This is a genomic window from Leifsonia poae (genome assembly GCF_027921845.1).
In the GTDB taxonomy this organism is placed as follows: domain Bacteria; phylum Actinomycetota; class Actinomycetes; order Actinomycetales; family Microbacteriaceae; genus Leifsonia; species Leifsonia poae.
The window spans coordinates 704502-759968 of the sequence record NZ_BSEN01000015.1 but is presented as its reverse complement, the minus strand read 5'-3'; the positions used below and the strand labels follow the sequence as shown (position 1 = coordinate 759968).

Genomic DNA, 55467 nt, shown 5'->3' with positions numbered 1-55467 from the left:
CGCTCCAGATCGATGCCGAACCGGCGGGCGGCCTCGGCGCCGAAGTCGGGCATGCCGACGACTCCGCACCAGGCACCGGCCGCGCTCGGGCCGGCGAGCAGCGCCATCACCAGCGTGGTGGAGCCGCGCACCGAATAGGCCGCCCCCGATTTGAGCGCTCCGCCGGGCAGCAGCGAGGCGAGGGCCGGATGCGTCTCCTGCCGCCGGTCGTCGAGCTTGGTGGCCTGCATCTGCCGGATGCGCGACTGCAGCTCATGCACCTGCGACCGGTCGGAGACCGGCGAGGCGAGGGCGGCTGCTGTGGAGAACACACATCAATTTTCGAACATATGTTCGAAGATCGCAAATGGAATCTGCTGCGAAAGAGCGCCCCGCGCGTGTCGCGCCTGAACGGGTCCGAACCCCGTCCGCCCGGCGACGGACCCAGGCGGACACGACGAACGATACGCCCCCGGTGTGACAATCGACTATGCGCTCCACCTACCCGGCCGCCGTCTATCTCTGCCTGCGCGACGGCGACGACATCCTGCTGCTCCGCCGCGCGGGCACCGGGTACCGCGACGGGGAGCTCGCCGTTCCGGCCGGCCACATCGAGGTGGGGGAGTCGGCGACCCAGGCGCTGCTGCGGGAGACCCGCGAGGAGATCCTGGTCGAGCTCGCTCCGGACGACGTGCGCATGGCGCTCGTGCAGCACGGCCGCGCCGACGGCGAGACCTACATCGACTTCTTCTTCACCGCCGAGCGCGGTGACGCCCGGCCGGCCATCGGCGAGCCGGACAAATGCTCCGAGCTGCTCTGGGCCCGGGTCGATCGGCTGCCCGACGACGTGGTGCCGGCCGTCCGACACGCGATCGAGGCGATCGGGCGGGGCGAGACCTACACGGAGTTCGGCTGGCAGTAGCCCCCGGGCACAGAAGAAGGGGCCGGACCGCGAACGGTCCGACCCCTTCTCACGAGCTCAACGATTAGAGCGGGCGGATGTTCTCCGCCTGCAGGCCCTTGGGGCCCTGGGTTACCTCGAACTCGACCTTCTGGTTCTCTTCCAGCGAGCGGTAGCCGCTCGAAGTGATCGCCGAGTAGTGGGCGAAAACGTCAGCGCCACCATCATCGGGAGCGATGAAGCCGAAGCCCTTTTCGGCGTTGAACCATTTGACCGTACCTGTTGCCATGTCTCCTCCAGGAGCGAATTCTCGACCCCGAACGTCGGGGCCTCGCCGAGTGTTGTAAGCCTGCTCCTGAAAAGGTGGCCACGCTCCGGTTCCGGATCGTACCGCTCCAACACATGCAAAACACACGGCGTATGCCCCAGCCTAGTGGCAGAAACGCCAAAAAGGCACCCGTTCGAGTTGTTACGGCTCTGTCACGAAGTCGATCAGCTGCTCGACCCGGCCCAGCAGCTCCGGCTCGAGATCGGCGTAACTGCGTACCGTTCCGAGGATGCGCTTCCAGGCTCTGGCGACGTCGGCCTGCGTCTCATGGGGGAGACCGAGCGCCTCGCAGATCCCGTGTTTCCAGGGGATCGAGCGGGGGATGGCCGGCCACGACCGGAGCCCGACGCGCTCCGGTTTGACCGCCTGCCAGATGTCGATGTACGGATGCCCGACCACCATGACATGGGCACCGAACGGCCCGCGCGCCACGGTTGCTGCGATTCTGCTCTCTTTCGAACCCGGGACGAGATGATCGACCAGAACGCCGATCCTGCGGCTGCGATCGGGTGCGAACTCGCGGACGATCGCGTCGAGGTCGTCGACGCCCTCGAGGTATTCGACGACGACGCCTTCGACGCGCAGGTCGTCGCCCCACACGCGCTCGACGAGCTCGGCGTCGTGCTTGCCCTCCACGAAGATGCGGCTCGCGCGCGCGGTCCGCGCACGCTGGTCGTCGACCGCGAACGATCCGGATGCGGTGCGCGCCCTGGCGCCGCCGCTCTGCTTGGGGACGACCAGCGTCACCGGCTCGCCGTCGATGAGGAAGCTGCCGCTGAGCGGGAAGACGCGCTTCTTGCCGAAGTAGTCTTCGAGTTCGACGGTCTGGGTCTCGATGCGGGTCACTGCGCCGCAGAAGCCGCTGGCGGCGTCCTCGACCACGAGGTCGCGGACGGCTTCGACGGAGGGCACGGGCTTTCGGCCGGCATTCTTCCAATCGGTCGCCAGCACATCGGATCCATAGCGGTCGTACGTCACCCCGTGAGAGTAGTCCGCCGCGCAGATCGGGCGGGGGAGGCACGCGGCGGACGGCGGCCGCTGTGCATCCGGAGCAGAACGGCGTCCGGGGCGCGGAATCGCATCCAGCACACACGGGACGGGCATCCGGAACGCGCGCTCAGTCGAAGATGCGCACCAGTCGCCAGGTTCGCCGGTCGTCGTCGTGCTTTACGTCGAAGACATGGGCACGCCCCTCGTCGTCGGTGGCCTGGAAGCGCCAGCCGCCGATCTCGCGGGGGAGTGCGCCGATGCCGTAGCGGTTCTCGCCGAACGGGCGCCACCACCGGCAGACGTCGGCCCAGACGGTGGGGGTGTCGCTCACGCGGTACCGGGTCGCACGCCACACCAATCGGGTCGGGATGCCGTCCTCCGTCGTCCACACCGCGACGGTCTCGTCGATCTCCGCCATTGTCCTCACCTCGTCGACTCGAACGTATGTTCGAATCCGAGTGTAGATCCAACCACTGTCGCGCGCATAGCGATCCGGCGTCGCGAAGGTCGAGGCAGCGTCGAGATGCCGGTGACTCAGGCGTGCGGTGGAAGGCCCAGCAGGAGCCGTGCGGTGTCCTGGTAGAGGTCGTCCGAGGTGCGACCGTCGTGGAAGTACTCGCCGATGGCACGGGTCATGACGGGGAATCGCCCGAGGAGTTCCTCGAGATCGGGGGGCTGCTGCGATTCGTCCGTCGGCGCCTGCTCTTCGAGCACGTAGCCGACCGTGAGGCGCTCACCGGCGAGCACGAGGAGCCGCGCCCTCTGCAGCTCGATCCCGTGGTCGACGAGGGTGGACATGGCCGACTCCGAGAAGTCGGCGCGACGCAACGAAAGGCGGGCACCGGAGACGATCCGGGCGCCGTCGCGGCGGCGGAGCATCGCCCTCCGCAGCTCGGTCAGGGCGGTCAGCAGCCATTCCGACCACTCGCCGTCGGGTCCGGGTGCGGGGATCGCCGCGATGGCGTCGTCCATGATGGCGTCGGCCAGGGCGTCGAGGAGTTCGGCCTTGCTGCCGATATGCCAGTAGAGCGTGGGCGCCTGCACGCCGAGGCGGCCGGCGAGGGTGCGGAGACTGAGGGATTCGAGACCCTTGTCGTCGAGCAGACTCAGGGCCTCGTCGACGACCTGCTGCCGGTCCAACGCCATGAGTCCTCCTTGCACGATCGCTCTTACAGTGTTAGAAATACCCTAGCGCTCTAACACTGTAAGAGAGAAGGCGAAAGACCGTGAAGGCAGCAGTCGTGGACCGCGCGGGAGCCGTTCCGCGCTTCCAGGACTTTCCCGACCCTGAGGTCGGAGAAGGTCAGGTGCTGGTGACCGTCGAGGCGGTCGCGGTGGAGAACGTGGATCGCGCGATCGTCGCCGGCACCCACTACACGTCCGCGCCGTTCCAGGCGGCGCTGCCGGCGATCCCGTGCTTCGACGGCATCGGCCGCCTGCCCGACGGAACCGTCGTCGGGTTCGGCGGCGTCACGCCGCCGTACGGAACGCTCGCGCAGTATGCGGCGGTGCCCGCCACCCACACGGCGCCGATCCCGGAGGGGATCGGCGCGCCGATCGCGGCGGCGCTGTCCTCCGCGATCAGCGCCATGAGCATGCGCACCGCTGGCGGTCTCAGCTCGGGTGAGACCGTGCTGGTGCAAGGCGCGACCGGCGTGGCCGGGCGACTGGCCGTTCAGATCGCGCGGCTCCTCGGCGCCGGACGCATCGTGGCCACGGGACGCGACGAGGAGGCCCTCCGGCAGCTGTCGGCGCTCGGCGCTGACGCCGTGATCAACACCGCCGTCGACGACGCCGAACTGGTGCAGGCGTTCCGGGACCACGCCGGCGACGGGTACGACGTGGTCATCGATTACCTCTGGGGTCGACCCACCGAGCTGCTGACCCGCGCGCTGATCCCCGGCAGCTTCGCCATGCCAGAGCGCACCCGCCTCGTGCAGATCGGCGAGTCCGCCGGCCCTGCGATCAGCCTCACCGGTGACGCCCTGCGCACCTCGGGCCTGGAGATCTACGGTGCCGCCCGCAACCTGGCCTCCGGTATGGCTGCCGCCTACCAGCAGGTCGTCGACTGGCTGCGCAGCGGCGAGCTCGCCATCGACGTCACCACCATGCCCCTCAGTGAGATCGAGTCGGCATGGACCCGCACCGATCTCCGGGGCACCCGCCTCGTCATCGTCCCCGATTGATCCCGACAGGAGAACCCATGAACACCCTCGCATCCACCCTGCACGATGCCACCCACAGCGTCCCCGGAGTGCCGGCGCACAGCGACGCACCCGCGGCCAATCAGCCGCATCGCAATCGGGTGAGGGCCGGTCAGGGCAACCGGGGTCCGCGCCTGCAGAACAACAGCCGGCGCCACCACACCCCGCCGCGTATCCTCATCTCCTGGCAGAACTGGATCGGCCGGCTCGTCGGGCGCGGCGACCGCTGATCAGGGGCGACAACAGCGTCTCGAGACGTCCCAAGAGCCCCATTCCGCACCTCTCGCGCGGTGTGACGGCTGCTGCCATACTGACGGAATGACCGACTATTCGGACTCGTCCGGTGCATTCCGCCTCAGCAATGCAGAGCGCGATCGTGCTGTCGCCGCCCTCCAGTCGCACGCCGCAGACGGCCGGCTGACCGAGGATGAGGTCCAGGCTCGCGTCCAGTCCGCCCGCACCGCCGTGACCCGCGGCGACCTCGCGCCGCTGTTCGCCGATCTGCCCCGCTTCGTCGCATTCGACGACGCCGCTCCGTCGGCCGCGGCGCCGCCCGGAGCAGTGCCGCCTGGAGCAGCGCAGCCCGGATCGGCCGCGTCGTTCGGTCCACCCGCCGCGTACGGCTCCGCCGACGGCTACGGCACCCGCGACGGCTACGGTCCCGGTCGCGTCTCGGACGGCCGCCCGTTCGGTCGCAACGGCTACGTGATCGTCTCGATCGTGCCGTTCATCGCGCTCATCCTGTTCTTCTTGACGAGCTGGATCTGGGGTTTCGCCTACAGCTGGCTGTGGTTCCTGCTCATCCCGATCGTCGGCGTGATCGTCTACGGCAGCGGCTACGAAGGCCGCGAGCGGGACCGCAACCGCAACCGGTAGCACGGGCGTCCGGCGCAGCACCCGACGGCCGGTCCGACTGCCCGAGCGTCGCGCCGGCTACCCGAGCGTCGCGCCGAACAGCAGGCCGAGGAGGTACGTCGCCGCTGCAGCGCCGTACCCGATCGCGAGCTGACGCAGGGCGCGCTTGAGCGGGGAGGCGCCGGAGAGCAGACCGACGACCGCACCGGTGCCGAGCAGCACGATGCCCACGAGCACCGCCGCGACGATGACCGCCGTCGTGCCCTGCAGCCCGAACAGATACGGGATGATCGGGATGAGCGCGCCCGACGCGAAGAAGCAGAAGCTCGAGACGGCCGCGCTCCAGCCGTTGCCGACGGACTCGTGCTCGTCCACCTCGACGGCGTCCGCATCCGGTTCGACGTTGTAGGTCGCGAGCCCGCTCAGCACCTCGGCTGCGTGGGTCGTGGCGTCCTCCGGACTCATTCCGCGGGCGCGGTACACGAGCGTGAGTTCGTTGGCGTCGACATCGAGATCCGGCAGCACGGTGCGTGCGGCCGGGTTCGGGGTGGATGCCTCGAGCAGTTCGCGCTGGGAGCGCACCGAGACGTACTCGCCGGCTCCCATCGACAGCGCGCCCGCGAGCAGACCGGAGATGCCGGTCAGCAGCACCACGTGATTCGGCACTCCGCTGGCGCTGATGCCGAGCACGAGCGCGAGGTTGCTCACCAGCCCGTCGTTGGCGCCGAACACCGCCGCGCGGAAGGTGCCGGAGAGCCGCTGACGCCCGCGGGCCGCGAGCGCGCGCACGACCTCTTCGTGGATCTGCTCGTCGGCGGCCATCTGCGGCGTCGCGTCGACATCCGCGCCGTACGGCGATCGCGCCTCGGCGCGTTGTGCGAGCGCGAGCACGAACACGGAGCCGAAGCGCCGCGCGAGGAAGCCGAGCACGCGCGTGCGCAGGTCGCCGCGCAGGGGTTTGCCCACCCGGTCGCCGAGCAGGTCGAGCCAGTGCTGTTCGTGCCGGCGTTCGGCTTCGGCGAGCGCGAGGAGGATCTCCCGCTCCTCGCCGGTCCGCCGTCCGGCCAGGTCGCGGTAGACGGAGGCCTCGGCCCGTTCGTCCGCGAGGTATCGGCGCCAGCGGCGCACGTCGGCGGGACTGGGCTCTCGCCGGGCAATGTCGTTGGTCATAACGGTGGAACAGTCTATGCGTCGTGGATGCCCGGTGCCTGTTCGCCGGTGCCTTCGGAGGCGTTCGCCGCTGCGAACCGCTCGGCCCAGACGTGCATCCGCTCCGCGACCGCGCGAGGCGAGACCGACTCGATCGGGGCGTCGACGGCGCCGAGGCCGTAGAGCGCCCAGTCGGCATTGTCCGCCGTCATCCGGATGCGCGTGCGCGTGTCGTCGACGGGCTCGGTGGTCGCCCAGGGGCCGATCGTGGCCTGCACATCCGCCAGTGGTGCGCGCACGATCGCGACGACGTTCAGCGGGGTCGGCGCGACGCCACCGAGCGAGGCGCGAACGAACGCGGCGGCGTCGTCGGCCGGCAGGTCACGCGGACGGAAACGCGAGCCCGTCGCCCGGGGGCCGGAAAGCCGGTCGAGGCGGAAGCTGCGCCAGTCGAAGCGGGTCAGGTCGTAGGCGACCAGGTACCAGCGGCGCCCGACCGAGACGAGCCGGTGCGGTTCGACGCGACGGTCGGTGCGCTCACCGTCGCGGGCGGTGTACACGAAGTCGAGCCGCTCCTCGTCGCGGCAGGCCTGCGCGATGGTGGTGAGCACCTCGGCGTCGACGCTGGGGCCGGGGCGCAGGGAACCGGCGACCGTCGCGGAACGCAGCGCCTCGACGCGGCGGCGCAGCCGGGGAGGCATGACCTGCACGACCTTGGTGAGCGCGCGCACCGACGCGTCTTCGATACCGGCGATGCCGCTCTGCGCAGCGGTCCGCAGCCCGACGGCGAGAGCCACCGCCTCCTCGTCGTCGACGACGAGCGGCGGGAGCGAGGCGCCGGCGGCGAGCTGGTACCCGCCGTCGACACCGCGGGTGGCGTCGACCGGATAGCCGAGCTCGCGCAGCCGGTCGACATCGCGGCGCAGGGTCCTCACCGAGACCTCGAGCCGTGCGGCGAGAACGCTTCCGGGCCAGTACCGCTGCGTCTGAAGGAGCGAGAGCAGCTGGAGGGTGCGTGAACCGGTCGTCGCCATGCGACCCAGTCTGCCGCGGATTGCGGACGGTTACTGACCGCAATCCGCGGACGTCAGCCGGCGGTCGTCTCCTGCAGTGCTGTCGCCCCCGGGCGCGACAGCGTCAGCACCGCCTCCGTGATGTACGGGCTCTCCTCGAGCGCCGCCTCGACCGCCATCAGATCGGAGGCGACATCGGACTCGGGATCGTTGCCGATCAGATCGACGGCGGCGACCAGGTAGAAGCGCTCGGGCCCGACGTACTCCAGATGCAGGTATGTCACCTTCTCGACCTCAGGATGCTCGAGCAATGCCGAGAGGAAGATCTGATTCACCCGCTCCGAGCCCGGCTCCCCGAGCAAGAACCGCCGGTTGCGGTCGATCAGGATGATGGCGACGATCGCCAGCAGCACGCCGACCAGGATCGACCCGATCGCGTCGAAGACCGCGTTGCCGGTGAGCTCGTGCAGGAGGATGCCCAAGAAGGCGATCACCAGTCCGATGAGCGCCGCCGCGTCTTCGGCGAAGACCGCACGCAGCGTCGGGTTCGACGTGCTGAGAATGTGGCCGAGGGTGCTGGTTCCCCGCTCCGACGCCTTCCCGCGCGCCTGCCGGTACGACTGTAGGAACGAGATGCCCTCGAACACGAAGGCGACCGCGAGCACGATGTAGTTGATCAGGTAGTCGCCGCCCGGCTCCTCGCTCGTCAGCTGCGACACCCCGTGCATGATCGAGACGACGGCCCCAGCGGTGAACAACCCGACCGCGGCGAACAGCGACCAGACGTACGCGTCGCGACCGTAGCCGCCCGGATGCGCGGAGTCCCGCGGCTTCGCTGAGCTGCGCTCGGCCTGCAGCAGGAAGATCTCGTTGCCGGCATCCGCCCACGAGTGCGCCGCCTCGGCGACCATCGACGCGGACCCGGTGATCACGGCAGCGAATGTCTTGGCCAGCGCGACGATCACATTGGCGCCGAACGCGATGAGAACGGTGAGGAGGCTGGAGGATCCGCGGTCGTCCGACATGCGGTTCACACTAGCCCCGAACAAACGAAGAACCCCGGTCGTGAGACCGGGGTTCTGTCTGTGTCCGAGGGGGGACTTGAACCCCCACGCCCTATACGGGCACTAGCACCTCAAGCTAGCGCGTCTGCCATTTCCGCCACCCGGACGGGTGTTTCCGGAAGCCGTTCGAACCGGCCGCCGAAGAAAGACATTAGCATGAAAACCGGTCCCGATTTCACACCGCGGTCGCGTTGATAGCGTTGACACCATGACGGATGCCCGAAACGAGACTCAGCTCGACGAGACCGCGGAGATCGCTCGCGATCTCATCCGGTTCGACACCACGAACTACGGCGAGGGGAAGTCGAACGGCGAGACGGACGCCGCCGAGTACGTGGAGGCGAAGCTGCGTGCGATCGGCCTCGAACCGCAGCTGTTCGACTCGGATCCTGGGCGCACGAGCGTCGTCGCGCGGGTCGCCGGACGGGACTCGTCCAAGCCGGGACTCGTCGTGCACGGACACCTGGATGTCGTGCCCGCCGACCCTCGCAACTGGAGCGTCGACCCGTTCGGCGGCGACATCAAGGACGGCCTGCTCTGGGGCCGCGGCGCCGTCGACATGAAGAACATGGATGCGATGATCCTGACCGCGGTCGGCGACATCCTGAGCGCGGGGAAGCAGCCGGAGCGCGACCTCGTCGTGGCGTTCTTCGCCGACGAGGAGGACGGCGGCCGGCGCGGCTCACACTACCTCGTCGACAACCACCCGGAGCTCTTCGCCGGCGCGACCGAGGCGATCAGCGAGGTCGGCGGCTATTCGATCGACCTCGACGGCCGGCGTGCCTACCTGATGCAGACGGGGGAGAAGTCGCTCGTCTGGATCAAGCTCATCGCCAGGGGCCGCGCTGCGCACGGCTCGCGGCTCATCCGGGACAACGCGATCACCCGCCTGGCGGAGGCCGTCGTCGCGATCGGGCGTCAGGACTGGCCCATCCAGCTCAGCGACACGACGACCCAGCTGCTCGCCGAGCTGTCGCGCATCCTCGACGTCGACCCGCAGCAGGTCGGGCCCGACGAACTCGTGCTCCGCACCGGGACCGCCGCGGGGTTCATCCTGGCCACGCTGCGCACCACCACCAATCCCACGATGCTCACCGCCGGCTACAAGCACAATGTGATCCCGGACACGGCAGAGGCGCTGATCGACATCCGCACCCTGCCCGGCGAGGAGGACGACGTGCTCGCGCGGGTGCGGGAGCTCGTAGGCGACGACATCGAGATCGAGATCATGCACCGCGACGTCGGACTCGAGGCGGCGTTCGACGGCCCCCTCATCGACGCGATCGTGGAGACCCTCGGAGCCCACGATCCCGGCGCTCCGGTGCTGCCGTATCTGCTCTCGGGCGGCACCGACAACAAGGCGCTCAGCAAGCTCGGCATCACCGGCTACGGGTTCGCGCCGCTGCGTCTGCCGGCCGAGCTCGACTTCCCCGGGATGTTCCACGGCGTCGACGAGCGCGTGCCACTCGACGCGCTAATCTTCGGTAGGACTGTGCTGCGCGACCTGCTGCTCAGCTACTGACGACACGACCCGACCTCCCCACGGCAGCGAAAGCGACGCATGGACTACATCAACGCCATCATCCTCGGGCTCGTGCAGGGCCTCACCGAGTTCCTCCCGATCTCGTCGAGCGCGCACATCCGGATCGTCGGGGAACTCCTCGGCACCGGGGCCGACCCCGGCGCGCGCTTCACGGCGATCATCCAGCTCGGTACCGAGGCAGCCGTCCTGCTGTACTTCTGGCGCGACATCGTCCGCATCGTCAAGGCCTGGTTCCTGGCGCTCTTCGGCCGCATCCCGCGTAACGACCCGGATGCCCGCATGGGCTGGCTCGTCATCATCGGCAGCATCCCGATCGTGGTGCTGGGGCTGCTGTTCCAGAACGCCATCGAGACCACCTTGCGGTCGCTCTGGATCGTCGCGGCGACCATGATCATCTTCGGCATCCTGCTCGGCGTCGCCGACGCCGTCGGAGCCAAGACCCGGCGGCTGAAAGACCTCACCTGGGGCCACGGCATCATCTTCGGTTTCGCCCAGGCGCTCGCGCTGATCCCCGGCGTCTCGCGTTCGGGTGGCACGATCACCGCCGGGCTGTTCATGGGGTACCAGCGCAAGGCCGCGGCGCGCTACTCGTTCCTGCTGGCGCTCCCCGCCGTCTTCGGAAGCGGCTTCTACCAGCTCTACAAGTCGATCAAGGAGCCGTGCACGCAGGCTTTGGCGGCGGCGAACACCTGCACCGTCGAGGTGTTCGGCACCGGCCCGACCATCGTGGCCACCATCGTCGCGTTCATCGTGGGCCTGCTCGTGATCGTCTTCTTCATGAGCTACATCTCGCGCCGGAGCTTCCTCCCGTTCGTCATCTACCGGCTTGCGCTCGGCGTTCTGCTGATCATCCTGCTGCTCACCGGCGTCCTCGCCGCCTAGCACCGGATGCGCACCTGGTCGCGGCCCGTCGTGCCGCACGTCGACGGCGAATCACGACCGCCGTTCCTATTCGACACCGCGACCCGGCAACTGGTCGAGGCCCGCCCCGACGACGTCGCTCGGCTCTACGTCTGCGGTGTCACGCCGTATGACGCTACCCATCTCGGTCACGCCGCCACCTACCTGGCGTTCGACACACTGCAGCGCGTGTGGCTGGATGCCGGCTACCGCGTGCACTACGCCCAGAACATCACCGACGTCGACGACCCGCTCCTCGAGCGCGCCGCGGAGACGGGTGTGGACTGGCGGGAGCTCGCCGCCGAGCAGATCGAGCTGTTCCGCGGCGACATGGAGAGCCTGGCGATCATCCCGCCCGACGACTACGTGGCCGTGACCGAAGTGATCGAGCAGATCGGGCGTGCCACGCGCATCCTGCTCGACCGGGGGATGGGCTACCGCGTCGACGACGACGTCTACTTCGACGTCCAGGCGGCTCAGGACGCCGCGCCGTGGGAGCTCGGCGAGGAGAGCAACCTCGACCGCGCGACGATGCTGGCGCTGTCGGCCGAGCGCGGGGGAGACCCCGACCGCCCGGGCAAACGGGACCCCCTCGATCCGTTGCTCTGGCGCGCGTCGCGCGACGGCGAGCCCTCGTGGCCGTCGGAGGTCGGAGACGGCAGGCCCGGCTGGCACATCGAGTGCTCGGTGATCGCCCTGATGCACCTCGGGCGCGACTTCACGGTGCAGGGCGGCGGGTCCGATCTGATCTTCCCGCATCACGAGCTGAGCGCCGGCCACGCTGCCGCGCTCAGCGGCCATCCGCTGGCCAGGGTGTACAGCCACGCGGGCATGGTCGCCTACCAGGGCGAGAAGATGAGCAAGTCTCTGGGCAACCTGGTGATGGTCTCGCGGCTCCGTGAGGGCGGCGTCGACCCGCGAGCGATCCGGCTGGCGCTGCTCGCCCACCACTACCGGTCGGACTGGGAGTGGTTCGACGGCGACATCGACGAGGCGACGCAGCGTCTGGAGCGCTGGAGCGAGCTCGCTCGCCGTGAATCCGTGGATATCACCGCCGACATTGCGCGCGTGGAAGGCGAGCTGCTCGAAGAGGTCCGCTCCGCCGTGCGCGCCGACCTCGACACTCCCACGGCGCTGATCGCGATCGACCTCTGGGTCGCGACCGCCCCGGCCGCCGTCTCACCACTGATGCTCGACGCGATCGACGCCCTGCTCGGGATCCGCCTGCGCGCCTGACGGCGATGAGACCGCTGGATCGCTAGCGCGCTAGGAGCGCCAGGGTTCGTCGGGCCGCCCGCCGGCCTGGCCGTCGCGGCCGTCTCGTCCGTCGCCGCGGCGGCGCAGGTAACGCTCGAACTCCTGCGCGATCGCCTCGCCGCTGGCCTCGGGGGAGTCGACCGTGTCGCGCGCCTGCTCCAGCTGCTGGATGTATGCGGCCATCTCTTCGTCGTCCGCCGCCAGCGCGTCGATCCCCGCCTCCCACGCTGCGGCCTCGTCGACCAGCCCGCCGCGCGGGATCGTGACGTCGACCAGCTCCTCGAGCTTGTCGATGAGGGCGAGCATCGCCTTCGGGCTCGGCGCATTGTGCACGTAGTGCGGCACCGACGCCCAGATGGTCACCGTAGGGATCCCGACGGCCTCTGCGCCCTCCGCGATCGCGCTCAGGATGCCGACGGGCCCTTCGTACGTGGAGCGCTCGATGCCCAGCTCGGTGCGGACCGCCGAGTTCTCGCTGGACGCGAAGATGGAGATGGGACGGGTGTGCGGCACATCGGCGAGCATGGCGCCGAGGAAGACGATGCCGCCGATGTCGGAGGCGAGGGCCGCGTCGAGGATCTCCGCCGTGAAGCTCTTCCAGCTGCGCGACGGCTCGGTGCCGAGCAGAAGGTAGATGTTGCCGACGTTGTCGCCGCTCACCCGGAGGTTCGCGTCGTCGGCGAGGGCGTGCGACGGATCGCCGGGATGCACCGGTCCGTAGGTGATCGCCGACGGCCAGACGAGGCGGCGCTGGCCGTCGTCGTCCGTCACCGTCGGGCGATTGAACTGGAAGTCGAAATAGAGTTCGGGGTCGACCTCGGCGATGGGCACAACGTCGAGGACGTCCTGCAACGTCTTGACGGCGCCGCTCGCCGCCTCACCCGCGTCGTTCCAGCCTTCGAACGCCACGACCAGGATGCGGCCGCCGAGGAAGTTCGTGCCCTGCGTCACAGTGGGTGTACCTCGTCCTCTCGTCGTGCGCCCGGACGGACGCCATCCATCCAGGATAGGCCCGTGGCTCACCGTTAGACTTGTGGCCCGTGACCTCTCTGACACCTCCGTCGCTGCCCGCCGCCGTTTTCTGGGACATGGACGGCACCCTCGTCGACACCGAACCGTACTGGATGGCCTCCGAGGTCGAGCTGGTCGGCTCCTTCGGCGGCACCTGGACCCACGACGACGGGCTCACCCTGGTCGGCCTGGGTCTCTGGAACTCGGCGGAGATCCTGCAGTCGCGCGGCGTCGACCTCACGCCCGACGAGATCGTGCAATGGCTGACCACGCGGGTGCAGGAGAAGCTCGACACGGATGGCGTCCCGTGGCGTCCCGGCGCCAGGGAACTGCTGGCCGAACTGCGCGAGCGGGGCATCCCGACCGCGCTGGTCACGATGTCGGTGCGCCGGATGGCCGAGCAGATCGTCGCGCACATCCCGTTCGACGCCTTCGACGTGATCGTCAGCGGCGACGAGGTCAGTCACCCGAAGCCCCACCCGCAGCCGTACCTCCGGGCCGCCGAGCTCCTGAACGTCGACCCTGCCGCATCCGTCGCCATCGAGGACTCGCTCGTCGGGCTGGCCTCCGCCGTCGCGTCGGGAGCGGTCACCATCGGTGTCCCGCACATCGTGCCGCTCCCGGAGAGCGACGAGCACACGCTGTGGACCTCGCTGGAGGGCAAGAGCGCCGACGACGTCATCGCGCTGGCCGGCGCCAGGGCGGTCGTTCGATGAGCGCCTCGGAGCTGCCGCAGAGCAGCGGACCGTTTCGTGCAGGCGACCGGGTGCAGCTCACCGGTCCGAAGGGCAAGCTGAACACGATCACGCTCGAACCGGGCAAGGTCTTCCACACGCACCGGGGGATCCTGGAGCACGACGCGATCATCGGGATCCCCGACGGCTCGGTCGTCACCAACAACGTCGGCGTCGAGCACCTCGCGCTGCGCCCGCTGCTCAACGACTTCGTCATGTCGATGCCGCGCGGCGCCGCGATCATCTACCCGAAGGACGCCGCGCAGATCCTGGCGCTGGCCGACATCTTCCCGGGTGCGTCGGTCGTCGAGGCCGGCGTCGGTTCCGGTGCCCTCTCCCTCTGGCTGCTGCGCGCGATCGGACCCGCCGGCACGCTCCGGTCGTTCGAGCGCCGCGACGAGTTCGCCGAGGTGGCACGGGCGAACGCGGCGACGTTCCTCGGACGCGACCCCGAGAACTGGTCGGTGACGGTCGGCGATCTGCAGGAGGCGCTGCCGACGGCCGTCGAGGAGCAGAGCGTCGACCGCGTCGTGCTCGACATGCTCGCGCCCTGGGAATGCCTGGATGTCGTCACCGCGGCGCTCAAGCCCGGCGGAGTGCTGCTCTGCTACATCGCCACCGTCACCCAGCTCTCCCGCGTCGCCGAGGCGATCCGCGCATCCGGTGACTACACGCATCCGCAGTCGAGCGAGACGATGGTGCGCGGCTGGCATGTCGAGGGTCTCGCCGTCCGCCCCGACCACCGGATGATCGGCCACACGGGCTTCCTCATCACGGCACGACGCCTCGCCCCCGGCACGGTGCTGCCCGAGCTCAAGCGCCGTCCGTCGAAGAGCGACTACAGCGACGACGACGTCGAGGCCTGGACCCCTGGAGCGCTCGGCGAGCGCCAGTCGAGCCCCAAGAGCCTGCGCAAGCGGGTCCGCGCGGCCGCGTCGAGCGCCGAGCTGTCCAAGGCGCGCGGGCTCGACGCGTCGTCGGAGGACGACTCCGCCATCAACTAGCATGGGAGGCCGGAGGGCGCGTCCTTCCGGTTCCCGTCGATAGCACTGAAAGAGGACTCGTGCGCAGAGCAACCGCACTCGTCGTAGCCGCTGGGCTGCTGGCCATCACACTCACGGGATGCTCGTCAGACCCGAACGCGAACTGCGACGCCGCACTCAAGCCGGGCGCGGCGTCCGCTCTGATCAGCGCGACGGGCAAGGTCGGATCCAAGCCGACGGTCACGTTCCCCACGCCGATCGACACCACCACCTCGCAGCGTTCGACGCTGGTGGAGGGCTCGGGCGAGCAGGTCATCAAGGGCCAGATGGTGGAGCTCCAGTACTCCTTCTTCGACGGGACGACGAAGCAGAGCCTCGGCGCGAGCACATACGAGGCGAACTCGCCGCAGCTCGTCGCGATCGGACAGGTGCCGATCCCCGCGCTCAACGACGGGCTCCTCTGCTCGACGGTCGGCTCGCGCCTCGCCATCGCCATGGCGCCGAAGGACACAGCTACCGAGTCCGCCTCGCAGCTGCCGAACTCGGTGGTCGCCGTCGTCGACGTCGTCAAGGCGTTCCTGCCGAAGGCGAACGGCGCTCCGCAGCCGTCGGTCTCCGGCTTCCCCACGGTGGTCCTCGCCCCGACCGGGCAGCCGGGCATCACGGTGCCCGGGAGCTCGGCACCGAAGAAGGTGCAGGCCGAGACGCTGAAGGCCGGCTCGGGTGAGACGGTCAAGAAAGACAGCACCGCCGTGCTCCACTACACCGCCGTCGGCTGGGAGAACAAGAACGTCGCACTGAGCACCTGGACCAGCGGAACGCCCGACGTCGTCCCGGTGAACACGGGCGCCTCGGTCGTGCAGCAAGGCTCCGCGCTGCCGCAGGCGATGCTCAAGCAGCTGGTGGGCAAGAAGGTCGGTTCGCAGATCGGTGTCGTGACGCCGGCCGACGGCAGCACGCCCGCTCTCGTCTGGGTCGTCGACATCCTCGGAGTGCGCTAGCCGATTAGGATGGACGGGTGCCTCCGTCCTCGTCTTCGCCTACTCGCGTGCCCGTCGAGGAGCGACTCTTCAGTCTGGTGCTCGCGCTGCTCGCGACGGAGACCGGGCTGACCAAGAACGAGATCCTCTCGACGGTGCAGGGCTACCGTCAGCGGTACGCGTCGCGCGGCGACAACAGCAGTCTCGAGCGGCAGTTCGAGCGCGATAAAGACGACATCCGCGAACTCGGCGTTCCGCTGGAGACCGTCGAGGCACCGGGGGACTCCGGCAACAATCAGCTCCTGCGGTATCGCATTCCCAAAGGGGCATACGATCTTCCGGCCGACGTCGTCTTCTCCCCGGAGGAGATCACCCTGCTCGGCCTGGCCGCTACGGTGTGGCGCGAGGGGAGCCTGTCGTCGGAGTCGCGTCGAGCCCTGATGAAGCTGCGCTCGCTCGGCGTCGAGGCGAACGATCCGATCGTCGGCTACGCGCCGCGTCTGCGCGCGAGGGAGAGCGCGTTCGACCCGCTCAACCTGGCGCTCGAGCGCCACACGATCGTGCAGTTCCCGTACCTCAAGCCGGGTGAGAGCGCCTCGCGCATCCGCACCGTCGCCCCGCTCGCCCTCGTGCAGCACCAGGGTCGCTGGCATCTGCAGGGCATCGACCAGGACGCGCAGGGCTCGCGCACGTTCCTGCTCTCGCGCATGGTCGGGCCGGTGAAGGTGACCAATCGCACCTTCGAGCCGGAGGGCAGCGACTTCGCGGCCAAGGCGCTGGACGAACTCGAGCGCATCTGGGCGCGCAGCGTGGCCGAGATCGAGGTGACGGCCGGCACCGACGCCGCAGCCCGGCTCGGCAAGCGCTACGGCGACGCCGTGCCGGTGGCGCGTGACGGTGAATCGTTCCGGCTGACCGTGAACTACTCCGACTCCAACATCCTCGCCGACCAGCTCGCCAGCTTCGGTCCCGAGGTCGTCGTGCTCTCGCCGGCGCACCTGCGCGACAAGGTGCGGGAACGACTGCAGGCGACGTTCCGCGCGCATGACGACACGGGGGAGGACACCGATGGCTGAGCGCCGCAAGCCGATGCAGGCTCAGGACAAGCTCGCCTTCCTGCTCGCGCTCGTGCCGTACCTGATGGATCGCGACAGGGTGAGCGTCGCCGAAGCCGCAGAGCACTTCGGCGTCGAGAAGGCGCAGCTGCGCGACGCCGTGCGCCTGATCGCGGTCTCCGGCATCCCGGGGGAGACGAACCAGTATCAGCCGGGCGATCTCTTCGACATCGCGTGGGACGACTTCGAAGAGAACGACCAGATCGTGCTCACGCATCAGGTCGCCATCGACGACTCGCCGCGGTTCTCCGCACGGGAGGCCGCCGCGCTGATCGCCGGTCTGCAGTATCTGTCCGCGCTCCCGGAGAACGCCGACCGCGACGTGATCGGCTCGCTGATGGCCAAGCTCGCCCGCGGAGCGTCGGCGGCGCCCAGCCAGGTGGCCGTCGCGGGCTCCGAGACCGACGAGACGCTCGCGGTCATCCGGGATGCTGTGGCCGCCGGCACCCAGCTCGACTTCGACTACCTCAACTCGCGCGGCGAGCGCGAGCGACGCCGGGTCGATCCACTGCGCATCGAGTCGATCGACCAGGACTGGTACCTGCGCGGCTGGGACCACCTCCGCACGGCCATCCGCACCTTCCGCCTCGACCGCATCGACGACCTGCGCGCGACCGACGAGCCGATCACCTACCGACCGGGCGACGTCACCCTGCCGGAGACGCTTTTCGAGGGCACCCCCGACGACCTGCTCGTGCAGATCGAGGTCTCGGCCTCGGCGATTCCCCTGATCATCGACTACATCCCCGACGGCGCGCCCCGCGACGAACGAGACGGCCGCGTGCGCACCAGTGTGAGGGTCGCCCACTACCACGGGCTCAAGCGCCTGGTCGCCGGCCTCTCCGGCGTGCTGACCGTGCTCGATCCTCCCGAGGCGCGGCGGGTCGTCGCCGAGTGGGCGCGGGCCGGCGCCGAGCGCTACCAGTAGGCTGCGGATATGCCCTGGTGGTCGTGGATCGTGATCTGGGTGGTGCTCGTGTTGGCACTGCTCGGGATGCTCGCGTTCTTCGCCGTGCGCCTGTTCCGCAAGCTCATGGCGGCCGCGGCCGAGGTGAGCGCGCTGGCGGACAAGGCCCAGATCCTGTCGCAACGCGCCGAGGAGCTGCGAGAGGCGCCGTTCCGGGCGGCCGTCTTCCAGGACGCGGAGGAACTCCGCGAGGCGCGCGAGCAGGCGATCGCCGAACGCTCGGTTGCGCGGCAAGCTCGCAGGGATGCCCGGGTCAGAAGAGGTAAACTTCTGGTCAACGCGGACCCAACCCCGTACACCTACTTGACCAAAAGGACCTGATCCTATGCTCGGCGGCCTCACCGGATGGCACCTGCTCATCATCCTCGCAGTGATCCTGCTGCTCTTCGGTGCGCCGAAGCTCCCCGCTCTCGCCAAGAGCATCGGTCAGTCGATGCGCATCTTCAAGGGCGAGGTCAACGAGATGAAGAAAGACGGCGACAAGAAGGACGAGCCGTCCGCTCCCGCCGGCGAGTCGCAGGCTCCTTCGTCTGAATCGCCCACGAAGCCGTAAGCCGTGGCCTCCGTCAAGCGAGGCAAGAACCGCGAAGGACGGATGACCCTCGGCGAGCATTTCGTCGAACTTCGCAAGCGCCTCTTCCGCTCTGCCCTCGGCCTGCTGGCCGGTGCGATAGTCGGCTGGTTCCTCTCCGACTACCTCCTCAACGCACTCCGTGGTCCCATCACCGACATCGCGACGCAGCAGGGACGGCAGGCGCAGCTCAACTACGACAGCATCACCGGCGCCTTCGACCTGAAGATGCAGATCGCGATCACGATCGGCGTGCTGATCTCGAGCCCCATCTGGCTGTACCAGATCTGGGCGTTCTTCGTCCCTGCGCTCAGCCGCAAGGAGCTCAAATACGGGTTCGGGTTCTTCTTCACGGCCGTCCCGCTCTTCCTCGCCGGCGCGTACGTCGGGTGGCTGCTGGTGCCGCACATCGTCACCCTGCTCACGAGCTTCGCCGGGGAGGGCGACTCGTCGATCATCTCGGCCAAGACCTACTTCGACTTCGTGCTGAAGCTGGTGATCGCCGTCGGGGTGGCCTTCGTGCTTCCGGTGTTCCTGGTGCTCCTCAACTTCGTGGGGGTGCTGAGCGCCTCGTCGATCATCCGGTCGTGGCGGTGGGCGTTCATCCTGATCGCGCTGTTCACCGCGATCGCGACGCCGGCGGCGGATGTGCTGTCGATGTTCCTTCTCGCGATCCCCATGGTGCTGCTCTATCTCGCCGCCTACGGGGTCACCTGGCTGCATGATCGCCGCGCGGCGAAGGCGGCGCTGCGCATCGAGGCCGAGCTGGCGACATAGGCTGGGCGGGTGACCGATCAGCTGTCTCCGGCAGAACGCTACGAGGCGTCCCGTTCCCGCACCCGTCAGCCGCAGCTCGAGGCGTTCCGAGCCGGGCTCCGGTTCGAACTGGACCCGTTCCAGCGGGAGGCCTGCGCCAGCCTGGAGAACGGCAGGAGCGTGCTCGTCGCTGCTCCGACTGGAGCCGGCAAGACGATCGTCGCCGAGTTCGCCGTCTTTCTCGCGATGCGCGAAGCCAATGCGAAGGTCTTCTACACGGCGCCGATGAAGGCGCTGAGCAACCAGAAGTACCAGGAGCTGGTCGACCAGTACGGCCCGGAGTCGGTCGGCCTGCTCACCGGCGACACCAATGTCAACTCGCGCGCTCGCATCGTCGTCATGACGACCGAGGTCCTGCGCAACATGCTCTACGCCGACTCCGACCTGCTGCCGGATCTCGCGTACGTCGTGATGGATGAGGTGCACTACCTCGCCGACCGCTTCCGTGGCGCCGTCTGGGAGGAGGTCATCATCCACCTGCCCGCGTCGGTGCGGATGGTGTCGCTCAGCGCGACCGTCTCCAACGCGGAGGAGTTCGGCGACTGGCTGCAGGCCGTGCGCGGCGACACCGATGTGATCGTGTCGGAGGAGCGCCCCGTGCCGCTCGAGCAGCACATCCTGATGCGCTCCAAGCTGATCGACCTGTTCGACTCGTCCGGCCTCGCGGCGACGAACCGCGTGAATCCGGAACTCGTGCAGATGGCGCGCTACGGAGGCCGCACGCTCAACTCGCGACAGATGCGGGATGTCGGCCGCTACCATTCGCGCGGCGGTCGCGTCGAGTCGTTCCGGATGGATCGCGCCGAGATCGTGCATCTGCTGCGCGAGCGCAACCTGCTTCCGGCCATCTTCTTCATCTTCAGCCGCAACGGCTGCGATCAGGCCGTGCGGCAGACCCTCCGTTCCGGCGTGCGACTGACCGAGCAGCACGAGCGCGACGAGATCCGCGCCATCGTCGAGGACCGCTGCCGCACCCTGCTCGATGAAGACCTGGCGGTGCTCGGCTACTGGGAGTGGCTGGAAGGGCTGGAGCGGGGCGTCGCAGCGCACCACGCGGGTCTCCTGCCCGCCTTCAAGGAGGTCGTGGAGGAGCTTTTCCGGCGCAAGCTGGTGAAGGTCGTCTTCGCGACCGAGACCCTCGCGCTGGGCATCAACATGCCGGCGCGCACCGTGGTGCTGGAGAAGCTCGAGAAGTTCAACGGCGAGGCCCGCGTGCCGATCACACCGGGGGAGTACACCCAGCTCACTGGGCGCGCCGGGCGACGCGGCATCGATGTCGAGGGACACTCGGTCATCCAGTGGCAGGACGGCCTCGACCCGCAGTCGGTCGCCTCGCTCGCGTCGCGGCGCAGTTACCCGCTCAACTCGAGCTTCCGGCCGACCTACAACATGGCGGTCAACCTGATCGATCAGTTCGGGCGCGAGCGCACCCGCGAGATCCTGGAGTCGTCCTTCGCCCAGTTCCAGGCGGACCGTGCGGTCGTCGACCTGGCCCGCAAGGTGCGGCAGCAGGAGGAGTCGCTCGCCGGGTACGAGAAGGCGATGACCTGTCACCTCGGCGACTTCCGCGAGTACTCCGGCATCCGGCGTGAGCTCAGCGATCTCGAACGCAAGGGCGCGCGGATGGAGAACGCGTCGAGAGCCGACCGCGACAAGCGCCAGCGGCAGCTGACCGCGTTGCGCAAGCGGATGAAGGAGCACCCCTGTCACCGCTGCCCCGACCGCGAGCAGCACGCCCGCTGGGCGGAGCGCTGGTGGAAGCTGAAGCGCGAGACGGATGCCCTCAGCTCGCAGATCCGGTCGCGTACCGGTGCCGTCGCGAAGGTGTTCGACCGCGTCTCCGACGTGCTGCTGGAACTCGGCTACCTCACCGCTGCCGATGGCACCACGCAGCTGACGGTTCACGGGCGCACCCTCAAGCGCATCTACGGTGAGCGCGACCTCCTGGTCGCCGAGTGCCTGCGCCGCAACATCTGGAACCAGCTCGACGCGCCGAGCCTCGCGGCGATGGCCTGCGCACTCGTCTTCGAGCCGCGGCGCGACGAGGGCCTCGCCCATGATCGCTACCTGCCGCGGGGCGCGTTCCGGCCCGCGTTCGAGAAGACCATCGAAATCTGGAGCAGGCTCGACGACCTGGAGCGGGAGAACCGTCTTCAGGGCAGCGAGCCGCCGTCGACCAGCCTGGCGCTGGCCATGCACGCGTGGGCGAAGGGGACGAGCCTGAACACGGTGCTGTCGGAGGCCGACATGGCCGCCGGCGACTTCGTGCGGTGGACGAAGCAGACCATCGACCTGCTCGACCAGCTCTCCCTCGTCGCCCAGGGACCTGTCGGGCGCACGGCCCGGCAGGCGCTCGAGTCGATCCGGCGCGGCATCGTCGCCTACTCATCCGTTGCCTAGCGTTCGTGCGGAGATCACCCACGCGCGTGCTCTAGGCTCTGACTCCGTGACCCGTTCCCCCCGCGCGCCGCTGCCGCTCTGGCTCGCCCTCGTGGTGGCCGTGCTGGCCGGCCCTGTGCTCGACGCGGGCTTCCCCGACATGGACTGGTGGCCGCTGACCTTCGTCGGCATCGGCATGGTGCTGCTCGCTGTGCGCGGTCGTCGTGCGGGGAGCGCGTTCCTCGTCGCGACGGTGGCGGGGGAGTCCTTCTACCTCGTGCACGTCGCGTGGACCTCCCTGTACCTCGGCCCCGTGCCGTGGGTGGCGCTCTCGACGCTCGAGGCACTCTTCTTCGGGCTCGGCGGGCTGCTCATCGCGTTGGCCTATCGCTGGGTGCCCCGCGCGTGGCCGTCGCGTCTCGGCCGCGTCGGCCTGCTCCCGGTGGTCGTCGCCGGCCTGTGGGTGCTCCGCGAATTCGTCGCGGGCAACTGGCCGTACGGTGGGTTCTCCTGGGGCCGGGTCGCCGAGTCGCAGTCGGAGAGTCCGTTCGCTCCTCTCGTGGCGTGGCTCTGCATCTCCGGCCTGGGCTTCGTCATGGTCTGGCTCGTCGCGCTGTTCCTCGAGCTGTACTTCGCGGTGGATGTGCGCACCGTCTGGCGGGGCGCTCTCGCGATCGGCGCCGTCGCTCTCGTGCTGGTGATTCCGGCCTGGCCGGCGACCACCCACGGCACGACACGCGTCGCGGCCGTCCAGGGCAACGGGCCCGCCGGCTACTTCGACAACGCCGCGCCCGATGCGGTGCTGAACAGCCAGATCGCCGAGACGCAGAAGATCGAGGACGAGAAGGTCGACATGGTGGTCTGGCCGGAGGGCTCGGCGCAGCCGGACCCGACCAGAGACGCCGACTCCGCCGCCATCCTGGACGCGCTGAGCCGCCGGATGGGCGCCCCGTTCGTCGTCGGAACGATCACGTCGCGGGACGGCAAGTACTTCAACACGTCCCTGCTCTGGAAGGACGGCCAGGGGGCCGTCGACTACTACGACAAGAAGCATCCGGTGCCGTTCGGAGAGTATGTGCCCGACCGGGGCTTCTGGCGGCAGTTCGCGCCGTCGCTGATCGATCTGATCGGGCGCGACTACACGCCGGGCACGCGTGACAACGTGTTCGACATCAACGGGGTGCGGGCGGGCATCTCCATCTGCTTCGACATCGTCGACGATCAGCTGCTCACCGACATGATGAACGGCGGAGCACAGGTCATCCTGGCGCAGACCAACAACGCCGATTTCGGGCAGACGGATGAGAACCAGCAGCAGCTGGCCATCGCGCGGCTGCGCTCGATCGAGTCGGGGCGGTCACTCGTGAACATCTCGACGGTCGGCAGCAGTCAGATCATCGACCCGTCGGGCCGGACCATCTCGAGCATCCCGCCGTTCCAGCCGGGCCACATGGTGGCGGATGTGCCGCTCGGCACCTCGACGACACCCGCATCGCTCGCCAGCCGGGGAGTCGAGCTGCTCGTCAGCGGTCTGGGGCTCTTCGCGCTCGTGGTCGCCTTCGGTTCGCGCAAGCGTCCGTTCCCGGACGTGTCGGTCGTCTCGGAGTTCTCTAACGTCCCGAACGTCCCGAACGTCCCGAAGGCGCCGTGAGTCACGCATCAACGGAGAAAGCCGCTCCCACCAGACGGTGAGAACGGCTTCCAGGGGGTTCGTTCTGCCGGCGCTCAGGCGCCGATCTTGTGCTCGCCACCACGACGGGCGCGCAGGTAGGTGAGCCGCTCCTCGAGGAGTTCCTCGAGTTCGGCGCGCGTCCGGCGCTCCAGGAGCATGTCCCAGTGGCTGCGCGGGGTCTTCACGTCGGAACGGTCGACTTCCACGGGGGAGTCGCCGACCAGCAACGTGGCCTCATGTCCGCAGTGCTTGCACTCCCACGTGTCAGGGGCTTCCGCCTCGGCCGAGAACACCATCTCGGTCTCCTGGCCGCATTCGGGGCACAGGTACGTATAACGGGAACGCGGGGAGTAAACGACGCCTTCTTCACTCTGTAAGCTCTGGGCGCCGAGCCTCATTCCGCGCAAACTGCGATCTGCCATTGTGTGGTCTCCTCTTCGCGCGATGCTTCACTTTTATAAACCAAGAAGCTGGGGATTCTCTTTCCGTGGGCGCGTTTCTCTCAGGCCCCTCACAGGCTAAATTCGCGATCCGACCAGCGATTTCAGGATGTCGCAGCGGTCGGTCACCAGGCCGTCGACGCCGAGATCGAGCAGGCGGGCCATGGTGAGGGGATCGTTGACCGTCCAGACGTGCACCTCGACCCCTGCCGCGTGCAGTGCACGGACCGTTCGCCGGGTCACCAGGCGGAGCGGGCCCTGACGTTCGGGGATCTGGAGCGCGACGACGCCGTCGACGGAGCGACGTACGATGCCCGGGAGTCCGAGCTTCGCACCGAGGATGGCGGGCAGCACCCGGGTGGCGGACGCGGAACTGGCGACGCCGGGGAGCGCATCCGCCGCCGCCCGCCGCCGCTTCTCGTCGAAACTGGTGACGAGCACCCGATCGGTCGCGCGGGCTGTGAGGATCGCCGCAGCGGCCGGCGCGGCCGAGCGGGCGTCTTTGATGTCGATGTTGAACCGGGCCTCGGGGAAGGCTTCGAGGGCCTCGCCGAGCGAGCAGAAGGTCTGACCGTGTCCCAGGTCGATGCGGCGGAGTTCGGGCATCGTGAGTTGATCGATGCGCACGTCCCTGCCGACGAGTCGCGAGAGATCGGGGTCGTGACTGATCACGGCTACGCCGTCGGCACTGGCGTGCACGTCGGTCTCGAGGTGCGTCGCTCCGGCGCTCAGGGCACGGAGGAACGCCAGGAGGGTGTTCTCCGGGGCCTCGAGAGCGAGGCCCCGGTGAGCGATGATCCGCGGGAGCGGACCCGAGAGGAAAGTCACGCCGGGCTGGATGACTCGCTACCGGCCGGACCAGCGGCCGGCTGAGCCGCTGGTGCCGCGGCGGGCGCGGGCGGACGAGCCGAAGCCCCTGGCCCGGTTGTCGAGGCCTCCGGCGCATCCGGCGTCGGCGCGCTCTTCTGGCTGAACGCCTGCCCGAGCCCCTGGAGCGCCTGCGTGAGCTCGCTGGGGATGATCCACAGCTTGTTCGCAGGACCCTCCGCCAGCTTCGGGAGCGTCTGAAGATACTGGTAGGCGAGCAGGAGGTTGTCGGGGTTTCCTTCGTGGATGGCGCCGAACACCGTGGTGATGGCCTTTGCTTCACCCTCGGCGCGGAGCACGGCCGCCTTCGCGTCACCCTCCGCCTTGAGGATGGCGGCCTGCCGCATGCCCTCGGCGTTCAGGATCTCGGACTGCTTGGTTCCCTCGGCGGTGAGGATGACGGCACGACGGTCACGTTCGGCGCGCATCTGCTTCTCCATCGAGTCCTGGATGGAGAGGGGCGGGTCGATCGCCTTCAGCTCGACGCGCGATACTCGGATACCCCACTTGCCGGTGGCTTCGTCGAGGACGATGCGCAGCTGTCCGTTGATCTCGTCTCGGCTGGTCAGCGCCTCTTCGAGGTTGAGGCCACCGACGACGTTACGAAGGGTGGTGGTGGTGAGCTGCTCGACCGCGCCGAGGTAGTTGGCGATCTCGTAGGTCGCCGCACGCGCATCCGTCACCTGGAAGTAGACGACCGTGTCGATCGAGACCACGAGGTTGTCCTCGGTGATCACCGGTTGCGGCGGGAAGGAGACGACCTGCTCGCGCATGTCGATGAGCGGCCGTACACGGTCGATGAACGGGACCACGATGTTCAACCCCGGGTTGAGGGTTTTGTGATACCTGCCCAGGCGCTCCACCACGCCCGCCGTGGCCTGCGGAACGATCCGGATGGCCCTGAACAGGGTGACGAGCACGAAGATCGCGATGATCGCAACGATGACGAACACCACGATCTGCACGACCAATTGGCTGGCGTCGCTCACGACGCACTCCTTTCTGTGACGTCGCCGGCGCCGGTCGCGATGGGCGCCGGAGTGACGACTGCGGTGGCCCCCTCGATCGCGACGACGACGACATGCTCGCCCGGCACCAGCTCGGCCGGGGCCGGGGGAGTGACGGACGCGAGCCGGGAGGTCCAGGTCTCGCCGACGGCGAGCTTCACCTGCCCGGAGGTTCGGGAGACCGTGGAGACGACGACGCCGGGCATGCCGATGAGCGCCTCCACATTGCTCTTGGCCGGATCGCCGCCGCGTTTGAGGGCGCGCAGCAGCGGTGGCCGGATGAGGAAGATCAGCAGCACCGAGAGGGCGGCGGCGATCAGCAGCTGTACCCACCATTCGGCGCCGAACAGCCCGGAGATCAACCCGCCGACGCTGCCGACGGCGATCATCAGGAAGACGAAGTCGAGCGTCAGCATTTCGATGATGATGAAGACCAGGATGAGGACGAGCCACACGATCCAGGCAAAAGACGTGATGTCCATGTCGGCTCCCTTCACTGGATGATTCGACGGTAGCAGGTGCACAGGGCGGCTACGGGTAACGCACTTGGTAGTCTCAGGGACGAGAAACCGATCTTGCTAGGAGTCTTCGTGTCCAACCCTCTCGCCCCCGGCAGCCTCGACGGAAAGCGCGCCCTGATCACGGGCTCCTCGCGCGGAATCGGGGCTGACACTGCGCAGTATCTGGCCTCGGCCGGCGCCGGCGTCGTCATCAACTTCCGAAACAAGGAGGCGCGCGCGCTCAAGCTCGCCGACGCCATCCGCGAGGCAGGTGGAACGGCCATCACGGTCGGCGCCGACCTGACCGACCCCGAGTCGGTCGCCGGCATGTTCGACACGGTGAAGGAGGAGTGGGGCGGTCTCGACGTGCTCGTGCTGAACGCCTCCGGCGGCATGGAGTCGGGTATGGCCGAGGACTACGCCATGCAGCTCAACCGCGACGCGCAGGTGAATGTGCTGAACGCCGCGCTGGCGCTGCTCGGCCCCGGCTCCCGTGTTGTGTTCGTCACCAGTCACCAGGCGCACTTCATCACGACGACCGAGACCATGCCCGAATACGAGGCGGTCGCGCTGAGCAAGCGGGCCGGCGAGGACGCGCTGCGTGCGCTCATCCCGTCACTCACCGAGAAGGGCATCGAGTTCGTCGTCGTTTCCGGCGACATGATCGAGGGCACCATCACGGCCACCCTGCTCAACCGCCTCAACCCGGGCGCCATCGACGCACGTAAGGAGGCAGCGGGCAAGCTGTACAACGTCAGCGAGTTCGCGGCCGAGATCGCCCAGGCGGTGGTCGACCCGATCCCGGCCGACCACACCCGACTGGTCGGGGACGTCTCGAGCTTCGTGCCGGTCGCCGAATGAAGGCCGTCGATCTCGGGCTCCTCACCAGCGTCTCCGCGCCGACCGTGCACCCGGGCGGCGGCCGCGCCGTCGTGTCCGTGACGCATCCGTCGCTCGAGGCTGACGCGACCGTCGGCCAGCTGTGGACCGTCCCGCTCACCGGCCACGCGGCGCCCAAGCGGCTCACGCGCGGCTTCCGCGATGTCGCACCGCAGTTCTCACCCGACGGGCGGCTCATCGCCTTCCTGCGTGCGGTGCCGAAATCCGCTCCGCAGCTCTACGTGGTGGATGCGGCGGGCGGCGAGCCGGTGCAGGCGACCGATCGCACGCTCGGGGTGTCCGAGTTCGCCTGGGCGCCCGACGGGCGTTCCCTGGCGTTCGTGAGCCGCACCCCGGAGCAGGGCCGCTACGGGACCGTCGACGGCCTGGAGCCCGACGCCGAGTCGCCCCGACGCATCAGCACTCTGAACTACCGCGCCAACGGGGTCGGCTACATCACCGACCGTCGCTCGCACGTGTTCTCGATCCCGGTCCCGGATGTCTGGGGCGAACCGCTCGTGCAGCCGGCGCCCACGGCGGAGGGCACGTCGCCGGCACGCCCGCTCGTCGTCGAGCCGCGGCAGTTGACCGACGGGGACTGGGACGACCACGGCGTCGCCTTCTCGCCCGACGGCACCACCCTGGCGTTCCTCTCGGCTCGTCACGACAGCCGTGACGACGACCTGCGTGAGAACGTGTTCCTGCTCACGATCGGGTCGGACGAGGAGCCGCGCGACGTCACGGGCGCGTTCGGCGACTTCTCGGCCGGAGCCGTCGGTTACGGACTCAACGGGGTCCTGTACTTCAGTGCTCAGGACGTCGGCCCGACCGGACGCGACTTCGTCGCCCGCAACACCGCCCTGTTCGCCTTCGACTCGGTGGATTCCGCGCCGCGCCGCCTGACCGATCCGGAGACGGTCGACCTGACCGGCTCGGACATCGTGGCCTTCGAAGACGATTCGGTGCTCGTGCTCGACGCGGTTCGTGGCGGGGTCGTGCTGACCGCTGTCACCTCCCAGGGCGCAGCGCGTCGCCTCACCGACGAGCAGAGCATCGTCAACGGAGCCGCGGCCGCAGGAGAGCTCGTGGTGGTCTCGATCTCCGACGCCACGAGCGCCGGTGATGTCGCCGTCGTCGAGCCGACCGGCCTGCGCCGCCTCACTGACTTCTCGCGCGCACTGCGGGGGAGCGGTGTGATCGCCGGCCGCGAACTGACCGTCGCCGCACGCGACGGCTACCCGGTCCACGGCTGGGTGGTCGTGCCCGAGGGCGAAGGCCCGCATCCGGTGCTGCTGAACATCCACGGCGGCCCGTACGCGTCGTACACGGGAGCGCTGTTCGATGAGGCGCAGGTGTACGCGGACGCCGGCTACGCCGTCGTCATGTGCAACCCGCGCGGGTCGGCTGGCTACGGTCAGGAGCACGGCCGGGTGATCCGTCAGGCGATGGGGACGGTCGACCTGACGGACGTGCTCGACTTCCTCGACGGTGCGCTCGAGGCGAACGCCGGTTTCGACGCGTCGCGCGTGGGGATCATGGGCGGCTCGTACGGCGGCTATCTCACCGCATGGACGATCGCGCACGACCATCGGTTCGCGGCCGCGATCGTCGAGCGCGGGTTCCTCGACCCGGTGGCGTTCGTCGGAACCAGCGACATCGGCAGCTTCTTCGGCGACGAGTACACGGGAACGGATCCGGAGCTCATCGCGTCGCAGAGTCCGCAGGCCGTCGTCGAGCAGGTGACGACGCCGACGCTCGTCATGCACTCGGCCAATGATCTGCGCTGCCCGCTCAGCCAGGCCGAGCGCTACTACGCCGCGCTGAAGCGGAACGGCGCCGAGGCGGAACTGCTGGTCTTCCCCGGCGAGGACCATGAGCTCAGCCGCGGCGGACGCCCGCGTCATCGTCGCGAACGGTTCGACGCCATCCTGGACTGGTGGGCACGGTATCTGCCGAGTTCGCGCAACGCGCTCTGAGCCGCACTCGCCTGTGGCATGACGAAGGCCCCCGCTGCAGAGCGGGGGCCTTCGTCGTTCGCCGGAGCGTCAGGCCGTCGCGGGGGTGGCCGCCGTCGCCTTGAGCGTCTCGCGGCCGAAGGTGAAGGCGCGCACGATCCCGATGATGCCGAGCACGACGAGCGCGATCGCGGCGAACCAGAGCAGGAACACGGCGGACGACGCGGGGAGGAAGAGCACGACGATGCCCGCGAGGATGCTGATGATGCCGTAGGTGATGGCCCAGCCCGACGACGAAGCACGGCTCGACTCGGCGATCGACATGACACCCTCGATGATCCAGCCGACGCCGACGAAGGCGATCGCGACGATGACGAGCGTCACCGCGGCGGCCGAGACGTTCTTCAGCGCGATGATGCCGGCGATCACCAGCAGCACGCCCAGGATGATGTTGAGCGTTCTGAGGCCGCCGCTGATGCCCTTGCTGAAGATGCCGAGGGCGACACGCATCACACCGGAGATGATGAAGTAGATGCCGAGGAAGACCGCCGCGACCGCGAGGGTCTTGACGGGCCAGAAGAGCAGCACGATGCCGAGGACGAGCGCGGCGACGCCGCTGATTCCGAGAGCCACGCGCACGCCGTTGATCGCGGAGCGGGTGAGGTTCTTGGCGTCGAGCGAGAAGTCGTGCAGTACGGAGTCGACCGGGTCTGTGGTCGTCATGATGATCCCCTTCCTTACGGGTCGCGCGAGATGCGACCGTGGGGAGACAGTAGCGCCGCTCGGGGCAGGGGAGCGGGTGATTCCCGGCGTTTCCTGAGAGTTGTATGTGTGCCTCGAACGACGCGTACACGGTAGGACGCGTCACCCGTAGCGGCCCGAGCACGTATGGAGAAGCGGGTACCGCCCGGTCGTCCGTAGAGTGATCCCGACGGACACCGCACCGACAGAGGGAGACCGATGAGCACGGCCACGACGACCGACGCGCAGGGACATGCGCCGCACGGTGCCGACAGCCACGACGTGATCCGCGTGCAGGGCGCGCGCGTGAACAACCTCAAAGACATCAGCGTCGAGATCCCCAAACGCCGCCTGACGGTGTTCACGGGCGTCTCCGGCTCTGGGAAGAGTTCGCTGGTGTTCGGCACCATCTCCGCCGAATCGCAGCGGATGATCAACGAGACCTACAGCGCGTTCGTGCAGGGCTTCATGCCCACGCTGGCCCGACCCGACGTCGACGTGCTCGAGGGGCTCACGACGGCGATCACGGTGGACCAGGAGCGGATGGGAGCCAACGCGCGTTCCACCGTCGGCACCGCCACCGATGTCAACGCGATGCTGCGCATCCTGTTCAGCCGGCTCGGACAGCCGCACGTCGGTTCGCCGCAGGCGTTCTCGTTCAATGTCGCTTCGATGTCCGGCGCGGGAGCCGTCACCTACGAGCGCGCGGGGACCGTCACCAAGGAGCGTCGCGACTTCACGCTGACCGGCGGTATGTGCCCGCGTTGCGAGGGCATGGGCACCGTGAACGACATCGACCTGACCCAGCTCTACGATGCCAGCAAGTCGCTGAGCGAGGGCGCCCTGACCATTCCGGGCTACACCGCGGACGGCTGGGGTGTGCGCATCTTCACCGAATCCGGCTTCCTCGATGCGGACAAGCCGATTCGCGACTACACCGAGCAGGAACTGGACGACTTCCTGCGCAAGGAACCGGTGAAGGTCAAGGTGGGCAGCATCAACCTGACGTACGAGGGACTGATCCCCAAGGTGCAGAAGTCGTTCCTGTCGAAGGATCGCGAGGCGATGCAGCCGCACATCCGGGCCTTCGTGGATCGCGCGGTCACCTTCACCACCTGCCCGGACTGCAACGGGACGCGCCTGAACGAGGGTGCGCGCTCGTCGCGGATCGCCGGCGTCAACATCGCCGACGCCTGTGCGATGCAGATCAGCGACCTGGCCGAGTGGATCCGTGGACTCGACGAGCCCTCCGTGGCGCCGCTGCTGAACGCGCTGCAGCAGACGCTCGACTCCTTCGTGGAGATCGGGCTCGGGTACCTCTCGCTCGACCGGCCGGCAGGGACGCTGTCCGGGGGAGAGGCGCAGCGCACCAAGATGATCCGGCACCTCGGGTCGTCGCTGACGGATGTCACCTATGTCTTCGACGAGCCGACGATCGGGCTGCATCCGCACGACATCGAACGGATGAACACGCTGCTCCTGCAGCTGCGCGACAAGGGGAACACGGTGCTCGTCGTCGAGCACAAGCCGGAGGCGATCGTCATCGCCGACCACGTGGTCGATCTCGGCCCGGGCGCCGGATCCGCCGGCGGAACGGTCTGCTACGAGGGGAGCGTCGAAGGGCTGCGCGCGAGCGACACCCTCACCGGCCGCCACCTCGACGATCGTGCCCGCCTCAAAGAGCAGGTGCGAACGCCGGATGGCGCCCTCGAGGTGCGCGGCGCGAGCTCCAACAACCTGCAGAACGTGGATGTGGACATCCCGCTCGGCGTGCTCGTGGTCGTGACGGGCGTGGCCGGCTCGGGAAAGAGCTCCCTCGTGCACGGCTCGATCCCGGAGGGCGACGGCGTGGTCTCGATCGATCAGGCAGCGATCCGGGGCTCACGCCGCAGCAACCCGGCCACCTACACCGGGATGCTCGAGCCGATCCGCAAGGCGTTCGCCAAGGCCAACGGTGTGAAGCCGGCCCTGTTCAGCGCCAACTCGGAGGGCGCCTGCCCGAACTGCAACGGCGCCGGCGTCATCTACACCGACCTCGGAATCATGGCGGGCGTATCGACCGTCTGCGAGGTCTGCGAGGGAAAGCGCTTCCAGGCGTCCGTGCTGGATTACAAACTGGGGGAGAGGGACATCAGCGAGGTGCTCGCGATGTCGGTCGCCGAAGCGGAGGCCTTCTTCGGTTCGGGCGGCGCGAAGACCCCAGCGGCGCACGCCATCCTGAGCCGATTGAAGGACGTCGGGCTCGGCTACCTGACCATCGGGCAGCCCCTGACGACGCTGTCGGGCGGCGAGCGTCAGCGGCTGAAGCTGGCGACGCACCTGGGGGAGAAGGGCGGGGTCTACATCCTCGACGAGCCGACCACCGGATTGCACCTCGCCGACGTCGAGAACCTGCTCGGGTTGCTGGACCGCCTGGTCGACTCCGGCAAGTCGGTGATCGTCGTGGAACACCACCAGGCCGTGATGGCGCACGCCGACTGGATCATCGACATCGGACCGCGCGCGGGCCACGACGGTGGACGGATCGTCTTCGAGGGAACGCCGGCAGACCTCGTCGCCGGTCGCTCCACGCTGACCGGCGAGCATCTGGCGGCGTACGTCGGCGCGTGAGGCGTTTGGGAGCTCGGCCATCCGAGCAGTGCTCAGTAAGCTGACGACGTGCTGCATCTGGTCGCTGTGAAGCCCGATGGCTTCAACTCGAGTCCGTGGATCGTCGGCGCCGTCCTGCTGGTGATCATCGTCGTGGGCGTCGGCATCTTCCTGCGGCGGCGGCGCTGAGGGCGCGTGTTCCGGCAGTCCTAGGGGAGCCAATGCCGCGCATCGTCCCACCATCCCTGCCGGAGCATGACCCAGCCGATCAGAGGGGAGAGCCACGTCTGCTCGGCGTCGGTGAGCGGGCGGCGCTCGGCGTAGCTCGCGAGGAAGAGGCTCTGCGCCTGACGTGAGATCGGCTGCCAATCGTGGTACCACGTGCCGAGCAGGCAAACAGCATTCGCGAGGTCGACCACCGCGGCGTCGTTCCTCGATTCCTCGAAGTCGATGATGCCGGAGATCCTCCCGTCGGCGTACAACACGTTCGCACCCCGGAAGTCCGCGTGAATCGGCTGACGAGGAAGCTCGGGCAGGTCGACGACCCCCAGGGCGAGCCGGTCGCGCCGGTCGCGGAGGTCTGGGGGAATCGTTTCGGAGTGCCCCTCCGGATACACCCAGAGCTTGTTGCCTCCGGCCACCGGCTGCACATTTTCGAGCAGGTGCGCGTCCGGCCACAAAGCCAGTTCGCTGTGGAGAGCGGCCAAGGCTGTTCCGGCGGCGCGGACGTGCTCGGCGTCTGTGGCGTCCAGTCGGTCACCGGGCAGCACCGGCTGGACGGCGATCGATCGGCCGTCCCGTAGCACCTGGTGGTCGCCGCGGAGGGTCGGCAATGGTGCGGCGACCGGCAGGCCGCGGTCGGCCAGCCAGACCACAAGCGCGCCGCGGGCGGTGAGCCAACCGTGCGCCCCAGCGAGGTGGCATGCCTTGATCACCAGTCGGCCGGCACTGTGGGACGTCACCCAGATCATCAGATTATGAGAGCTCATCACTATTCGGTCGATGCTCGCAACGCGAAGACCGTAGTCGTCGGCCAACAGATCTCTGGCCCAGCGGACGGCGGCTTCGCGTGAGACGAAGCGGAACCTGCGGGCCAGCTCGGCTTGAGGATCGGCGGATTCCCAGAGCATCTCGGGCAACACGGCGGCGGTCATGTCGCTCCTGGGGTGAGTCGGTGGTCGGTTTCAGTACTCGTGACGCGAATGTTCGGGTCGAGGTCACGATACTGGGCCGACGCGTGACGAGCCTCTGGAATCGGTTATTTCGATGCGCTGATAATGCACATTATGTCAGTTCACCTATATACAGCTCCGCACAATCTGCAATCGTCATAAAACGGATACAGCCCAGGGCGCGCATGAAAGCCCAGGTCACGCATGGCTCTCACACACTCTCTTCCGGATGCAACGATTCCTTGGTGAAGACCAGGTTCAGCAGATCGGAGATGAACTGCGGACTGATCTCCTGTCGGGCCACCACCTTGAACAGAAGCGCGCCGACCAGAGCCTCAGCGAGCGTGGCAGCAGGCGTCTCGGCTGGCAGCTGCCCCGCGGCGATGCCTGTTTCCAGCCGTTCAACGAGGGCATCCTCGGTCTTCTTGGTGACCTCGGCATAGCGCGCTGCGACCTCCTCGTCCTCGGCGGCAGCAGCAGTCCCCGCGCGAATGAGCGCGGCGCCACCGGGTGAGCGACTTCCTGCCGCGAAAGCCTCGAGCCACGCAGCGATGTCGTCTCTGACACTGCCGGTCTCGAGGATGTCGATTCCGGGAGTGACGACGTAGCCGCGCAGGATGCACTCGGCGACCAGAGAGCTCTTCGAGGGGTACCAGCGGTAGACGGTCTGCTTGCCGACGCCGGCCGCAGTCGCTATGCGGTCGATCGAGAGGCGGTCGTAGCCCTGGGCTGCGAGTTCGTCCCGGGTGGCCTCGAGAATTGCCTGCCACGACTTCTCGCTGCGTGTGCGTCCGGGACGACCTGTAGCCATGGTGGCAATCATCATGGGCGGTCGCCCCGGACGCAAACTGGATCTCGTCAGAGGAGTCGCGCGGGGACGAGCGCGTCGAGCTCGTCCAATGTCCAGAGTCCGCGCTCGTCGCCTTCCTTCACGATGGAAGGCCCGTCGCCCTGGTGCGTCCAGCGAGTGACCTCGGTGCCCTTCAACGCGAACACCTCACCGGTCACGCCGTCCGCGGCATCGGTGCACAGCCACGTGACCATGGGGGCGATCCGGTCGGCAGGAGGCAGATAAAACGATCCGAAGTCGTCCTCGGGAACCCCCTGGGCGCGAAGGGCGTCGTCCATCTGGTCCTTGTAGAGATCGAAGGTACGTGTAGCGGCTCCGGGTGCGTAGCAGTTGAAGGTGACGCCGGTGTCGCGGTAGGTGTTCGCGAGGTCGTGGGCGAGGCCGATGCCTCCGGCCATGACGGCAGCTCCGGGCGGGTTTGTCTGAGTGCCGCGCGCGATCTCGGACGTGGCGAAGATGACTCGACCCCAGCCGCGCTCCAGCATGCCGGGGACGGCGGCTCGTGAGAGCCAGAACTTCTGGCCGAGGTAGAGGTTCAGCAGCTTGTGCCACGAGGCATCGTCGGTCTGGATGCCGGCCATGGTGCCGGCGATGAGGGCGCCGGCGTTGGCGATGACGATGTCGCAGGAGCCGAACGCGTCGACCGCGGTCTGGACCGCGTTCACACAGCCCTGAGCCTCGGCGATCGAGTCGTAGTTGGCGACGGCTCTCCCGCCGGCTGCGAGGATCTCAGCGACAGTTCCATCCGCGGCCGCAGAGCTCTTCCCTTCGCCTCCGACGTCGGCTCCCAGATCGTTTACGACGACTGCGGCCCCTTCAGAAGCCAATCGCAATGCGATCTCTCTCCCAATGCCGTTGCCGCTACCCGTAACGAGGGCAACTTTGCCCGCCAGACGCTGAGTCATGGAGTGTTTCCTTTCAGATGAAGCCGACGAATGCGGCGTGCTTCGATCATGCCACTTTTCGAGACTTTTTGTCTCGTTAAAGCATTGGTATTCGCTGGGAGGCCGTTCGCCGCTTCACCGCTCCACAGACCCGCTACAGTGCGAGTCGTCTCCATCTGAAACGCTAGCCATCGGAACTCTCGAGCTCGAAGCTGCTTCGATATGCGGTTCCCAGGACGGGACAGTTCATCGGTAGGGCGACGTCAATCCTCATCTGTCCCCTGGGCAGCACACCTAGGGGCTCGGGTCAGTTTCCGGATACGCAGGCGCGAGTCCGCGTACGGCGCGTCATCCAACGCGACCACGGGAATCACCGAGTGGGCGGTCGCGAAGAGCACGGCCGTGGTGCGGCCCGGGGAAAGCTGCACGACGACGGAAGTTCCGAGCTCCGCGAGGAGATCCGTGGCGTCTCTCCAGCGGACTCTATGGGCGACGCCACCAGTGAGATCGGCAACCACGGCCGCGCTCGTCATCGCTGAGCGTGCAGTCATCGCGGAGACATAGCGAATCACCGGTCGGCGGGCGGGCAGGGAATGGAAGACACCGGCGACAGCTTGGGCGACGGGCTCCATGAGGGCGCAATGCGACGGTACCGCCACCTCGAGTCGGCGAATTTCGCGAATTTGGTATTTCGCCGCGGATGCGCGGACGCGTTCGAACGCGGCGTCGCTACCGGCGAGCACGATCTGCTCCTCGGCATTCTCCATCGCGACGAACAGATCGTCGGCTCCCCCGACCTCCGCCACGAGTCGTTCGACGTCGACGAGCCGCGCCCCGAGCAGCGCGAGCAGGCCGTATCCGCTCGGGTACAGGTCCTGCATCACCTGAGCGCGAAGCTGTACCGCCTGCACGCCCTCCTCCAGGGTGATCACGCCAGCGGTCACCGCTGCGGCGAAAGCGCCGATGGAGTGCCCGGCGACGGCATCCGGAAGGATGTCGTCCTCTGCGAGGATCCGGGTCGCTGCGACTCCGACTGTGAACAGCGCCAGCTGCGCCGCGACGGTGCTCGACAGTGCATCGGCGTCATCGAGGTCTCGGACATCATGACCGAGCGCGTCGCTGACGGCAGTCATAGTCGCTTCCACTGACGCGGTCCGGGGAAGTGCGTCGAGCATGCCCGGATGCTGTGACCCTTGGCCCGGATAGAGGAAGGTGATCACACGTGTGCCGCTGCTCGCTGCATCCCGGCAGTCTCCCACGGGTTCGTGACGAGGAGCGGCCCATCAGCCGTTCGGAGGAGCACCTCGGTGCCTGCCGTCGAGGCGGCCCATTCTGCCAACGCCACGGCGCCGGCATCTGATTCGAGGAGGCAGTCGACGCGGCAGGGCAACGCCTCGAGGTGCTCTTGGATGGCGGCGGCGGTCGAGGGTGAGAGGAAGGCTGGCGCCCGGAGGATGATGTCCAGATCACTCGAATCACGGACGACGGCGAGACCCGTGGCGAGCTGGAATCCGACCGATCCCGTCGGCCCCCACTGGCGTCCTTCGAACCACTCCGCAGAGTGTTCGGCGACAGCGGCCACGGTCTGCGCCATCCCGGGGTGCACCGTATCGTCGAGTGTCCGCGAAACCAGCGACTCCGGGGTCAGGTGTCGAACGATGTCGCGCGTATCCACCGCGATCGCCTTCCGCTCGTCGCGCTGGCGACCGCGGAGGCCGAGAGAGGTGGAGTCGGTTCTCGCATCCTGTCTGCGGACGACGCCCCAGGCGTGCAGATCCACCTGGTCGACCCAGACGGGCAGCTCGGCGCCGTAGGGCTCCGCCGCGAAGAGAACCAGGTCATGGGTTCTCGTATGAATCGCCGTCAGTCCCATTGATCCACCATGGCCTGCCATACCCGTCTGGTGGCGGCGCGGTTGCCGCCGGAGGTCTCCGCCGACCACCGCCCCTCCAGTGATGTCGTTCCGTTCCGGGCGCGATCCACGGCGGCCTCGAGCTGCTGGCGCACCGCCGCGACATCTTCAGTCGTCGGGTCGCCGGCGTCGCTGACCGCGAGCAGGCCATTGCACAGACCGAGTGTCGCCCAGTCGCGAATGTCGTACGACAGGGGTGGCACAGTGGCGGCGAGAGCGTCGAGTTCGGCGACGGTCCTCCGGGTGATCCGTGCGGCGGCGGGTTTGTGCATCGCATGGATCTCGACGGCGGGGTCGTCCAGAGCCAGGATCTGGTTCGCTTGCAAGCCGTGGGCGAGGAACCCGCCCGACAGCGCGGTTCCGACGACCAACGCGACGATCGGATGACCGGCCGTGCGAGCGGTCGCGTAGGCGTCGACTGCCGCGGCGAGATGCAGGTGGATGCCGACCATCTCTTCGAGGCGACCGTACGCCTGGCTGGGGAGGTCGACGATGGCGATGATCGGTCGTTTCCGTGCGGCGGGCAGCTGCGCGTCTTCCGCGGTGATCCGGCTCACTCGTTCAGCCAGGGAGAGTCCCTCGAGCAAGCCCACCTCGCCGTTGCGAGCTCGACGGAATGGGCTGTCCGGGTCAGGAACCACGGTTAGAAGCACACCAGGTACACCGTCGACATTCATGGCGGACTCGATCAGTGTCGACTCCAGCTGTACCGGCGGAGTGTTCCCCAACGCGTTCGCCCAAGCGCGCCCCCGCCCCGCCGACGGCTCAGCATCATTGCCGCCCGACCACCGTGGCTGTGCGCTCGAGGAATTGGCGAAGACGCCCGCTAACTCGCTCGGCGCGGGAGGCGAGAGCGGATCGATCGCCGATAGGTGAGCGCGTAGGGCACTCAAGTCGCGGGAGGAATGAGCAGCGCGGGGACCATCCAAGATCGCTCGCGCAACTGCCTTCCGGATCTGGTCGGTGTCGTCCTTCACGAGTTGGTCGGCTTGACCCAACGCGTGTCGTTGCGCACCGCCGTCGATGGACCAGACCAGGGCGCGATCGGTCGAGTCGAATTCCTGGATGCCCGCTTCCGACTCGATCACTTCGGGGCCGTTCAGCCCGAGTCGCGCTTCCCGGGTCATGATGACCGTGGAGCAGAGTCCGGCAACGATGCTCATTCCGCCGAAGCTTCCCAGACCGCCGGCCACAACGGCGACGACGGCCTGCTGTTCTCGCAGCTCGAGCACAGCGGCGCACGCTTCGGCGACGGCCGCGAGCCCGAGGTTGGCCTCCTGCAGGCGAACGCCGCCCGTCTCGAGCAGCAGCACCGCGGCCGTGGGCGTGCCCGTTCGGCTGTCACGGGCCGCAAGGCCGAGGGCGGCGGCGATCTTGGCGCCTGAGACTTCGCCGATTCCACCTCCCTGGAAGGCTTGTTCGATGCCGACGATCACCGTCGCTCGCCCCGCCACGGTTCCTCGAACGATGACGACTCCGTCGTCGGCTTCCGGCACCACCCCTTGCGGTGCGAGCCACGGCGATTCGACGCGGTCGAAGGGGCCGAGGAGTTCCTGTGCGCTTCCCTCGTCCAGGATGGCGTAGGCGCGGGAACGGGCATCCCGTTCGATGAAACTGTCTCGGCGCAGGTATTCGAGCACGGAGGCGGGGGTCGCTTCTTCCGACATGCTCAGTGCTCCCCTGTGCTGGTACCGACTGCGGTGGATTGATCGAGGGCTTGGAGCAGCCGGATGGAGACGACGGCGGGGGTGGCGCCGAAGTCATTGATCTCGATGGACCCGGTCAGCCCGTACCGAGTGAAGAAGCGGGAGAGCACGTTGCGCCAGATCTCGTCGAACCCGTCGACGCTGGTGCGCACCCTCACGGATGCCAGGTCGGCGGATCCGGGGGTGATGAGGACTTCGAGGTCGCCGGATCCGACGACTCCGATGTGCGCCCGTTGGATCGCTGGACGGCCGCCGGGGAACTCGAATTCAATGGTCTGCATGGAGTGCCTCCTGACGGGCGACCTGCTGGAGCAGGGGTACCGGGGAATCGGTCTGGGGTAGGTGAAGACTGTTCACGAAGATGGCGCCGGCCAAGAGGTCTGCGCTCCCCCCGGGAGAGAGACGGCGCTGGTCGGCGTGATGGGCGAATCGTTCGAGCGCGCTGTCGAACCGGCGCCCATCCAGCGTTCGGCGCGCTGCGCGCTGCATCCATCGCAGGCCGGAGCGTCCACCGCGGTGCAGGATGCACGTGTCGTCGACGGATGCGATGAGGGAAACGAGGGCTCGCTGACGAGAGAGCTCGACGGTGTCACCGCGGCGCAGGCCGGCCCGCAGCGCCGGTAGTGCTACCTGCGTGATGTGGGGGAACCCGGCGGCCGCCTCACTGACCGCCCCCGAAACACCGAAAGCTCGGACTGCCCGCTGCCCGTTCGACGACTGCGCGGGCGCGCCGGCGGAGTCCGATGTTCGCGCGAGTGCTGCCGCACGGCGGAAGATCCCCGCCTCGGTCTCGGCTCTGCCGGCTGCGGTGATGAGCAGTCCAATGGTCCAGAGTGCGCCGCGGTGAGTGTTGACACCGCCGGTCGCGTCGAGCATGGTGGCTTCGCCGATTCGTCCGAGAACACCGACGCGATCGCGCAACTCCTGGGCATCCATGTCCTGCTGGCTCAGAGATGCCAGTCGAATGAACGTCTCGTGGAGGGAATCGGCCGACCGAAGCAGCATCGACACGTCCATGTCAGTGTGACCACCCGAGCCGTTGCGGTCGACGAGGCCGGGTTTAGGGGTCAGAAGGGCTTCCTCCCGAATGGCCTCTACGGCCAGAGCGGCGAGAGTTTCCGGATCGGCCGGGTGCGTACTCAGGGTGGGAGTCACGAGCTCAGAAGTTCCGGAACCTGGCCGGAGGGTCGTAGAGACCACCGGACCAGGCTTGAAGGTCGCCGACGCTCTTCGCGGCGAGCAGCGAACGGTCCGCCCGGCGCACGTCCACGCCGAGGTCTTCGGGGAGTGCGACAACTCCGTCCCGGCGGAGGCGTTCGGTCACCTGTGGATCGTGCCGCAACCCTATGGGCGTTGCGCCGGCGACAGCTGCAATGGCTTCGCGGCGTTCCTCGATGCTGTCGGCCTTGTAGAGGTAGGCAACACCTTCCTCGGTGACGACGTGACTGACGTCGTCACCGTAGATCATCACCGGTGGCAGTGGCATGCCGGCCTGCTCGCCGACGTCGACTGCGTCGAGACGGTCGACGAAGGTGGGGGTTCCGCCGGCTTTGAAGGTCTCCACGAGTTGGACGACGAGCTTCCTTCCCCGCCGGTTCGCGCCCTCGCCCGAGGCCAGGTCCAGCCAGGCCGCGCTTCCGTGCCGTCGACCATGCGGATCGTGGCCCATGTTGGGCGCACCGCCGAAGCCGGCCAGGCGGCCCGCGGTGACGGTCGAGGAGTTCCCGTCGCCGTCGATCTGGAGGGAGGACCCGATGAACATATCGATCGCGTACTGGCCGGCGAGCTGTGCCAGCACCCGATTGGACCGCAGGCTTCCGTCACGTCCGGTGAAGAAGACGTCGGGGCGGGCTGCGACGTAGCGTTCCATGCCGGGCTCGCCTCCGAAACAGTGCACCGATTCGACCCACCCGCTCTCGATCGCAGGGATCAGGGTGGGGTGCGGGTTGAGGACCCAGTTCCGTGCGATCCGTCCGCGCAGATTCAGCTCTTCGCCGTAAGTGGGCAGGATGAGCTCGATGGCGGCAGTGTCCAATCCGATGCCATGGTTCAGTGACACGATCTCGTGCCGCTCGTACACGCCGCGGATCGCGAGCATCGCCTTCAGGATCTCGACGCGGCCGATCTTCCCCGGGTCGCGGGTGAAGAGCGGTTCGAGTTTGTAGGGCTTCGGGCTCACGACGACGACGTCGACCCAGTCGCCGGGGATGTCCACGCGCGGCAGCGTGTCGACGATCTTGTTCACCTGGACGATGACGATGCCATCGTGGAACGCGGTCGCTTCAGCGATCGTCGGCGTGTCCTCCGTATTGGCGCCGGTGTAGAGATTGCCGTCTTCATCCGCGCCTTCGGCGCACAGCAGCGCGACGGTCGGCGGCAGGTCCACGAACATCCGCGCGTACAACTCGACGTAGGTATGGATGGCTCCGATGGTGACGACCTTGTCTTCGACGAGCTGCGCAAGCCGGAGGCTCTGCGGCCCGGCGAAGGCGAGGTCGAGGCGGGACGCGACCCCGCGTTCGAAGATGTCGAGGTGGACAGGCAGGCTGACGGAGGAGATCAGCAGGTGCAGATCATGCAGGCGTTCCGGATCGGCTTGCGCGAGCGCTCCGGCCAGGAAGTCGGCCTGCTTCTGGTTGTCGCCTTCGATGGAGACCCGATCGCCTGGCTGGATCAGGGTGGCCAGCACATCGTCGATGCACCAGGCATCCACCACTTTCGACGAGCCCGTGATGCCGAGTTGCTCGAGACGGCGTCCCTTCTCACGTCGACGGGTGCTCCAGCGGGATTCGAGAACTGCCATGCAAGCCAGTCTCCGCTGGAGCGGAGTTGCGGCCAAGAGCGAATCCGAGGTTTCATTCAGGAATGAATGAAACGTCGGGTTCCTATCTGGCTCCAGCGCTCGCCCAACTGGCGGCGCTCGCGATCGACGAGAACATCACGAGAGCCGCGGAGCGGTCGGGCACGAGTCAACCGACCCTGAGTCGCTCCGTGCGGGCATGGGAGCAGGACCTCGGAATCACCCTTCTCGTTCGGCGAGGTCGAGGCGTGGAGCTCAGTGACGATGGGCGGATACTGGCCGCTGCCGCCGCCGCATCACTGCACACGCTGGATCAAGCGTTGGGGCGCATCCGCGGCACGGTACAGGAGGCACCATTGACCGTCGGATTCCTGCGATCGCTCGGACCGACGGTGGCAGGCGAGCTGATCGCATCCTTCTTGGTGAGCCGCCCGAACACGGTGATCGTGCACCGCGAGGGCTCCAGCACCGACCTGCTCGACTGGCTGGATGAGAGCCGGATAGACGTTGCGATCACTTCACCGCGGCCACCGGATCGGTTCAGCTGGTTGCCCATTGGAGAGCAGGCCCTCGTGCTGGTGGTGCCCTCAGGACACCGGCTCGCGAACGCCACCACGGTCCGCTTGTCCGAGGTTCGAGACGATCCGTTCCTCGCGCTCGACAGTCGGTTCGACGCTCGACAGCGGTCCGATTCGTTGTGCGCCGCGGCTGGATTCACCCCACGCATCGTCCTCGAAGCCGATGACTTCCTGACAGTGCGCGGCTACGTCGCGACCGGGATGGGTGTCGCGGTTCTGCCGGCGGATGCGTCCCTGAGCCCACGTACCGTCAGCATCCCGTTGTCCGACCCGAATGCCCACCGGACGTTCGGCCTCGCCTGGGACCCGTCCAAGGTCGTGCCGCCCACAGCGGCCCTCCTCGCGCATACGCAGGAGCTGGCCCGAAAGTACCCGCAGTGGGCGGACATTCTCGCCTGAGCCAGTTAGCTCGTGAGAACGCGCTCGAGCTCCGCCGCGATCGCCGTCATTCCCGCCTCATTCGGATGGAAGGATCCACCCGTCCGCTCCATCACTTGGTAGAACGGCTGGACCCACGGTTCAACAGACCCAACGGCATGCCCCGCGCTCAGGGATGATGCGCTGATGAGGTCTGCCCCAGTTCGAGCAGCGGCGTCGCTGAACACCTGCCCGATGGCGTCCTGGATCTCAAGGAACTGACCGATCTCAAGGTCGGTGAACGGTGTTGACGACATCGAGTTCTCGTCCAGGACGGTGAGGTAGTCGACCAGCATGACGCGAGCGTTCGGCGCCTTCGCGCGCACGGCCTCAACGATGCGCACGAGACCGGCGGTCGCCTGCTCGATCGCCTGCTGCGTCGGGGCAGGGACTCCGTCCGAGAACATGGCCCCGAGCGTGGGGACCATCGGAGAAGTCGGCTCGAGACGCGCCCATGCCACCCACAACAGGGCTGGCGCGAACTGAAGGTCGTTTCCACCCGCGGTGACGGTGACGACGTCGGCATCCTCGGGAACGCCGTCGAGCTGCGGAGGGAACACCGCTCCCCCGAGAACTTCCTGGGGCGTATCCACCACGGTCGCGGTCGTCGCCCCAGAGACAGTCAGATCCACGAGCTTCGCACCCAGCCGGTCGGCGAGCTGATGAGCATAGTTCCTCTGGGATCGCATTGCGGCCGGATCCGCCACGGGCTCGATCCCCGGGCCGGCTGCGAATGAACTACCCAGTGCTGCGATGAGTTGATGTGTGGTCACAGGACAATGCTGCCACCGCCATCCCATTCGCGCCGCCGATTCATTCAGCACTGCATGAACGCGTTTCCTGAACGCCGAAGCCGACACGCTTCGTGCTCCGGGGATCAGTTCGAGCGCTCACTCGACAGCGCAAGGACGCCCGTCGAGCACGTCGTCATTCCCCCACCCACGGGTTCCGCAACAAGCCCACGGACCCGACTTTCACCGCCGGTATCGAGACGATCCCGACCCGGCTTGACGCACCCGACCCCGCTGCCAGGAGCGGCAAGGCTCCCAGGAGCCGCCGAATCAGCTCACGGCATCAGTGGAGCAGCTGCTCGAGGGCAGGCTTGAGCACCTTCACCCACTCGCGGTAGCCGCTGCCGTTGAGGTGGAGACCGTCCGGGGTGAGTTCCTTGCGCAGCGTCCGCTTCGGCGTGGCAAGGCCCGGCCAGAGGTCGAGGTAATGCGCACCGAACTCCGAAGCAGTCTCTCGGTAGTGATTGTTGATGGTCGTGATCGCGTCGATGTACTTGGCACCGCGGGGCATGACGCTGTTGATCAGTATGGGGACCTCGGCGTCGCGTTTGCGGATCTGCGCGATGAGGTCATGGAAGCGCCGGCCGATCGAGTCTGCGTCTTTCGGGTCACCGCGGATGAGGTCGTTGGTTCCTGCGAGCACGGAGACAAGACGCGGTGAGTCGATAGCGGTATCGACACGGGCCGCGAGTTGGGCAACGGTGTCTCCGCCAATCCCTCGGTTGGCCGTCGGCAGATCAGGCAACCAGCCGTCCCAGAATCCGCCCTCGGTGATGCTGTCACCGAAAAGCACCACTCGGCCCGACGGCGATGGCAGCGCCTCGAAGAGTTGGGCGCGTTTGCGTTCCATCTTGACGACGAAACCCTTTCCGACATCGGCCAGCGGTGGCACGTCACGTCCGGTTGCACCAGGCAACCCGATCGCCATTGCCAGTTCCCGAGCAAGTGATGCGTACACAGTCGCATCCCAACGGAGTGGGGACACCATGTACCCATCCGCCTCATCTCCACCGAACAAGGGCGGAGAGACGAAGGTCGCGCCGCGACGGGTGACAACGGGTGCGGCCAGCCGGTTGAATTCCGTGGCCCGGTCCCCCAGCGCTGGTCTCTCTGGAACGCCGACCACGAAGAGGGATGACGGATCGAAGCGCGCCACCGCGCGGGCCATCAGCGCCTCCAAACGGGCCGCGACACGGGCAGGATTGCGGGTTCCACCCATGCCCGCCAGGTCTGCGGTGCCCACCAGCAGCACAATCGCTCGCGGCAAGGTCACCAGGCTGAAGTACGACCCGACGTCGTCGATGAGCAGTAACTCGTCACCGAGCGCCCGCACCGAGGAGGTCGGGAACCACTCCACCCATTCCCCATGGAGACTGAGCCCATCGCCCAGGAACACGAGATCCCCCGGCTCGGTCGGCAGCAACTGTGACTGCAGTCGGGCTCCAGGACTGAACCTGGTCAAGGTGGCGTGGACCGCGCGTCCGCGAATTGTCATTCTGTGCTCCTCGCTTCGTCGGGTGGAGTGTCCGGGGGGAAATGGTTTCCTAGGACTTCTTGAACTCCTGACCGGCTCGCGTGCCACCGTCGACAAGGATGTCCGTGCCGGTTAGGTAACCGGGTGCCTCGCTCGCGCTAAAGGCGAGAACCGCAGCAACTTCCTCCGGTTTGCCGAATCGTTTGATGGCCGAGAACGTGAGCAAGTCTGCAGCGCCGTGATCTGCCTCGAGCTTGCCCATCGCGGTATCGAAGCTGCCGGGTGAAACGGAGACGATGCGCGCTCCCCGGGCACCGAATGCTGCAGCTTGCTTGCGGGAGTACCAGATGACGAACGCCTTGCTGAAGCTGTAAGCAAGGCCAGAATGCAGCTTCTTCCCGAACACACGCGACCGCCGGACGATGATCTTCTCGAACGCGACCGGGTCGCTCGCCGCTTTCGGGAAGGCACCCGAAGGAACAAGCACCTTTGGCAAACCGTGGCCTGCGACGGAGGCGACGTTCACGAGAGCATCCCCCTCGGCCGCCCGCGCGAGGAAGGCCTCCGTCACATTGACGGTGCCGATTGCATTGATGTGCGCAACGAACTGGGCTGAGCCCATCTGGGGACTGACGCCGGCCGTGTGTACGACAGCTCGGACGTGGTGATCCCCCGCTTCCGCAAAGACCATCAACTTCTCCACCGAAGCCCGATCGGTGATGTCACACACCGTTCCAGAAGCATCGATGCCAGAAGCACTGAGCTCGACGATCGCCGCGTCAATGCGCTCTTGGTTCAGATCAGCCAGAACAATGCGGTGATCAGTTCCGAGGATCCTGGCTGTGGCCATCCCCATCCCGCCGGTCCCACCGGTGATCACGGCAGTCTTCGTCATTTTTCTCCTTTGAGCACGTGCGAACGTATTTACGATACACCTGTCTCGAAATCAAGCAAGCGACTTAGAATCGATTCGTGCCGACAAGTTCCCGAGGGCGTCCGAGGAGTGAGGTTGCTCGGCGCGCCATCCTGACGGCCGCGCGAGAGATCCTCGCCGAGAAGGGCTACGAGCGGCTCACCATTCAGGAGATCGCGGATCGGTCGGGAACGGGTCGGCAGACGATCTACCGGTGGTGGGCGACGAAGGCGCTCATCATCGCCGACCTGCTGCTCGCCGGAGAACTTGACCTACCGTCCGAAGCAGTTCCGGATACGGGCAGCCTGGAGCGGGACCTCACGAGCTGGCTCGAGGCTATCGCCGCGGCCATGCGAGATCCGCTCCAGGCATCCATCACACGCGCGCTCATCACTGCCGCATCCGACGATCCAGAGGAGGCGCGACTCTTGTACTCCATGACTACCGGCCCCGTTCATCAGAGCCTGGTCGACCGAATTTCGAAAGGCAAAGCCGCTGGGCAACTGCGCGTCGAGGTCGATGAAATCGCAGTCGCGGATGCCCTCATCGGCACCGTTCTCTTCGGGGCACTCACCCCAGGCGCAAACCCCGCCGCGCCAGGTGCCGTCGTCTCAGCGCTGGTCGGGCGCTCGTGACACTAAGGTTCGATGCCTAACCGAATGACCCCCAGGGCTCCCGGAATACGGGCAGCATCATCGCGGCTCACCCCGATGTAGACGATGATCGCCATCAACAGGTCGACCACCGCATCGAGGTCGGCGCCCGGGGAGACCTGACCGCGTTTCGCCGCCGCTTGCAGCCGCGCGATGACGTCGGCCCGTGCGGGGCGGGCGAACGCGTTCGTGAGGCTCTCCCCCAATGCGGCGTCGGTCGCGCCGATCGCCGTTGCCGCGCGCAGTACCTCGCCATACGATCCACGCACCGAGACCGCGACGGACTCAAGCCAGTTGCGCAGGTCCTCCCACACATCCTCGGTATGCGCGATCCTGTTCTCGGGCACCGAAACGAAGCCCTCCAAGATGGCCTCGGCGACGACTGCAGCTTTGCTCGGCCACCACCGATACAGGGTGCGCTTGGCGATCCCGGTGTCCGCGAGGATGCCCTCCATCGTCATTGCCGTGTAGCCGGCGTTCTCCAGCTGACGGGACGCGGCGGTCAAGACCTGGGCACGCAGTTGCGGGTCACGTGGTCGACCCCGGCGTGTACCCGAAGGCTCCTGCTCTGCGCTCACGCCCTGAGAGTATCCCATCAATGCTTGCAATTAGGAGACGGGCCGTATTCAATATGACTGCCGTGACCATCAAAGGAGATGCAATGCCCGAAGACACCGTCATTCCCGTCATTCCCCCAGCCGCCCCGACCTTTCTCAGCGAAGCGGCACGGGCTGGACTCGAAGTCCCGATCGTTCGAACCCCGTTCCCCGCTGTGGACGATGTCGCCGGCTGGACCACCTACGTCGAGCAGTCCGATGCCTTCGTCGCCGACATGCTCAGCGGGATGGCACTCCCAATGGAGTCATCCCTGGAACAGATCGCCGGCGTCCCGACCTATGTCGTCACCCCCTCCGGCGCCCCGACCGGCGACGACTCCCCCGTGTTCCTGAGCATCCACGGTGGCGCTCTGATCATGGGCGGCGGCGACCTCACCAGGGTCATGACCGAGATCTCCGCGCTCAGCTCGCCCCTCGTCCACTGGGCTCCGGACTACCGGATGCCGCCCGCGCACCCCTACCCCGCCGGCCTCGACGATGTCATGGCCGTCTACCGGGCGCTCCTGGAAGTCCGCGACCCTTCCCAGATCATCGTGGGAGGCGGTTCTGCCGGAGGCAACCTCGCCGCAGCTCTGATCCTGAAAGCGAAAGACGAGAACCTGCCCATGCCCGCCGGCCTCGTGCTGCTGACTCCCGAGGTGGACCTGACCGAATCGGGAGACAGCTTCACCACCCTGGCCGATGTCAGCGTCGGCCTGCAGAGCCTTCTCGACGTCAACGCCCTCTATGCGGACGGGCATGACCTCACCGAGCCATACCTCTCCCCGCTCTTCGGCGACGTCACCGGGTTCCCGCCGACGCTCCTGATCTCGGGAACTCGCGACCTGTACCTCTCGAACACCGTCCGTTTGCACCGGAAGCTGCGCGAGGCCGGTGTGGATGCCGACCTGCACATTTTCGACGGCCGCCCCCACGCCGGGTACGGCAACGCACCGGAAGAGGCCGCCGTGTCCGCCGAAGTCGGAGCCTTCGTCCAGAAGCACCTCCACACGGCCTGACGACCGGCGCAACCCGGGGACCTCGTCAGGCGCGACGGAGGTTCCCGGGTTGGGCCAATCACCGACTGGCGTCGGATACGGCACCTGCTGCTCCGCCAGCTCTCCCCCGTCCGGCCCGGACATGCCACCCTTGATGCATGGACCTCGTCGTGTCACCTGCGCTGACGATTCCGTCGTCTGAACTCGCGTGGCGATTCTCGCGATCATCGGGTCCTGGCGGCCAGCACGTGAACACCTCGGACAGCAGGGTCGAACTGATCTGGAATATCCGCGGGTCGAAGGCGCTGTCCGATAGTCAACGAGCCATCCTCCTGTCGCGTCTCGGGCATCGGCTCGTCGCCGGCTCCGTGGTCGTCACGACCTCGGAGCGACGGTCCCAGTTGCGGAATCGCGAGACCGCGCTGGCCCGATTGGCCGAGATACTCGCTACCGCGCTGGCTCCGGATACCGCTCCCCGCCGCCCGACCAAAGCGACCCGCGGATCCGAACTCCGGCGGCTCGCCGCCAAGGGCCGGCGTTCGGAGACGAAGAAGCAGCGTCGGCCACCCTCTGAGGAGTGAATGCGGCGGACAGCCGACTAGCGCATCGCAGTCCCCGTGAGCTCGTGTCGTGAGAACGTGTACACGAAGCAGGAGTACGAGCGTGTTCCCGTCGCCCACTGCTGACTGGTGTTCGGATACCGCAGACCGAGCTGGACGTCTTCGTTCCAGACCGCGACCCAGTCCCAGTTCAGGAAAGGCTCGCAGAGGTCGCTGACCTGGGTGTCCAATGCGTCCGTGCCGGGGAACGCCGCTCCCGACGGCTGAGGGAGCACTCCCCTGGTCAGCAGCTGCGCGATGTGCGGTGCCGAGCAGCCGACCACCGGGTAGGCGTTCGCCCACTGCGAGTCGTAGGTCTGAAGGCAATCACCAGGCTTCACCGAGTCGAACGAGGTCGAGGGAACGGTGGCGACGTGGGTCGGGGTCGGCCGCGGAGGAAGCCCCAGCGGCGTCGGCGCCGGTGCGAGGCTCGGGATGTGCGGCGGAGCCGCCTGGAGTGTCGAGGAAGCAGATGCTCGGGAGTCTCCACCAGGAATTCCGCCCGCGATGAAGCCCACGGCCAGAACGACGGCGCCGACCGCCACCGCGGCGGTGACGGAGGCGAGCAGGATCCAGCCCCGCCGTGACAACCCGTCGTGGGTGGCGTCGTCCGCCGGCTCGGCGCCCTTCCGCGAACGACGTTCCGTCACGTGTGCTCCTCCGCTCCCCTGTCCGCTTCCATCCTGCCCTGAGTGGCTGGGTGAGACCTTACGTGGCGGAAGCGGGTATCAGTGCTTCTTGCCCCCGACGCCGGGGACCGACGTGACCTGCCTCATCCACGAGGCGATCTGGTCGTCGTCGATGTCGTCGAGCGACTCGAGTTCCACGCCGCGCGTCGCCTTGCCCATCCCCACCGGTGTCACCGGTGGCTCCGGATCGAGCGCGTTGCCGTTGATGAACATGAGTTTGACGTGGCGGGCGAAGCCGCCGCTGCTGAAGCACCAGCCGTCGCCGACGCCGTAGTACGCCATCCCCCACTTCACCGACCGCTGGAGGTCGGGAAGGGTCTTGGCCGCCAGGGCGTCGATCGCCTCGGCGATTCCGCGCTGCGGCTGCGGCAGGCCGGCGATGTAGGCGAAGACCGGCTTGTCGCCGACGGCCGCCTTCGCGGGACTCGCCCTCCCCGTCATGGCTTCCGGCAGCGTCGTCGCTGCGTCGGCTTCCGCACTGGCTTGCGTCGCCGCATTCTCGACCTGACTCTTGCTGTTCTCCGTGCTGGCCATGGCGCATCTTATTCCTCGGGCGTCGCCGAGCGATACGGTCGCTTCGCGACGGCCACCCGACGCCATCCGCCACCCCGCTCGCCACTCCCCCGCATCGGGGTTGACGAATTCGGCCGCACCGACAATAGTTAGGCATATGCCGAAGTATCACGATGAGCTCGACGCCGTGCTCCGCGCTCTTGCGGATCCCACGCGCCGGGCCATCGTGGAACGGCTGGTGAAGTCTCCGGCCGTGGTGTCGGAGCTGGCAGAGCCGTTTCCGATGGCGCTGCCGTCGTTCATGCAGCACCTGGGCGTCCTCGAGAGCGCGAGCCTCGTCACCTCCGTGAAGCACGGCCGCGTCCGGACCGTGAGCCTGCGACCCGGCGCGCTCGACATCCTGCACCTGTGGCTCGGCGAGCAACGAACCCCCGCCGAGCACCTGGCCGACCGACTCGGCATCCACTTGACCAGAACCACCCCGAAGGAGACCTGACATGACCCGCGTTCGCATGGACCTCTTCGTCTCGTTGGACGGCTACACGACGTCCGACCCGACGCCCGACGACCCGATGGGCCCGGACTGGGGGCGCCTCACGGCGGCCTACACGGCGACTCGCACGTTCCGCGAACGGATCTTCGGCGACACCAGCGGCGCCGGAACGACCGGCGTCGATGACACGTACGCCGCGGCATTCTTCGAGGGCATCGGTTCGGAGATCATGGGAGCAGGGATGTTCGGCCTGCACACGTTCCCCGATGACCCGGACTGGAAGGGATGGTGGGGCGACCGGCCGCCGTTCGGCACCCCGGTCTACGTCCTCACCCGCACCGCGCCCCGTCCCTCGATCTCGATGGACGGCGGGACGACGTTCCATTTCCGAAACGCCGCGATCGGAGACGTGCTCGCCGAGGCGACCGACGCTGCCGGCGGTCAGGACGTGCGGGTCGGCGGGGGTATCGGCACCGCGCTCGAATTCCTGCGCGCCGACCTGGTCGACGACCTGCACCTCATGGTCGCCCCGATCGTCCTCGGCCGGGGGCTCCGGCTGTGGGATGGCGTACCCGCCCTCGACCGCAGCCACACGGTGACGACCGAGGTGGCCGAGAGCGGCACGATCCATGTCACGTTCACGCGGGAGCAGCACGCATGACCATCGAGCGCCGCCTCGCCCGCGCGGAGTTCACCCTGACCCGCGACTACCCGGCTCCCGTCGAACGCGTCTGGGACGCCTTCGCCGACGAGAGCCAGAAGCTCAGTTGGTGGGGCGCGGGCGACGCCGCGGAGCCCCGCGAGTGGGCATACGACTTCCGGGTCGGCGGCCGCGACGTCGCCGAAGCCGAGTTCCACGACGGCCCGGTCTCGCGCTACGTCGCCACGTACACGGACATCGTCGACTACGTGCGGATCGTCACCACGTACGACATGTGGCTCGATGGGATCCACCTGTCCACCTCGGTGGCGTCGCTGGAGTTCCAGCCCATCGACGGAGGCACGCGCTTCACGCACGCCGAGCACGGTGTCTTCTTCGACCAGTTCTGGGCCGACGGGCCCGGCCGCGAGAAGGGGACGCGCGGCCTGCTCGACGCGCTCGGCAACTACCTCGCGTAAGGCTCGCCCCTCGCGGGTGATGGACCGGTCAGCCCGCTAGTTGCCGGCGGCGACGAAGGAGATTCGCCGTCTCGGCGGTGTTGCCCGAGAGTTCGATGGCGCGATCGTACGCGTCGCGAGCGTCCCGGCTCCGTCCGAGCCGGCGGAGGAGGTCCGCCCGCGTGGCGTGGAACGCGTGGTAGGTGTTCAACGCGGCTTCGAGGCTTTCGACCGTCGCCAACCCCACATCCGGGCCATCGATCTCGGCGATCGCGATCGCCCGGTTCAGGGCGACGACCGGCGACGGGTCCAGCGTGATCAGCTGGTCGTAGAGCGCTACGACCTGCGACCAGTCGGTGTCGCGCACGTCGCGGGCCGAGGTGTGCACGGCGTTGATCGCGGCGAGCACCTGGTACCTCCCCGGGGGCTCGCCCGTGGCCAGCCGTTCCCGAACGAGGGCGTGCCCCTCCGCGATCAGGTCCCGATTCCACGCGCCGCGATCCTGTCCGTCGATGGTGACCAGCTCGCCGCTCGTCGAGACACGCGCGGGGCGACGCGCCTCGATGAGCAGCATCATCGCGAGCAGCCCTGTCACCTCGCCGTCGTCCGGCATCAGCTCGTGGATCACGCGGGCCAGCCGGATGGCTTCCGCCGTGAGATCGTCCCGCACCGGATCCGTGTCGGCGCCCGTCGCCAGATAGCCCTCGTTGAACACGAGGAACAGCACGGCGAGCACACCGGAGATGCGTTCGGGGAGGTCGGCCGACGCCGGCACCCGGAACGGGATGCGCGCCTCCCTGATCTTCACCTTCGCGCGGGTGATCCTGCGTCCCATGGCGGACTCCTGCACGAGGAACGCCCGCGCGATCTCATCCGCAGTGAGGCCGCCGACCATCCGCAGCGTGAGCGCCACCCGGCTCTCCATCGAGAGCGCCGGGTGACAGCACGTGAAGATCAGTCGAAGCCGGTCGTCGTCGATCGCGCCCAGAGACGGGGCCGGCTCGTCGTCGAAGATCATCAGTGCTTCCCTGTGTTTGCCGTCGCGCTTGTTCTCACGGCGGATCAGGTCGATCGCCTTGCGATTGGCGGTGGTCGTCAGCCAGCCGCCGGGGTTGGGTGGCACGCCATCGGCCGGCCATCGTTCGACTGCGATGGCGAAGGCCTCGCTCGCCGCTTCTTCCGCGATATCGAGGTCGCCGAACCGCTTGGCCACCGTCGCGACCACCCGTGCCCACTCGTCGCGGTGGGCACGGATGATCGCGTCGTCGACGGCGCTCACGGCTCCAGGAACGGCCGAACCTCGATCTTGCGGTTGCACGCTTTGGAGGCGTCGTGCGCGAGCCCCAACGCGACGTCCAGATCGGCGGCCTCGAGGATCCAGAAGCCGGCGAGGAACTCCTTCGACTCGAGGAAGGGCCCGTCGCTGACGATCGGTGCCTCTCCCCTGTTGTCGACGACGGTGGCGGCGACGGGCCTGCCGAGGCCGCCGGCGAACACCCAATGGCCTTCGGCCTGCAAACGGTCGTTGAACTCGTCGATCGCGGCCGCCTCGGCCGAACTGGCCGACTCGTCCCTGTCGGCCTCGTAGGCCTGACCGTCATCGATGACGGAAACCAGATACTGCATGTCGATCCTCTCCTTCGTTCTCTTCGTGCGATCAGTTGGTGTGGTACTGCGGGCGGCCGGCGGGCCGAAAGGTCTGAATCATCACTCCGCGTGAATCGGTGTGCGAGTCGATGAGGTCCATCGCGAAGTCCCGACCGGAATCTGCGAACAGTCTGGCACCCTGCCCCAGGATGACGGGGACGGTCAGCAGTTCCATCTCGTCGACGAGGTCGTGCTCCAGCAGCCACTGCACGAGAAGACTGCTTCCGTGCACCTGGAGTTCGCCCTCACCGCCGGCCTTCAACTCGGTGACGGCCGCGAGGAGGTCGTCACCGAGCACGGTCGTGTTCGACCACGCCGGCGCCGTCAGGGTCCTGGATGCCACGTACTTCGGCTTCGCGTTCAGTGCGGCTCCGATGGGGTGACGCTTCAGGTCCTCCATCGTTCCCCAGAATTCGAGGAACAGGTCGTACGTCCGACGACCGAACAGAAAGGCGTCGGCGCGCTGGTAGGTCGCGGCGATGTGATCGCGGGTCGAGTCGTCACCGACTCCCCTGGCCCATCCACCGCGGACGAATCCGCCCCGGCGATCCTCGGCACTCGCGCCGCCGTTTCCCTGGGTCACTCCGTCAAGGGTGAGTTGCGTGACAGTCGTCAGTTTCATCTCTCTGCTACTCCTCGTTGTCGGCGCCCAGCCCTTGAGCGCCTTTCATACAGACAACGAACGGACCCACCCGGATCGGACACCTAGTGAGAGATTTATCCCGGCTCGGAGCCGGGGCCCGCTGAATCGCTCAGCGAGGGCCCGGCCCCGATGGTGGCTCCCACAGCTCGATCGGCAGCCCCTCGGGGTCGTGGATGCGCGCGAAGTCTCCGTACTCCGTGGTCCACTCCGGGCGACGCTCGACGGCGATGCCCTCCCCCTCGAGCTTCGCGGCCAGAGCATCCAACTCGGCGACCCGCAGGTTCAGCATGAACGGCTGCTCTGCTGGGAAGTAATCGGAGTCGGCGGGGAACGGAGCGAAGACGGTCATGCCCGCCTGCTGCTGCCAGATGTCCGCATGGCCCGCCTCGATCCCGAGATGCTCGCGGTACCACGCCGCCCGCGCGTCCGGATCCTGGCTCCGGAAGAAGAGTCCGCCGATACCTGTCACTCCCACAGTCCGCTCCTTCGTCGTTCGGATGGCGCGGTCAGCGTACCACCGGCCCTTCCGGTGTCGGCTCGTCCGACGGCCGCCCACGACCGAGGTGCCTTGTGAGGAAGTGCGCCGAGTCCTCCGTCTCGAACCACGGCACCTGGTGGTGACCGCCCGGGTTGGCGTGGAGGGTCTTCTCCGGCGACGCGAAGGCGTCGAACAGCTCGAAGCCCGAGCGGCGTGAGATCTCCGCATCGTCCCACGGCAGCAGGAACTGGATCGGGATGGTGATCCGGCGTGCGGCCTCGAGCAGCGCGTCGTAGACCAGCACACCGCCGAAGACGGCGGCGGTGATGCGCTGTTCGACGGCGGCCAGCGGCAGGCCGATCGCCGAGGCGAGCGTCATGCCGGTGTAGGCGACCGGACCACCGCTGCCGATCTCGGGCACGGTCTGGAGGGCGTCCAGCGTCGCCTGCCATTCCGGAACAGCACGCTCGGCCAGGGAGGCATTGTAGGCGGTCACGATCGCGTCGATCGACTGACCGGATGCCCGGGCGTCGAGCATCCGGGAGACCTGGGCCTGGTCCTCGGCGGAGCGAGGGCGCTCGCCGTGACCGGGCGCGTCGATGGACGCGACGGCGTACCCGCAGGTCGTGACGTAGTAGCGAGCGCGGGCGACGAGCGCCGTTGCGAACTTGTGCAGCCCGCCGCCGTGACCCATCAGCACCAGGGGTGCGGGATCGGTGGCGGATGCGGGCGACCAGACGACGCCGGTCACGTCGTACAGTGCGAAGGTGCGTTCGATGACGCCGTCGGCCGACGTCTCAGAAGTGAAGTGCATGGCTGTTGCCTTTCGGGAGTGCCTGAACGAGGCGCTCCCGGCGACGACCTGCGTCAGCCGGCCACCCGTGGCAGAGACGGGAAGCACCCCATGGATACTGCGATCATGGGTTCCACCTCCTCGAGCTCGTCACGGACCCCTGGACGATAGCAGCACCGCGGCCGGCGCGTCCAGCATCTGTCCGGTTCACTGAACCGACAGCGGCTCCTTCACCTGCGATGAGGTGAGGATCACGAGCCGCTGGGTCGCCCGTGTCATCGCCACATAGCGGTCGACCGCCCCTTCGATGCCCGTGCCGAACGACTCCGGGTCGATGAGCACGACCAGGTCGAATTCGAGTCCCTTCGACAGTTCCGGTGT

The 55467-nt window shown here is 67.7% G+C and carries 62 protein-coding genes and 1 tRNA gene (2 of these 63 running past the window's edge); 27 read left to right on the top strand and 36 right to left on the bottom strand.

Annotated elements, in window-relative coordinates:
- Positions 1–311, bottom strand: the 5' end (the start) of a protein-coding gene (imuA', locus tag PKE84_RS18420) for a DnaE2-dependent mutagenesis accessory factor ImuA' (protein ID WP_271178698.1). It extends 418 nt beyond the left edge of the window; the window shows 311 of its 729 coding nt (coding positions 1–311); its start codon is at positions 309–311; its stop codon lies off the left edge, out of view.
- A 158-nt stretch (positions 312–469) separates the two neighbouring features.
- Between imuA' and PKE84_RS18415 the strand changes: the two genes are divergently transcribed.
- Positions 470–901, top strand: coding sequence for an NUDIX hydrolase (locus tag PKE84_RS18415; RefSeq protein ID WP_271178697.1), 432 nt, complete (start codon positions 470–472; stop codon positions 899–901).
- 64 nt (positions 902–965) lie between these two features.
- On the opposite strand, the gene PKE84_RS18410 is transcribed toward PKE84_RS18415, so the two are convergent.
- From PKE84_RS18410 to PKE84_RS18395, 4 genes are all read right to left on the bottom strand, one after another.
- Positions 966–1169, bottom strand: coding sequence for a cold-shock protein (locus tag PKE84_RS18410; RefSeq protein WP_271178696.1), 204 nt, complete (start codon positions 1167–1169; stop codon positions 966–968).
- Positions 1170–1349: 180 nt separating this feature from the next.
- Complete coding sequence (locus PKE84_RS18405) at positions 1350–2186, bottom strand: DUF3097 domain-containing protein (protein ID WP_271178695.1); 837 nt, start codon at positions 2184–2186, stop codon at positions 1350–1352.
- Positions 2187–2325: 139 nt separating this feature from the next.
- Positions 2326–2616 carry a DUF6504 family protein gene (locus PKE84_RS18400; RefSeq protein WP_271178694.1) on the bottom strand — a complete coding sequence of 97 codons (291 nt, stop codon included), beginning with the start codon at positions 2614–2616 and terminating at the stop codon, positions 2326–2328.
- A gap of 116 nt (positions 2617–2732) precedes the next feature.
- Positions 2733–3344 carry a TetR/AcrR family transcriptional regulator C-terminal domain-containing protein gene (locus PKE84_RS18395; protein WP_271178693.1) on the bottom strand — a complete coding sequence of 204 codons (612 nt, stop codon included), beginning with the start codon at positions 3342–3344 and terminating at the stop codon, positions 2733–2735.
- Positions 3345–3424: 80 nt separating this feature from the next.
- Here PKE84_RS18395 and PKE84_RS18390 point away from each other — a divergent pair, with 80 nt between their 5' ends.
- From PKE84_RS18390 to PKE84_RS18380, 3 genes are all read left to right on the top strand, one after another.
- A complete protein-coding gene (locus tag PKE84_RS18390) occupies positions 3425–4384 on the top strand; it encodes a quinone oxidoreductase family protein (protein ID WP_271178692.1) in 960 nt (319 codons plus the stop codon).
- A 17-nt stretch (positions 4385–4401) separates the two neighbouring features.
- Positions 4402–4632, top strand: coding sequence for a hypothetical protein (locus PKE84_RS18385; protein WP_271178691.1), 231 nt, complete (start codon positions 4402–4404; stop codon positions 4630–4632).
- An 88-nt stretch (positions 4633–4720) separates the two neighbouring features.
- The gene (locus PKE84_RS18380) at positions 4721–5278 is read left to right on the top strand and encodes a DUF1707 SHOCT-like domain-containing protein (RefSeq protein ID WP_271178690.1); all 558 of its coding nucleotides are present in this window, start codon (positions 4721–4723) and stop codon (positions 5276–5278) included.
- A gap of 57 nt (positions 5279–5335) precedes the next feature.
- Here PKE84_RS18380 and PKE84_RS18375 read toward each other — a convergent pair whose 3' ends face one another.
- The 4 genes from PKE84_RS18375 to PKE84_RS18360 form a co-directional block, all read right to left on the bottom strand.
- On the bottom strand, positions 5336–6427 hold the full coding sequence (locus PKE84_RS18375) for a VIT1/CCC1 transporter family protein (RefSeq protein ID WP_271178689.1): 1092 nt from the start codon (positions 6425–6427) through the stop codon (positions 5336–5338).
- 14 nt (positions 6428–6441) lie between these two features.
- Positions 6442–7440, bottom strand: a complete 999-nt coding sequence (locus tag PKE84_RS18370) for a helix-turn-helix transcriptional regulator (protein ID WP_271178688.1) — start codon at positions 7438–7440, stop codon at positions 6442–6444.
- A 53-nt stretch (positions 7441–7493) separates the two neighbouring features.
- Positions 7494–8444, bottom strand: a complete 951-nt coding sequence (locus PKE84_RS18365) for a cation diffusion facilitator family transporter (RefSeq protein WP_271178687.1) — start codon at positions 8442–8444, stop codon at positions 7494–7496.
- Between the two features lie 61 nt (positions 8445–8505).
- A tRNA-Leu gene (locus PKE84_RS18360) sits at positions 8506–8590 on the bottom strand.
- A gap of 101 nt (positions 8591–8691) precedes the next feature.
- Between PKE84_RS18360 and PKE84_RS18355 the strand changes: the two genes are divergently transcribed.
- From PKE84_RS18355 to mshC, 3 genes are read left to right on the top strand one after another with little or no spacing between them, the layout of a single operon-like run.
- Positions 8692–10005, top strand: a complete 1314-nt coding sequence (locus tag PKE84_RS18355) for a M20/M25/M40 family metallo-hydrolase (RefSeq protein WP_271178686.1) — start codon at positions 8692–8694, stop codon at positions 10003–10005.
- A gap of 39 nt (positions 10006–10044) precedes the next feature.
- A complete protein-coding gene (locus tag PKE84_RS18350) occupies positions 10045–10908 on the top strand; it encodes an undecaprenyl-diphosphate phosphatase (RefSeq protein WP_271178685.1) in 864 nt (287 codons plus the stop codon).
- Between the two features lie 6 nt (positions 10909–10914).
- Positions 10915–12162 carry a cysteine--1-D-myo-inosityl 2-amino-2-deoxy-alpha-D-glucopyranoside ligase gene (gene mshC, locus PKE84_RS18345; RefSeq protein WP_271178684.1) on the top strand — a complete coding sequence of 416 codons (1248 nt, stop codon included), beginning with the start codon at positions 10915–10917 and terminating at the stop codon, positions 12160–12162.
- A gap of 30 nt (positions 12163–12192) precedes the next feature.
- Here mshC and PKE84_RS18340 read toward each other — a convergent pair whose 3' ends face one another.
- Positions 12193–13134 carry a proteasome assembly chaperone family protein gene (locus PKE84_RS18340; protein WP_271178683.1) on the bottom strand — a complete coding sequence of 314 codons (942 nt, stop codon included), beginning with the start codon at positions 13132–13134 and terminating at the stop codon, positions 12193–12195.
- Between the two features lie 89 nt (positions 13135–13223).
- On the opposite strand from PKE84_RS18340, the gene PKE84_RS18335 reads away from it, so the two are divergent.
- Genes PKE84_RS18335 through lnt form a run of 10 tightly spaced genes read left to right on the top strand, consistent with a single transcriptional unit; the run spans position 13224 to position 23390 of the window.
- Entirely contained in the window at positions 13224–13910 is a 687-nt protein-coding gene (locus tag PKE84_RS18335) for an HAD family hydrolase (protein WP_271178682.1), read from the top strand.
- Positions 13907–14932, top strand: coding sequence for a tRNA (adenine-N1)-methyltransferase (locus PKE84_RS18330; RefSeq protein WP_271178681.1), 1026 nt, complete (start codon positions 13907–13909; stop codon positions 14930–14932). The genes PKE84_RS18335 and PKE84_RS18330 overlap by 4 nt, the downstream gene beginning before the upstream one ends.
- Positions 14933–14991: 59 nt before the next feature.
- The gene (locus PKE84_RS18325; RefSeq protein WP_271178680.1) at positions 14992–15912 is read left to right on the top strand and encodes an FKBP-type peptidyl-prolyl cis-trans isomerase; all 921 of its coding nucleotides are present in this window, start codon (positions 14992–14994) and stop codon (positions 15910–15912) included.
- A gap of 17 nt (positions 15913–15929) precedes the next feature.
- Entirely contained in the window at positions 15930–16967 is a 1038-nt protein-coding gene (locus tag PKE84_RS18320; protein ID WP_271178679.1) for a helix-turn-helix transcriptional regulator, read from the top strand.
- Positions 16960–17934, top strand: coding sequence for a helix-turn-helix transcriptional regulator (locus PKE84_RS18315; protein WP_271178678.1), 975 nt, complete (start codon positions 16960–16962; stop codon positions 17932–17934). The genes PKE84_RS18320 and PKE84_RS18315 overlap by 8 nt, the downstream gene beginning before the upstream one ends.
- Before the next feature lie 9 nt (positions 17935–17943).
- Positions 17944–18294, top strand: coding sequence for a hypothetical protein (locus PKE84_RS18310; RefSeq protein WP_271178677.1), 351 nt, complete (start codon positions 17944–17946; stop codon positions 18292–18294).
- Between the two features lie 4 nt (positions 18295–18298).
- Positions 18299–18526, top strand: coding sequence for a Sec-independent protein translocase subunit TatA (gene tatA, locus PKE84_RS18305; RefSeq protein WP_271178676.1), 228 nt, complete (start codon positions 18299–18301; stop codon positions 18524–18526).
- Positions 18527–18568: 42 nt separating this feature from the next.
- Positions 18569–19321 (top strand): twin-arginine translocase subunit TatC, encoded by a 753-nt coding sequence (tatC, locus tag PKE84_RS18300; RefSeq protein WP_271178944.1) that lies wholly within the window; start codon positions 18569–18571, stop codon positions 19319–19321.
- Between the two features lie 9 nt (positions 19322–19330).
- Complete coding sequence (locus tag PKE84_RS18295) at positions 19331–21760, top strand: DEAD/DEAH box helicase (RefSeq protein WP_271178675.1); 2430 nt, start codon at positions 19331–19333, stop codon at positions 21758–21760.
- A 46-nt stretch (positions 21761–21806) separates the two neighbouring features.
- Positions 21807–23390, top strand: coding sequence for an apolipoprotein N-acyltransferase (gene lnt / locus PKE84_RS18290; protein ID WP_271178674.1), 1584 nt, complete (start codon positions 21807–21809; stop codon positions 23388–23390).
- Between the two features lie 74 nt (positions 23391–23464).
- Here lnt and PKE84_RS18285 read toward each other — a convergent pair whose 3' ends face one another.
- The 4 genes from PKE84_RS18285 to PKE84_RS18270 form a co-directional block, all read right to left on the bottom strand.
- Positions 23465–23833 carry an RNA polymerase-binding protein RbpA gene (locus PKE84_RS18285; RefSeq protein WP_271178673.1) on the bottom strand — a complete coding sequence of 123 codons (369 nt, stop codon included), beginning with the start codon at positions 23831–23833 and terminating at the stop codon, positions 23465–23467.
- Positions 23834–23929: 96 nt separating this feature from the next.
- Positions 23930–24679: a glycerophosphodiester phosphodiesterase family protein gene (locus tag PKE84_RS18280; RefSeq protein ID WP_271178672.1), complete on the bottom strand. Its 750-nt coding sequence runs from the start codon at positions 24677–24679 to the stop codon at positions 23930–23932.
- Positions 24676–25707 carry an SPFH domain-containing protein gene (locus PKE84_RS18275; RefSeq protein WP_271178671.1) on the bottom strand — a complete coding sequence of 344 codons (1032 nt, stop codon included), beginning with the start codon at positions 25705–25707 and terminating at the stop codon, positions 24676–24678. Before PKE84_RS18275 ends, PKE84_RS18280 begins: the two co-directional genes overlap by 4 nt.
- Positions 25704–26207: an NfeD family protein gene (locus PKE84_RS18270; RefSeq protein ID WP_271178670.1), complete on the bottom strand. Its 504-nt coding sequence runs from the start codon at positions 26205–26207 to the stop codon at positions 25704–25706. The genes PKE84_RS18275 and PKE84_RS18270 overlap by 4 nt, the downstream gene beginning before the upstream one ends.
- Before the next feature lie 108 nt (positions 26208–26315).
- Here PKE84_RS18270 and PKE84_RS18265 point away from each other — a divergent pair, with 108 nt between their 5' ends.
- Both PKE84_RS18265 and PKE84_RS18260 read left to right on the top strand, forming a co-directional pair.
- Positions 26316–27086 carry an SDR family oxidoreductase gene (locus tag PKE84_RS18265; RefSeq protein WP_271178669.1) on the top strand — a complete coding sequence of 257 codons (771 nt, stop codon included), beginning with the start codon at positions 26316–26318 and terminating at the stop codon, positions 27084–27086.
- A complete protein-coding gene (locus PKE84_RS18260; protein WP_271178668.1) occupies positions 27083–29080 on the top strand; it encodes a S9 family peptidase in 1998 nt (665 codons plus the stop codon). The genes PKE84_RS18265 and PKE84_RS18260 overlap by 4 nt, the downstream gene beginning before the upstream one ends.
- A gap of 69 nt (positions 29081–29149) precedes the next feature.
- Here PKE84_RS18260 and PKE84_RS18255 read toward each other — a convergent pair whose 3' ends face one another.
- Positions 29150–29782: an HdeD family acid-resistance protein gene (locus tag PKE84_RS18255; protein ID WP_271178667.1), complete on the bottom strand. Its 633-nt coding sequence runs from the start codon at positions 29780–29782 to the stop codon at positions 29150–29152.
- A gap of 237 nt (positions 29783–30019) precedes the next feature.
- On the opposite strand from PKE84_RS18255, the gene PKE84_RS18250 reads away from it, so the two are divergent.
- The gene (locus PKE84_RS18250) at positions 30020–32410 is read left to right on the top strand and encodes an ATP-binding cassette domain-containing protein (protein WP_271178666.1); all 2391 of its coding nucleotides are present in this window, start codon (positions 30020–30022) and stop codon (positions 32408–32410) included.
- A 188-nt stretch (positions 32411–32598) separates the two neighbouring features.
- Here the strand turns inward: PKE84_RS18250 and PKE84_RS18245 are convergent, their stop codons facing one another.
- The 9 genes from PKE84_RS18245 to mdcA form a co-directional block, all read right to left on the bottom strand.
- Positions 32599–33543, bottom strand: coding sequence for a phosphotransferase (locus PKE84_RS18245; RefSeq protein ID WP_271178665.1), 945 nt, complete (start codon positions 33541–33543; stop codon positions 32599–32601).
- Positions 33544–33772: 229 nt separating this feature from the next.
- Positions 33773–34372, bottom strand: a complete 600-nt coding sequence (locus tag PKE84_RS18240; protein WP_271178664.1) for a TetR/AcrR family transcriptional regulator — start codon at positions 34370–34372, stop codon at positions 33773–33775.
- Between the two features lie 47 nt (positions 34373–34419).
- Positions 34420–35316 carry an SDR family NAD(P)-dependent oxidoreductase gene (locus tag PKE84_RS18235; protein ID WP_271178663.1) on the bottom strand — a complete coding sequence of 299 codons (897 nt, stop codon included), beginning with the start codon at positions 35314–35316 and terminating at the stop codon, positions 34420–34422.
- 242 nt (positions 35317–35558) lie between these two features.
- Positions 35559–36515, bottom strand: coding sequence for an ACP S-malonyltransferase (locus tag PKE84_RS18230; RefSeq protein ID WP_271178662.1), 957 nt, complete (start codon positions 36513–36515; stop codon positions 35559–35561).
- Positions 36512–37168, bottom strand: coding sequence for a malonate decarboxylase holo-ACP synthase (locus tag PKE84_RS18225; RefSeq protein WP_271178661.1), 657 nt, complete (start codon positions 37166–37168; stop codon positions 36512–36514). The genes PKE84_RS18230 and PKE84_RS18225 overlap by 4 nt, the downstream gene beginning before the upstream one ends.
- Entirely contained in the window at positions 37159–38847 is a 1689-nt protein-coding gene (gene mdcD / locus PKE84_RS18220) for a biotin-independent malonate decarboxylase subunit beta (RefSeq protein ID WP_271178660.1), read from the bottom strand. The genes PKE84_RS18225 and mdcD overlap by 10 nt, the downstream gene beginning before the upstream one ends.
- Positions 38848–38876: 29 nt before the next feature.
- The gene (locus PKE84_RS18215) at positions 38877–39194 is read right to left on the bottom strand and encodes a malonate decarboxylase subunit delta (RefSeq protein WP_271178659.1); all 318 of its coding nucleotides are present in this window, start codon (positions 39192–39194) and stop codon (positions 38877–38879) included.
- Positions 39181–40068 (bottom strand): triphosphoribosyl-dephospho-CoA synthase, encoded by an 888-nt coding sequence (locus tag PKE84_RS18210; RefSeq protein ID WP_271178658.1) that lies wholly within the window; start codon positions 40066–40068, stop codon positions 39181–39183. The genes PKE84_RS18215 and PKE84_RS18210 overlap by 14 nt, the downstream gene beginning before the upstream one ends.
- A gap of 4 nt (positions 40069–40072) precedes the next feature.
- Positions 40073–41752: a malonate decarboxylase subunit alpha gene (gene mdcA / locus PKE84_RS18205; protein WP_271178657.1), complete on the bottom strand. Its 1680-nt coding sequence runs from the start codon at positions 41750–41752 to the stop codon at positions 40073–40075.
- A 26-nt stretch (positions 41753–41778) separates the two neighbouring features.
- Between mdcA and PKE84_RS18200 the strand changes: the two genes are divergently transcribed.
- On the top strand, positions 41779–42690 hold the full coding sequence (locus tag PKE84_RS18200; protein WP_271178943.1) for a LysR family transcriptional regulator: 912 nt from the start codon (positions 41779–41781) through the stop codon (positions 42688–42690).
- Positions 42691–42695: 5 nt separating this feature from the next.
- On the opposite strand, the gene PKE84_RS18195 is transcribed toward PKE84_RS18200, so the two are convergent.
- From PKE84_RS18195 to PKE84_RS18185, 3 genes are all read right to left on the bottom strand, one after another.
- A complete protein-coding gene (locus tag PKE84_RS18195) occupies positions 42696–43481 on the bottom strand; it encodes an SGNH/GDSL hydrolase family protein (RefSeq protein WP_271178656.1) in 786 nt (261 codons plus the stop codon).
- Positions 43482–43782: 301 nt separating this feature from the next.
- Positions 43783–44994 (bottom strand): GDSL-type esterase/lipase family protein, encoded by a 1212-nt coding sequence (locus PKE84_RS18190; protein WP_271178655.1) that lies wholly within the window; start codon positions 44992–44994, stop codon positions 43783–43785.
- Between the two features lie 49 nt (positions 44995–45043).
- Complete coding sequence (locus PKE84_RS18185) at positions 45044–45868, bottom strand: SDR family oxidoreductase (RefSeq protein ID WP_271178654.1); 825 nt, start codon at positions 45866–45868, stop codon at positions 45044–45046.
- 77 nt (positions 45869–45945) lie between these two features.
- On the opposite strand from PKE84_RS18185, the gene PKE84_RS18180 reads away from it, so the two are divergent.
- Complete coding sequence (locus PKE84_RS18180; RefSeq protein WP_271178653.1) at positions 45946–46521, top strand: TetR/AcrR family transcriptional regulator; 576 nt, start codon at positions 45946–45948, stop codon at positions 46519–46521.
- A gap of 2 nt (positions 46522–46523) precedes the next feature.
- Here the strand turns inward: PKE84_RS18180 and PKE84_RS18175 are convergent, their stop codons facing one another.
- A complete protein-coding gene (locus tag PKE84_RS18175; RefSeq protein WP_271178652.1) occupies positions 46524–47117 on the bottom strand; it encodes a TetR/AcrR family transcriptional regulator in 594 nt (197 codons plus the stop codon).
- Between the two features lie 83 nt (positions 47118–47200).
- Between PKE84_RS18175 and PKE84_RS18170 the strand changes: the two genes are divergently transcribed.
- Together PKE84_RS18170 and arfB are read left to right on the top strand one after the other, a co-directional pair.
- Positions 47201–48154, top strand: coding sequence for an alpha/beta hydrolase (locus PKE84_RS18170; RefSeq protein ID WP_271178651.1), 954 nt, complete (start codon positions 47201–47203; stop codon positions 48152–48154).
- A gap of 137 nt (positions 48155–48291) precedes the next feature.
- Positions 48292–48714, top strand: a complete 423-nt coding sequence (gene arfB / locus PKE84_RS18165) for an alternative ribosome rescue aminoacyl-tRNA hydrolase ArfB (protein WP_271178650.1) — start codon at positions 48292–48294, stop codon at positions 48712–48714.
- A 17-nt stretch (positions 48715–48731) separates the two neighbouring features.
- Here the strand turns inward: arfB and PKE84_RS18160 are convergent, their stop codons facing one another.
- Both PKE84_RS18160 and PKE84_RS18155 read right to left on the bottom strand, forming a co-directional pair.
- Positions 48732–49382 carry a septum formation family protein gene (locus PKE84_RS18160; RefSeq protein WP_271178649.1) on the bottom strand — a complete coding sequence of 217 codons (651 nt, stop codon included), beginning with the start codon at positions 49380–49382 and terminating at the stop codon, positions 48732–48734.
- A 78-nt stretch (positions 49383–49460) separates the two neighbouring features.
- Positions 49461–49955, bottom strand: coding sequence for a DUF1801 domain-containing protein (locus PKE84_RS18155; RefSeq protein WP_271178648.1), 495 nt, complete (start codon positions 49953–49955; stop codon positions 49461–49463).
- Between the two features lie 136 nt (positions 49956–50091).
- Here PKE84_RS18155 and PKE84_RS18150 point away from each other — a divergent pair, with 136 nt between their 5' ends.
- The 3 genes from PKE84_RS18150 to PKE84_RS18140 are packed head-to-tail and all read left to right on the top strand — an operon-like array spanning position 50092 to position 51546.
- Positions 50092–50430 carry an ArsR/SmtB family transcription factor gene (locus tag PKE84_RS18150; protein ID WP_271178647.1) on the top strand — a complete coding sequence of 113 codons (339 nt, stop codon included), beginning with the start codon at positions 50092–50094 and terminating at the stop codon, positions 50428–50430.
- Between the two features lies 1 nt (position 50431).
- On the top strand, positions 50432–51088 hold the full coding sequence (locus tag PKE84_RS18145; RefSeq protein WP_271178646.1) for a dihydrofolate reductase family protein: 657 nt from the start codon (positions 50432–50434) through the stop codon (positions 51086–51088).
- A complete protein-coding gene (locus tag PKE84_RS18140; protein ID WP_271178645.1) occupies positions 51085–51546 on the top strand; it encodes an SRPBCC domain-containing protein in 462 nt (153 codons plus the stop codon). Before PKE84_RS18145 ends, PKE84_RS18140 begins: the two co-directional genes overlap by 4 nt.
- Before the next feature lie 28 nt (positions 51547–51574).
- Here the strand turns inward: PKE84_RS18140 and PKE84_RS18135 are convergent, their stop codons facing one another.
- From PKE84_RS18135 to helR, 6 genes are all read right to left on the bottom strand, one after another.
- On the bottom strand, positions 51575–52804 hold the full coding sequence (locus PKE84_RS18135; protein WP_271178644.1) for an RNA polymerase sigma factor: 1230 nt from the start codon (positions 52802–52804) through the stop codon (positions 51575–51577).
- Complete coding sequence (locus PKE84_RS18130; protein WP_271178643.1) at positions 52801–53151, bottom strand: YciI family protein; 351 nt, start codon at positions 53149–53151, stop codon at positions 52801–52803. The genes PKE84_RS18135 and PKE84_RS18130 overlap by 4 nt, the downstream gene beginning before the upstream one ends.
- 31 nt (positions 53152–53182) lie before the next feature.
- Positions 53183–53794, bottom strand: a complete 612-nt coding sequence (locus PKE84_RS18125; protein ID WP_271178642.1) for a dihydrofolate reductase family protein — start codon at positions 53792–53794, stop codon at positions 53183–53185.
- 130 nt (positions 53795–53924) lie between these two features.
- A complete protein-coding gene (locus PKE84_RS18120; RefSeq protein WP_271178641.1) occupies positions 53925–54290 on the bottom strand; it encodes a VOC family protein in 366 nt (121 codons plus the stop codon).
- Between the two features lie 31 nt (positions 54291–54321).
- Positions 54322–55107: a dienelactone hydrolase family protein gene (locus tag PKE84_RS18115; protein ID WP_271178640.1), complete on the bottom strand. Its 786-nt coding sequence runs from the start codon at positions 55105–55107 to the stop codon at positions 54322–54324.
- A gap of 186 nt (positions 55108–55293) precedes the next feature.
- Positions 55294–55467, bottom strand: the end of a protein-coding gene (helR, locus tag PKE84_RS18110) for an RNA polymerase recycling motor ATPase HelR (RefSeq protein WP_271178639.1). It continues 2040 nt past the right edge of the window; 174 of the gene's 2214 nt are visible here — the last part of the coding sequence; the start codon falls outside the window, past its right edge; it ends in the stop codon at positions 55294–55296.

Coding starts and splice junctions, on each gene's coding strand:
- PKE84_RS18415 (WP_271178697.1), top strand. CDS start 470: ATGCGCTCCACCTACCCGGCCGCCGTCTATCTCTGCCTGCGCGACGGC.
- PKE84_RS18410 (WP_271178696.1), bottom strand. CDS start 1,169: ATGGCAACAGGTACGGTCAAATGGTTCAACGCCGAAAAGGGCTTCGGC.
- PKE84_RS18400 (WP_271178694.1), bottom strand. CDS start 2,616: ATGGCGGAGATCGACGAGACCGTCGCGGTGTGGACGACGGAGGACGGC.
- PKE84_RS18395 (WP_271178693.1), bottom strand. CDS start 3,344: ATGGCGTTGGACCGGCAGCAGGTCGTCGACGAGGCCCTGAGTCTGCTC.
- PKE84_RS18385 (WP_271178691.1), top strand. CDS start 4,402: ATGAACACCCTCGCATCCACCCTGCACGATGCCACCCACAGCGTCCCC.
- PKE84_RS18380 (WP_271178690.1), top strand. CDS start 4,721: ATGACCGACTATTCGGACTCGTCCGGTGCATTCCGCCTCAGCAATGCA.
- PKE84_RS18375 (WP_271178689.1), bottom strand. CDS start 6,427: ATGACCAACGACATTGCCCGGCGAGAGCCCAGTCCCGCCGACGTGCGC.
- PKE84_RS18370 (WP_271178688.1), bottom strand. CDS start 7,440: ATGGCGACGACCGGTTCACGCACCCTCCAGCTGCTCTCGCTCCTTCAG.
- PKE84_RS18365 (WP_271178687.1), bottom strand. CDS start 8,444: ATGTCGGACGACCGCGGATCCTCCAGCCTCCTCACCGTTCTCATCGCG.
- PKE84_RS18355 (WP_271178686.1), top strand. CDS start 8,692: ATGACGGATGCCCGAAACGAGACTCAGCTCGACGAGACCGCGGAGATC.
- PKE84_RS18350 (WP_271178685.1), top strand. CDS start 10,045: ATGGACTACATCAACGCCATCATCCTCGGGCTCGTGCAGGGCCTCACC.
- mshC (WP_271178684.1), top strand. CDS start 10,915: ATGCGCACCTGGTCGCGGCCCGTCGTGCCGCACGTCGACGGCGAATCA.
- PKE84_RS18330 (WP_271178681.1), top strand. CDS start 13,907: ATGAGCGCCTCGGAGCTGCCGCAGAGCAGCGGACCGTTTCGTGCAGGC.
- PKE84_RS18315 (WP_271178678.1), top strand. CDS start 16,960: ATGGCTGAGCGCCGCAAGCCGATGCAGGCTCAGGACAAGCTCGCCTTC.
- PKE84_RS18310 (WP_271178677.1), top strand. CDS start 17,944: ATGCCCTGGTGGTCGTGGATCGTGATCTGGGTGGTGCTCGTGTTGGCA.
- tatA (WP_271178676.1), top strand. CDS start 18,299: ATGCTCGGCGGCCTCACCGGATGGCACCTGCTCATCATCCTCGCAGTG.
- tatC (WP_271178944.1), top strand. CDS start 18,569: ATGACCCTCGGCGAGCATTTCGTCGAACTTCGCAAGCGCCTCTTCCGC.
- PKE84_RS18285 (WP_271178673.1), bottom strand. CDS start 23,833: ATGGCAGATCGCAGTTTGCGCGGAATGAGGCTCGGCGCCCAGAGCTTA.
- PKE84_RS18270 (WP_271178670.1), bottom strand. CDS start 26,207: ATGGACATCACGTCTTTTGCCTGGATCGTGTGGCTCGTCCTCATCCTG.
- PKE84_RS18260 (WP_271178668.1), top strand. CDS start 27,083: ATGAAGGCCGTCGATCTCGGGCTCCTCACCAGCGTCTCCGCGCCGACC.
- PKE84_RS18255 (WP_271178667.1), bottom strand. CDS start 29,782: ATGACGACCACAGACCCGGTCGACTCCGTACTGCACGACTTCTCGCTC.
- PKE84_RS18250 (WP_271178666.1), top strand. CDS start 30,020: ATGAGCACGGCCACGACGACCGACGCGCAGGGACATGCGCCGCACGGT.
- PKE84_RS18245 (WP_271178665.1), bottom strand. CDS start 33,543: ATGACCGCCGCCGTGTTGCCCGAGATGCTCTGGGAATCCGCCGATCCT.
- PKE84_RS18240 (WP_271178664.1), bottom strand. CDS start 34,372: ATGGCTACAGGTCGTCCCGGACGCACACGCAGCGAGAAGTCGTGGCAG.
- PKE84_RS18235 (WP_271178663.1), bottom strand. CDS start 35,316: ATGACTCAGCGTCTGGCGGGCAAAGTTGCCCTCGTTACGGGTAGCGGC.
- PKE84_RS18225 (WP_271178661.1), bottom strand. CDS start 37,168: ATGGGACTGACGGCGATTCATACGAGAACCCATGACCTGGTTCTCTTC.
- PKE84_RS18215 (WP_271178659.1), bottom strand. CDS start 39,194: ATGCAGACCATTGAATTCGAGTTCCCCGGCGGCCGTCCAGCGATCCAA.
- PKE84_RS18200 (WP_271178943.1), top strand. CDS start 41,779: ATGAATGAAACGTCGGGTTCCTATCTGGCTCCAGCGCTCGCCCAACTG.
- PKE84_RS18190 (WP_271178655.1), bottom strand. CDS start 44,994: ATGACAATTCGCGGACGCGCGGTCCACGCCACCTTGACCAGGTTCAGT.
- PKE84_RS18185 (WP_271178654.1), bottom strand. CDS start 45,868: ATGACGAAGACTGCCGTGATCACCGGTGGGACCGGCGGGATGGGGATG.
- PKE84_RS18170 (WP_271178651.1), top strand. CDS start 47,201: ATGCCCGAAGACACCGTCATTCCCGTCATTCCCCCAGCCGCCCCGACC.
- arfB (WP_271178650.1), top strand. CDS start 48,292: ATGGACCTCGTCGTGTCACCTGCGCTGACGATTCCGTCGTCTGAACTC.
- PKE84_RS18155 (WP_271178648.1), bottom strand. CDS start 49,955: ATGGCCAGCACGGAGAACAGCAAGAGTCAGGTCGAGAATGCGGCGACG.
- PKE84_RS18150 (WP_271178647.1), top strand. CDS start 50,092: ATGCCGAAGTATCACGATGAGCTCGACGCCGTGCTCCGCGCTCTTGCG.
- PKE84_RS18145 (WP_271178646.1), top strand. CDS start 50,432: ATGACCCGCGTTCGCATGGACCTCTTCGTCTCGTTGGACGGCTACACG.
- PKE84_RS18140 (WP_271178645.1), top strand. CDS start 51,085: ATGACCATCGAGCGCCGCCTCGCCCGCGCGGAGTTCACCCTGACCCGC.
- PKE84_RS18130 (WP_271178643.1), bottom strand. CDS start 53,151: ATGCAGTATCTGGTTTCCGTCATCGATGACGGTCAGGCCTACGAGGCC.
- PKE84_RS18125 (WP_271178642.1), bottom strand. CDS start 53,794: ATGAAACTGACGACTGTCACGCAACTCACCCTTGACGGAGTGACCCAG.
- PKE84_RS18115 (WP_271178640.1), bottom strand. CDS start 55,107: ATGCACTTCACTTCTGAGACGTCGGCCGACGGCGTCATCGAACGCACC.